Origin of the sequence: Enterococcus sp. AZ179 (genome assembly GCF_050498885.1) — a bacterium.
Lineage (GTDB): Bacteria > Bacillota > Bacilli > Lactobacillales > Enterococcaceae > Enterococcus_D > Enterococcus_D entomosocium.
Map to the genome: position 1 here is coordinate 904,217 of NZ_JBMHEO010000001.1, position 57,671 is coordinate 961,887.

The 57,671-nt window shown below is 43.2% G+C and carries 55 protein-coding genes (2 of these 55 running past the window's edge); 13 read left to right on the forward strand and 42 right to left on the reverse strand.

Annotated elements, in window-relative coordinates; all coding sequences use genetic code 11:
- The 6 genes from IGI88_RS04265 to IGI88_RS04290 form a co-directional block, all read right to left on the reverse strand.
- Nucleotides 1-665: the 5' end (the start) of a helix-turn-helix domain-containing protein gene (locus tag IGI88_RS04265; protein ID WP_008379459.1), read on the reverse strand. It extends 1,603 nt beyond the left edge of the window; the window shows 665 of its 2,268 coding nt (coding positions 1-665); its start codon is at nucleotides 663-665; its stop codon lies beyond the left edge, outside the window.
- 129 nt (nucleotides 666-794) lie between these two features.
- Nucleotides 795-1,721 carry an ROK family protein gene (locus tag IGI88_RS04270; RefSeq protein WP_429960246.1) on the reverse strand — a complete coding sequence of 309 codons (927 nt, stop codon included), beginning with the start codon at nucleotides 1,719-1,721 and terminating at the stop codon, nucleotides 795-797.
- Between the two features lie 530 nt (nucleotides 1,722-2,251).
- The gene (locus IGI88_RS04275; RefSeq protein ID WP_429960247.1) at nucleotides 2,252-2,788 is read right to left on the reverse strand and encodes a flavodoxin domain-containing protein; all 537 of its coding nucleotides are present in this window, start codon (nucleotides 2,786-2,788) and stop codon (nucleotides 2,252-2,254) included.
- Nucleotides 2,789-2,807: 19 nt separating this feature from the next.
- Nucleotides 2,808-3,389 (reverse strand): TetR/AcrR family transcriptional regulator, encoded by a 582-nt coding sequence (locus IGI88_RS04280; protein ID WP_429960248.1) that lies wholly within the window; start codon nucleotides 3,387-3,389, stop codon nucleotides 2,808-2,810.
- A 282-nt stretch (nucleotides 3,390-3,671) separates the two neighbouring features.
- Complete coding sequence (locus tag IGI88_RS04285; RefSeq protein WP_005233743.1) at nucleotides 3,672-4,853, reverse strand: AI-2E family transporter; 1,182 nt, start codon at nucleotides 4,851-4,853, stop codon at nucleotides 3,672-3,674.
- Nucleotides 4,854-4,868: 15 nt separating this feature from the next.
- Nucleotides 4,869-5,222 carry a PTS glucitol/sorbitol transporter subunit IIA gene (locus tag IGI88_RS04290; RefSeq protein WP_034878298.1) on the reverse strand — a complete coding sequence of 118 codons (354 nt, stop codon included), beginning with the start codon at nucleotides 5,220-5,222 and terminating at the stop codon, nucleotides 4,869-4,871.
- Nucleotides 5,223-5,340: 118 nt separating this feature from the next.
- Between IGI88_RS04290 and IGI88_RS04295 the strand changes: the two genes are divergently transcribed.
- From IGI88_RS04295 to IGI88_RS04305, 3 genes are read left to right on the forward strand one after another with little or no spacing between them, the layout of a single operon-like run.
- Entirely contained in the window at nucleotides 5,341-6,363 is a 1,023-nt protein-coding gene (locus IGI88_RS04295) for a lactonase family protein (protein WP_429960249.1), read from the forward strand.
- Between the two features lie 19 nt (nucleotides 6,364-6,382).
- Nucleotides 6,383-6,733: a hypothetical protein gene (locus tag IGI88_RS04300; protein WP_005233740.1), complete on the forward strand. Its 351-nt coding sequence runs from the start codon at nucleotides 6,383-6,385 to the stop codon at nucleotides 6,731-6,733.
- 33 nt (nucleotides 6,734-6,766) lie between these two features.
- Nucleotides 6,767-6,928 carry a hypothetical protein gene (locus tag IGI88_RS04305; RefSeq protein WP_005233739.1) on the forward strand — a complete coding sequence of 54 codons (162 nt, stop codon included), beginning with the start codon at nucleotides 6,767-6,769 and terminating at the stop codon, nucleotides 6,926-6,928.
- Nucleotides 6,929-6,971: 43 nt separating this feature from the next.
- On the opposite strand, the gene IGI88_RS04310 is transcribed toward IGI88_RS04305, so the two are convergent.
- The 10 genes from IGI88_RS04310 to metG all read right to left on the reverse strand — a co-directional run bounded on the left by IGI88_RS04310 (nucleotide 6,972) and on the right by metG (nucleotide 22,054).
- Nucleotides 6,972-8,519, reverse strand: a complete 1,548-nt coding sequence (locus tag IGI88_RS04310) for a bifunctional metallophosphatase/5'-nucleotidase (RefSeq protein WP_016621908.1) — start codon at nucleotides 8,517-8,519, stop codon at nucleotides 6,972-6,974.
- Nucleotides 8,520-8,694: 175 nt separating this feature from the next.
- A complete protein-coding gene (locus tag IGI88_RS04315) occupies nucleotides 8,695-9,978 on the reverse strand; it encodes an ABC transporter substrate-binding protein (protein ID WP_429960250.1) in 1,284 nt (427 codons plus the stop codon).
- Between the two features lie 16 nt (nucleotides 9,979-9,994).
- Nucleotides 9,995-11,287, reverse strand: a complete 1,293-nt coding sequence (locus tag IGI88_RS04320) for an MBL fold metallo-hydrolase (RefSeq protein ID WP_429960251.1) — start codon at nucleotides 11,285-11,287, stop codon at nucleotides 9,995-9,997.
- Complete coding sequence (locus tag IGI88_RS04325) at nucleotides 11,271-12,089, reverse strand: carbohydrate ABC transporter permease (RefSeq protein WP_005228015.1); 819 nt, start codon at nucleotides 12,087-12,089, stop codon at nucleotides 11,271-11,273. Before IGI88_RS04325 ends, IGI88_RS04320 begins: the two co-directional genes overlap by 17 nt.
- Nucleotides 12,090-12,093: 4 nt before the next feature.
- Nucleotides 12,094-12,975 (reverse strand): carbohydrate ABC transporter permease, encoded by an 882-nt coding sequence (locus IGI88_RS04330; RefSeq protein ID WP_008379450.1) that lies wholly within the window; start codon nucleotides 12,973-12,975, stop codon nucleotides 12,094-12,096.
- On the reverse strand, nucleotides 12,975-14,048 hold the full coding sequence (locus tag IGI88_RS04335) for an ABC transporter ATP-binding protein (protein WP_005233711.1): 1,074 nt from the start codon (nucleotides 14,046-14,048) through the stop codon (nucleotides 12,975-12,977). Before IGI88_RS04335 ends, IGI88_RS04330 begins: the two co-directional genes overlap by 1 nt.
- 469 nt (nucleotides 14,049-14,517) lie before the next feature.
- On the reverse strand, nucleotides 14,518-16,020 hold the full coding sequence (gene abc-f / locus IGI88_RS04340; RefSeq protein WP_429947799.1) for a ribosomal protection-like ABC-F family protein: 1,503 nt from the start codon (nucleotides 16,018-16,020) through the stop codon (nucleotides 14,518-14,520).
- 486 nt (nucleotides 16,021-16,506) lie between these two features.
- On the reverse strand, nucleotides 16,507-16,935 hold the full coding sequence (locus tag IGI88_RS04345; RefSeq protein ID WP_005228008.1) for a hypothetical protein: 429 nt from the start codon (nucleotides 16,933-16,935) through the stop codon (nucleotides 16,507-16,509).
- Between the two features lie 171 nt (nucleotides 16,936-17,106).
- The gene (locus tag IGI88_RS04350; protein WP_005233705.1) at nucleotides 17,107-19,785 is read right to left on the reverse strand and encodes a cation-translocating P-type ATPase; all 2,679 of its coding nucleotides are present in this window, start codon (nucleotides 19,783-19,785) and stop codon (nucleotides 17,107-17,109) included.
- A gap of 262 nt (nucleotides 19,786-20,047) precedes the next feature.
- On the reverse strand, nucleotides 20,048-22,054 hold the full coding sequence (gene metG, locus IGI88_RS04355) for a methionine--tRNA ligase (protein ID WP_005233704.1): 2,007 nt from the start codon (nucleotides 22,052-22,054) through the stop codon (nucleotides 20,048-20,050).
- 356 nt (nucleotides 22,055-22,410) lie between these two features.
- Between metG and IGI88_RS04360 the strand changes: the two genes are divergently transcribed.
- Nucleotides 22,411-22,686 carry a hypothetical protein gene (locus IGI88_RS04360; protein WP_034872151.1) on the forward strand — a complete coding sequence of 92 codons (276 nt, stop codon included), beginning with the start codon at nucleotides 22,411-22,413 and terminating at the stop codon, nucleotides 22,684-22,686.
- 50 nt (nucleotides 22,687-22,736) lie between these two features.
- The gene (locus IGI88_RS04365; protein WP_005233702.1) at nucleotides 22,737-23,567 is read left to right on the forward strand and encodes an NUDIX domain-containing protein; all 831 of its coding nucleotides are present in this window, start codon (nucleotides 22,737-22,739) and stop codon (nucleotides 23,565-23,567) included.
- A gap of 145 nt (nucleotides 23,568-23,712) precedes the next feature.
- Here the strand turns inward: IGI88_RS04365 and IGI88_RS04370 are convergent, their stop codons facing one another.
- Genes IGI88_RS04370 through opp3b form a run of 5 tightly spaced genes read right to left on the reverse strand, consistent with a single transcriptional unit; the run spans nucleotide 23,713 to nucleotide 28,731 of the window.
- A complete protein-coding gene (locus IGI88_RS04370; protein ID WP_008379437.1) occupies nucleotides 23,713-24,711 on the reverse strand; it encodes an RNA-guided endonuclease TnpB family protein in 999 nt (332 codons plus the stop codon).
- 30 nt (nucleotides 24,712-24,741) lie between these two features.
- Nucleotides 24,742-25,680, reverse strand: a complete 939-nt coding sequence (locus IGI88_RS04375) for an ABC transporter ATP-binding protein (RefSeq protein ID WP_005233685.1) — start codon at nucleotides 25,678-25,680, stop codon at nucleotides 24,742-24,744.
- Between the two features lie 14 nt (nucleotides 25,681-25,694).
- On the reverse strand, nucleotides 25,695-26,747 hold the full coding sequence (locus IGI88_RS04380; protein WP_216593164.1) for an ABC transporter ATP-binding protein: 1,053 nt from the start codon (nucleotides 26,745-26,747) through the stop codon (nucleotides 25,695-25,697).
- Complete coding sequence (locus tag IGI88_RS04385) at nucleotides 26,747-27,790, reverse strand: ABC transporter permease (protein WP_005233683.1); 1,044 nt, start codon at nucleotides 27,788-27,790, stop codon at nucleotides 26,747-26,749. The genes IGI88_RS04380 and IGI88_RS04385 overlap by 1 nt, the downstream gene beginning before the upstream one ends.
- On the reverse strand, nucleotides 27,790-28,731 hold the full coding sequence (gene opp3b, locus IGI88_RS04390) for an oligopeptide ABC transporter permease (protein ID WP_005233681.1): 942 nt from the start codon (nucleotides 28,729-28,731) through the stop codon (nucleotides 27,790-27,792). Before opp3b ends, IGI88_RS04385 begins: the two co-directional genes overlap by 1 nt.
- Nucleotides 28,732-28,815: 84 nt before the next feature.
- Between opp3b and IGI88_RS04395 the strand changes: the two genes are divergently transcribed.
- Nucleotides 28,816-29,151 (forward strand): DUF3899 domain-containing protein, encoded by a 336-nt coding sequence (locus IGI88_RS04395; RefSeq protein ID WP_005227990.1) that lies wholly within the window; start codon nucleotides 28,816-28,818, stop codon nucleotides 29,149-29,151.
- Nucleotides 29,152-29,251: 100 nt separating this feature from the next.
- Here IGI88_RS04395 and IGI88_RS04400 read toward each other — a convergent pair whose 3' ends face one another.
- The 12 genes from IGI88_RS04400 to IGI88_RS04455 form a co-directional block, all read right to left on the reverse strand.
- On the reverse strand, nucleotides 29,252-30,913 hold the full coding sequence (locus IGI88_RS04400) for a peptide ABC transporter substrate-binding protein (RefSeq protein ID WP_005233679.1): 1,662 nt from the start codon (nucleotides 30,911-30,913) through the stop codon (nucleotides 29,252-29,254).
- A 441-nt stretch (nucleotides 30,914-31,354) separates the two neighbouring features.
- Nucleotides 31,355-32,002 (reverse strand): pyroglutamyl-peptidase I, encoded by a 648-nt coding sequence (gene pcp, locus IGI88_RS04405; RefSeq protein WP_008379428.1) that lies wholly within the window; start codon nucleotides 32,000-32,002, stop codon nucleotides 31,355-31,357.
- A 30-nt stretch (nucleotides 32,003-32,032) separates the two neighbouring features.
- Entirely contained in the window at nucleotides 32,033-32,953 is a 921-nt protein-coding gene (locus IGI88_RS04410) for a DUF979 domain-containing protein (protein ID WP_005233677.1), read from the reverse strand.
- Nucleotides 32,954-33,637 carry a DUF969 domain-containing protein gene (locus tag IGI88_RS04415; RefSeq protein ID WP_144330319.1) on the reverse strand — a complete coding sequence of 228 codons (684 nt, stop codon included), beginning with the start codon at nucleotides 33,635-33,637 and terminating at the stop codon, nucleotides 32,954-32,956. It abuts the gene before it with no gap.
- 196 nt (nucleotides 33,638-33,833) lie between these two features.
- On the reverse strand, nucleotides 33,834-34,901 hold the full coding sequence (gene rlmN / locus IGI88_RS04420; RefSeq protein WP_010749104.1) for a 23S rRNA (adenine(2503)-C(2))-methyltransferase RlmN: 1,068 nt from the start codon (nucleotides 34,899-34,901) through the stop codon (nucleotides 33,834-33,836).
- A gap of 305 nt (nucleotides 34,902-35,206) precedes the next feature.
- On the reverse strand, nucleotides 35,207-35,503 hold the full coding sequence (locus tag IGI88_RS04425; protein WP_016612926.1) for a hypothetical protein: 297 nt from the start codon (nucleotides 35,501-35,503) through the stop codon (nucleotides 35,207-35,209).
- 8 nt (nucleotides 35,504-35,511) lie between these two features.
- A complete protein-coding gene (locus IGI88_RS04430; protein ID WP_005227961.1) occupies nucleotides 35,512-35,883 on the reverse strand; it encodes a type II toxin-antitoxin system PemK/MazF family toxin in 372 nt (123 codons plus the stop codon).
- Between the two features lie 9 nt (nucleotides 35,884-35,892).
- Nucleotides 35,893-37,014 carry an alanine racemase gene (gene alr, locus IGI88_RS04435; protein ID WP_008379416.1) on the reverse strand — a complete coding sequence of 374 codons (1,122 nt, stop codon included), beginning with the start codon at nucleotides 37,012-37,014 and terminating at the stop codon, nucleotides 35,893-35,895.
- A 121-nt stretch (nucleotides 37,015-37,135) separates the two neighbouring features.
- Nucleotides 37,136-37,501, reverse strand: coding sequence for a holo-ACP synthase (gene acpS / locus IGI88_RS04440; protein ID WP_005233665.1), 366 nt, complete (start codon nucleotides 37,499-37,501; stop codon nucleotides 37,136-37,138).
- 202 nt (nucleotides 37,502-37,703) lie between these two features.
- Nucleotides 37,704-39,230, reverse strand: coding sequence for a degradosome RNA helicase CshA (cshA, locus tag IGI88_RS04445; protein WP_005233663.1), 1,527 nt, complete (start codon nucleotides 39,228-39,230; stop codon nucleotides 37,704-37,706).
- Nucleotides 39,231-39,520: 290 nt separating this feature from the next.
- The gene (locus tag IGI88_RS04450) at nucleotides 39,521-40,870 is read right to left on the reverse strand and encodes a UDP-N-acetylmuramoyl-tripeptide--D-alanyl-D-alanine ligase (protein WP_429947802.1); all 1,350 of its coding nucleotides are present in this window, start codon (nucleotides 40,868-40,870) and stop codon (nucleotides 39,521-39,523) included.
- 86 nt (nucleotides 40,871-40,956) lie between these two features.
- Nucleotides 40,957-42,051, reverse strand: coding sequence for a D-alanine--D-alanine ligase (locus IGI88_RS04455; protein ID WP_086298284.1), 1,095 nt, complete (start codon nucleotides 42,049-42,051; stop codon nucleotides 40,957-40,959).
- A gap of 182 nt (nucleotides 42,052-42,233) precedes the next feature.
- Between IGI88_RS04455 and IGI88_RS04460 the strand changes: the two genes are divergently transcribed.
- Complete coding sequence (locus IGI88_RS04460) at nucleotides 42,234-43,976, forward strand: ABC1 kinase family protein (protein ID WP_086298287.1); 1,743 nt, start codon at nucleotides 42,234-42,236, stop codon at nucleotides 43,974-43,976.
- A gap of 52 nt (nucleotides 43,977-44,028) precedes the next feature.
- Here IGI88_RS04460 and IGI88_RS04465 read toward each other — a convergent pair whose 3' ends face one another.
- The 6 genes from IGI88_RS04465 to IGI88_RS04490 all read right to left on the reverse strand — a co-directional run bounded on the left by IGI88_RS04465 (nucleotide 44,029) and on the right by IGI88_RS04490 (nucleotide 50,241).
- A complete protein-coding gene (locus IGI88_RS04465) occupies nucleotides 44,029-44,481 on the reverse strand; it encodes a YaiI/YqxD family protein (protein ID WP_218193032.1) in 453 nt (150 codons plus the stop codon).
- Nucleotides 44,482-44,648: 167 nt separating this feature from the next.
- Nucleotides 44,649-45,314 carry an ABC transporter ATP-binding protein gene (locus IGI88_RS04470; RefSeq protein ID WP_010749095.1) on the reverse strand — a complete coding sequence of 222 codons (666 nt, stop codon included), beginning with the start codon at nucleotides 45,312-45,314 and terminating at the stop codon, nucleotides 44,649-44,651.
- Between the two features lie 10 nt (nucleotides 45,315-45,324).
- Nucleotides 45,325-46,809, reverse strand: coding sequence for an ABC transporter permease (locus IGI88_RS04475; protein WP_194199203.1), 1,485 nt, complete (start codon nucleotides 46,807-46,809; stop codon nucleotides 45,325-45,327).
- A 170-nt stretch (nucleotides 46,810-46,979) separates the two neighbouring features.
- A complete protein-coding gene (locus IGI88_RS04480) occupies nucleotides 46,980-48,836 on the reverse strand; it encodes a carbohydrate-binding domain-containing protein (protein WP_016621916.1) in 1,857 nt (618 codons plus the stop codon).
- A 15-nt stretch (nucleotides 48,837-48,851) separates the two neighbouring features.
- On the reverse strand, nucleotides 48,852-49,529 hold the full coding sequence (locus tag IGI88_RS04485) for a DUF4956 domain-containing protein (RefSeq protein WP_005233649.1): 678 nt from the start codon (nucleotides 49,527-49,529) through the stop codon (nucleotides 48,852-48,854).
- The gene (locus IGI88_RS04490) at nucleotides 49,519-50,241 is read right to left on the reverse strand and encodes a polyphosphate polymerase domain-containing protein (RefSeq protein WP_005233646.1); all 723 of its coding nucleotides are present in this window, start codon (nucleotides 50,239-50,241) and stop codon (nucleotides 49,519-49,521) included. Before IGI88_RS04490 ends, IGI88_RS04485 begins: the two co-directional genes overlap by 11 nt.
- 131 nt (nucleotides 50,242-50,372) lie before the next feature.
- Here IGI88_RS04490 and IGI88_RS04495 point away from each other — a divergent pair, with 131 nt between their 5' ends.
- Genes IGI88_RS04495 through IGI88_RS04505 form a run of 3 tightly spaced genes read left to right on the forward strand, consistent with a single transcriptional unit; the run spans nucleotide 50,373 to nucleotide 52,852 of the window.
- Entirely contained in the window at nucleotides 50,373-51,047 is a 675-nt protein-coding gene (locus tag IGI88_RS04495) for a response regulator transcription factor (protein WP_005233644.1), read from the forward strand.
- Between the two features lie 3 nt (nucleotides 51,048-51,050).
- On the forward strand, nucleotides 51,051-52,367 hold the full coding sequence (locus IGI88_RS04500; protein ID WP_005233642.1) for a sensor histidine kinase: 1,317 nt from the start codon (nucleotides 51,051-51,053) through the stop codon (nucleotides 52,365-52,367).
- An 11-nt stretch (nucleotides 52,368-52,378) separates the two neighbouring features.
- The gene (locus IGI88_RS04505; protein WP_016612933.1) at nucleotides 52,379-52,852 is read left to right on the forward strand and encodes a GNAT family N-acetyltransferase; all 474 of its coding nucleotides are present in this window, start codon (nucleotides 52,379-52,381) and stop codon (nucleotides 52,850-52,852) included.
- A gap of 351 nt (nucleotides 52,853-53,203) precedes the next feature.
- On the opposite strand, the gene udk is transcribed toward IGI88_RS04505, so the two are convergent.
- From udk to IGI88_RS04520, 3 genes are all read right to left on the reverse strand, one after another.
- Entirely contained in the window at nucleotides 53,204-53,827 is a 624-nt protein-coding gene (gene udk / locus IGI88_RS04510; RefSeq protein WP_005227927.1) for a uridine kinase, read from the reverse strand.
- A gap of 83 nt (nucleotides 53,828-53,910) precedes the next feature.
- The gene (locus IGI88_RS04515) at nucleotides 53,911-54,594 is read right to left on the reverse strand and encodes a YjjG family noncanonical pyrimidine nucleotidase (protein ID WP_016612934.1); all 684 of its coding nucleotides are present in this window, start codon (nucleotides 54,592-54,594) and stop codon (nucleotides 53,911-53,913) included.
- Nucleotides 54,595-54,608: 14 nt separating this feature from the next.
- On the reverse strand, nucleotides 54,609-55,325 hold the full coding sequence (locus IGI88_RS04520; RefSeq protein WP_429960252.1) for a pseudouridine synthase: 717 nt from the start codon (nucleotides 55,323-55,325) through the stop codon (nucleotides 54,609-54,611).
- A 300-nt stretch (nucleotides 55,326-55,625) separates the two neighbouring features.
- Between IGI88_RS04520 and IGI88_RS04525 the strand changes: the two genes are divergently transcribed.
- The 3 genes from IGI88_RS04525 to IGI88_RS04535 all read left to right on the forward strand — a co-directional run.
- Complete coding sequence (locus IGI88_RS04525; RefSeq protein ID WP_005227923.1) at nucleotides 55,626-56,240, forward strand: 50S ribosomal protein L25/general stress protein Ctc; 615 nt, start codon at nucleotides 55,626-55,628, stop codon at nucleotides 56,238-56,240.
- Between the two features lie 318 nt (nucleotides 56,241-56,558).
- Entirely contained in the window at nucleotides 56,559-56,876 is a 318-nt protein-coding gene (locus IGI88_RS04530) for a DUF960 domain-containing protein (RefSeq protein ID WP_005233624.1), read from the forward strand.
- A 246-nt stretch (nucleotides 56,877-57,122) separates the two neighbouring features.
- A protein-coding gene (locus IGI88_RS04535; RefSeq protein ID WP_429960253.1) for a helix-turn-helix domain-containing protein crosses the window boundary here: on the forward strand, nucleotides 57,123-57,671 show its 5' portion. It continues 336 nt past the right edge of the window; 549 of the gene's 885 nt are visible here — the first part of the coding sequence; the start codon lies at nucleotides 57,123-57,125; the stop codon falls past the right edge of the window.

Here is a 57,671-nt window from a genome sequence, read left to right on the forward strand (position 1 = left end):
TTACTGATCCCATCGTTATTGCTGAGATCAAGAATTCTCTTCAAATTGTTCTCTTTGATTTCATAGATCGCTGAGCCATAGACAGTCATCTCTTCACTTTGAATGGGAACGATATAAAAGAAACGGGAATATCGCTGCTCCTCACCGGCGCCTTCTAATGTCAACAATGTAGGCGCTGAGGAATCCAATTGTGCGGCTAACTGTTCCTGGCCCATTTCATTTTTCGGCAGTACTTTTTTCAAAAATGTGTCAAAAGAGAATGATCCTACGGTTGAATACAAGGTTGCTGGGGACTCTTTATAATATAAATAGACTTCTTCGACTAAGTCGTTGGTGATTTTGTACGTTTGCATGGCCTCTCTTGCTTCTTTGGTCAAGTAAGGATGCTGCAAATATTTCAATGAGACAACATGATCATTGGTCATTTTTTGCGTCAGATAATTCAATTGAATAAACGTATTTTCTAAAGAATATTTCAACTGAATCAATTGATTTCTAGCGGTCAGCATCACTTGTTCATTGATACTTTTGACAGATGTATCATACCAAATCCATGACACGGCTAAAAAAGGCACTAAAAACACGATTAAATAAGAGCTGATGGCACGAATGATTCCCCTAAATAGTTTTTGACGATTCAGTTCCGTGTACTTTCCCATTTGCATCACCTATTCTCTGTTATTTCGAAAGCTCAAAAACGCTTTCATTTATCGGTACTTATTTAGGAGAAAAGAATGTATGATACTCTAATAAAATACGCTTTATTTTAATAAAAAACAATGCTTTTTTACAAGTCAGCTATCAGGCTTGTATTTTCTTGACCAGTTATAACAAGCGCCCAATAAATTAGATTCATTGCCGAAACGACAGGCACAAATGTTTGGCACGATAACAGTACTAGGAATCTGCTCAGCAATCATAGCTAATCGTGCGTTTACATGTGGGATCAAGAAACGGCTCGCACTGATTCCACCGCCAATCAAGATGATTTCCGGATCAATCATATACTGCAGGCTATAGCAAGCCGCCGCCAGTTTATCGACAAAATCAGCTACTACTGGCAGACATCGCGGATCTTGTTCTTGAACCAGTGTATCAATACGCTGGCCATTGATTGTTGGGTCTCCGATACGTTTTGCTGTTTTCTCTACTAATGTTCTGGTTGACCCTGCGATGCTCCAAAGTTCCCAATCCTTCCTTTCGGTCGGAAAAAGCAGATAACCAAACTCTCCTGCTAGTAAGTGTTTGCCGCGAATCAATTGATGATCGATCATCAAGCCACCGCCAACGGATGTACCTAGGACAATTGTCGCAAAGGACGCACAATTTTGAGCGTGACCCAACCATTTTTCTGCCAATAGCGCACAGTTGCCATCATTTTCGGCAGCAACTGGACATTGGTATGTACTGCGCAAATGCTTAACCAGTCTTTTACCAAATCCTTCATATAAAGGTGATGTCATCCCGATTTCTTGGCTTTGTGGATCAACCAGTCCCGTTGAGCTAATAGCGATGCCATCAAATGCTGCTGCATAGAATGCATCGATCTGTCGACATATACGTTGCGTGACTGTGGAATATTCCTTGTTCATAGGAAATTGAGTCAATTGTCTGCGTTCCCCTTGACTATTCACTAACCCACATTTAATAGCAGTACCGCCAATATCAATTGCTAAAATCCACATTTTCTTGACCTCGCAAGGTTTTCTTTTGTCTTGCATTCAGTATACGCAACCAATGTTTTCAGCGACCATATGTATTTCTTGCAACAATATGTCAAATCCGTCCAAGCCATAAAAAAGCCCGCAACGAAAGATATCTTGCATTTAGAAAGAATATACATTGTACATACAGAGATAGCTTCTCTGCTTATTTTTTTAGCACTTGAAAGACCTGGTTTAACGTTCAGCTTCACAAAAATGTTCATCATACAAAGCTAAAAAATAGAACTATTAGATACAATGTCTGAGAATTTTATAAACAAAGGAATCAGCTACTCCCGTTTTTTCTATTAAGATAAGCTATAAACAAAAAAACCGTCACGCATAAGACATCCTCTCATGCGTGATCGGCATTCTACTTACTCATTGAATTTTAGGAATAGATCAAACAATTTTAAGAACTTAGTTGCAGACTCTTGGTGTCACAACAAAAAATCTATTCGCAGTAAACTAATTTTGTTCTGTTCTTACACTCTGGTCACTTATTGCTCATTTGATTCATAAAACCTCAATAAAGCGCTTGTGCTCGTTCAATACAATTCCTGCTCCAAATAATCCACCAACGGAACCAAGTATTTTTTATCCGTCCAATCGCAATCTTGTCCATTGGCTTCCATGAGTACCTTCGTCTGTGGGTCATAGGTGTGTGGCTCTTTTTTAGCGGCCGCTTTTCTTAACATTTTCACTAAGGTTCGATCGAAAAAGTTCATTTTGCTTTCCTGCCATTGTCCTCTTCCGTAAAAAAAGGGGATGTCCTTTAGCGGACCCGTGAGATTCTGTTCTCTGAGTTTTTTCACTACCACTTTTTCAGGAACAGAAGCTCCCGCACAAAAGATGAGTATCTCTTTGCCTTTTAGCTGATTGCTATTCTTTTTTAAAAAGGACAGTCCAGCAATACCCGAAGCATAGATTCCCCCACAGAAGATAATTGTGTCATAATCCATTACTTCAGCTATTTTGGCTTTTGGGGTTTCTAGGCAGGGAAAAACTGTTGCTTCTTGAAGCCAGTGGACATACTTTTTGACAGCGCCGTATTTCGATTGATAAACAATAATGCCATTTTTCATGAGGAATTCCTCCCTGCAGTTAGGACTGCGACCTACTTTTTGTGCCATCTATTGCCTGTTTCAAAAACATCTCGTAAGCTTCTTCCTGTTGTGCATAGATTTCACCTAGTGGAATACCTGGTGTCGTTACTGCGAAAATCGTGCCGATTCCGATCGTGTAAATGAGCATATGCAAGTGCAGCTGTTTGGCGGTTTCTATGCTGATGTTCAAATCGGCGGCAATCCTTTTCGCTACTTGAGGATTCGTCTCCAACTGATACAGCTCTTCTAATGACGAAACATTCGCTCTTTTTTGTAAGACAAAAATTCTCAAAATTTGGGGTTCTTCTTTCGCCAATTGCAAATATGCGTGTCCGGTACTGCGAAACAGATCCTGGGAGTCACTATGGGCTTCTAAAAACTCTTGTAAAAATTGCCGTGCTCTCTGCTCTACTTCTGTCCGCAGTCCTTCCATATTGGTGCAATAACTATAAATGGGCTGGACTGAACAGCCTAACTTTTCCGCAATATTTTTGACAATCACTTGCTCCATACCGCCTTTTCGAGCAATCTCAAAAGCGGCATCAACCACCATTTCCTTTGTTATTCGTTGTTTTGGCATCCAAGACCCTCCTTAAGCACAAGTCACATTATATAAACGATTTATATAACTCGATTATATTCTTTTGTTCCTGCGAAGTCAATCGGGTCCAAGACACTACTCCCTCACTCTTTCTATTGAATAAAGAGCTGTCGGTTTCTCCCAAATCATCGTTCATAGGTTGTAAATCTTGCATTACTTCCCAGTGATTGCTGGCTCTTTTATCCGCACAAAAAAGGTACAGCCCACAGAAAAAGGCTGTACCGTTGATAATACGTATGGACTCTTTTGCACTCGAAGCTGCTAAACTTCTGGGGTGTCCTCTGGTGGTGCTTCGAGGATTGGTTCTTCCTCTTCATACAAGGAGGAAACCCGCGTATACCATTCAAACACATGGGTAATGATCACCTTGGCAGCCGCATAGACAGGAATCCCTAAAATGACCCCAACAAGACCAAACAATTTTCCTGAAGTCAAGAGGACTAACAGGATCGTGACAGGATGGATCGATAACTCATTTCCTAGAACTAATGGCGAAATCAAGCGTCCTTCAATGGTTTGCTCAATAACAAAAACGATCAGAACTTGGATCAGTAACACTGGTCCGCCGACGATTCCTAAAAAGACCGCAGGGATCATGGCCAAAAAGGAGCCTAAATAAGGGATCAAATTTAGAAATCCCGCTGCAATCCCCAGTGTGATGGCATAATCTAAGCCAATAATACTAAAGCCGATCATAAACATCACTGCGACCGCAAACGCCACTGTCAGCTGTCCCCGAATATAGGAGGATACCTGGTCATTCATTTCTTTTAAAACGATCAGTGACGGCTGGCGCATTTTGGTTGGTAAAAATTTGACAAAATAAGGGGCTAGTTTGCGGCCATCTTTCAGTAGGTAGAACAAAATAAACGGCATGGTAATGACCGCTAAAACGATCGTCGCAACGGCCCCGAAGAAACTACCTAGATTTTGAATCGTACTGCGGGAAAGATTTTGGACGATATCCGTCAGAGAAGAAATCAACTTCTCATTGGAAGCTTCGATCTGATCTTGGACTTGCGAGAAGATTGGATCAGACAAGATTTCATTCACCTTATTCTCAATAATCGTCAAATACCCCGGCAGATTATCCGCAAAACTCATGGATTGCTCTTGAATCTTAGGAATGATGACCACCACCCCCCAGACAATCAGACCAACCACCAAAACAAAAAGACCAAAAATACTGTAAATTCGTTTGATTCCTTTGCGCTCCAAATAGTCAACAGTGGGATTCATCAAGTAATACAAGATCCCAGCCAAAATGATTGGCAATCCGACGATGGCTAAAAATTGCCAGACAGGCTCAAACAAATATGAAACTTTCGTGAAGAGCAGCAAAATTAAGAGAATCAATAAAATGACCAGCAAGCTGGTCACTGCTTGATTGTTTAAAAACCATTTCCAAAACCAGGAATGCGGCTTTTTCTGCGTTTCTTTCATGACATTCTTTGCCTCCTAGTTGTACGCCACTTGCATGCCGACTTCGAGGTTCGGCAAAACAGTTGGCGTTAAATAAATCGCACTTGAAAGCGGTTCTTCAGCCGGCACTTCGTCAAAGACAAAGGTCACATGCTGGATCGTTTGCAGGATTTGGTTAGCCACCGTTCCTACATATTGGACTTGATAGGTCTGATCACCAAAAGTAATCTGATCCTCTTTCTTTACGACTAACTCTTGCGAATCAGGAATCGTTTGGATGACTGAATATTCTCGCAATGTATCGGTCGCTTCTTCCCCAAAGAAGATGATCATTCTTTCTTGCGAATCGATCGCTTGTGGACCAATTTCTTTGATCGTTCCTTTTTTCATATGACAAACTCCCCTTTCTATCTTCTCGTTTATTATAACATAAAGAGTTTTTCTACCCGCCCAAAACCGCATTCTATGGTAGAATTAAAGAGGAATGAAACTATTAGGAGGTTTTTTTATGTTGCAAACGATTTATTTGGGTACGTACACTCGTCGCGAAAGTAAAGGGATCTATTCGATCGCTTTAGATACGGAAAAAGGAACACTGACCGATTTGACCTTATGCGCGGAAGAAAAAAGTCCGACTTATCTTGCCCGCAGTAAAAAAGAAGCAGTTTACAGCGTCACAGAAGTAGCTGGCAACGGTGGCGCCGCTGCTTATACCCCAGACTTTACCTTGCTGAATACCGCAACGGAAGAAGGCGCACCCCTTTGCTATGTAGCAGTTGATGAAAACCGTCAGCTTTTATATGGTGCCAACTACCACAAAGGTGAAGTGAATGTTTATAAAATTCTAGAAGATGGCAGCATCGAAGCAACGGACAGCATCTACCATGATGAACCCGTCGGCTCTCATGAAAACCAAGACAAACCTCATGTCCATTATACTGACTTAACACCAGACCAACGTTTAGCAGTTTGTGACCTTGGAACGGACCGGGTCTATACTTATGATATTTCAGAAGATGGCAAACTGACAGAAGTAGCTGTCTATGTGGCAGAAGACGGAACTGGTCCTCGTCACTTAGTCTTCCATCCAAATAACCAATACGCTTACTTAGTGGGCGAATTAGACAGCTCATTGACTGTTTTACGCTACAATCAAGCAGATGGCAGTTTTGAGAAAATCCAAAAGGTGCCAACGATCCCTGCGGACTTTACGGATTTCAACAGTGGCGCTGCGGTACGGATCTCGAACGATGGACGTTTTGTTTACAGCTCAAATCGCGGCCATAATTCAATCGCTGTTTTTGAAGTAACCGATGAAGGCGCTGGCCTGGCTTTTATTCAATCAATCTCAACAGAAGGCGACTTCCCTCGCGATTTCGATTTGGACCCGACAAACGATTATCTGGTTTGTGCCAACCAAAATTCTGATAACCTAACGTTATACAAACGCGATGAAGCCACTGGCAAATTGACTGTCTTAGAAAAAGACATCTACGCACCAGAATGTGTCTGCGTCTTATTCAAAAAATAAAGTTTTGGAGGATTCCCCCATGTTTGATAAAACACCAAAGGAACTCGTGCTCAAAGATTTTTCTAATATCTACAATAAATGTCAATCAACCTTTGAACTAGTGACGAGCCGCAAATACAACGAATCATTGGTCCTATTAACGACTGCGGAAACGTATGCGATCGCTGAAAAAGCCTATATTCGCTGCGATACTGCCAAAGAGCTGCAAACAGCGGAAGTCATTGCTTTCTTTGATGCTTTTGAGATCTATTATTTTGAATTAAAACAAGTCCTTTTTCATGATGACGATGATTTTGTTTCTTTAAAAAATCGTTTAGAAAAAATGAAAGACACTTACGAAGCATTGACAGCCTCATTTCATTTGTTATGATGAAATCAAATCAAAAGTGAAAAAGGTGACGTTATGAACCAAGAACAAGTGTTGGATCGTTTACGAGAAGAATTGGCCATGCCATTTTTCGAAGCAAAACTAGAAGACAAAGACTATTCCGAAGAAGACTATCAACAAGTCAAAGCGGATTTGGTAAAATACTTTGATGACTATGTACGTAATGTAGAAAATTAAGAAACAGCCTGCGATGATTCATTCATCGCAGGCTGTTTTGCTATTATAACGTCACTAGAAAGTTTTGATTCGTCGTGGCTTCGATCTGAGGATGCTGTTTCAAATAGTCAGCAATCAGTTCCGTCATATCGACTTGTATCTCACGAACGATTTTTTCGGCAGAAAACATGGCGTAGTTGCCACCGCCCACGGCACGGTATTGGTTGATGACGATCTCTAATTCTTGGTCCATCGCAATGGCTTTTTCTTCAAAGTCCAAACGGGTGATTCGTTGACCAACGGGTTGACTAAGATCGATCGTATACTCGATGCCTTCATACATATCGTAGTTATAATATTGCGGTTTTGGTTCAATAAAAGCAGGATTGAAAACGATCTGACCGTCAACAACGGCTAAATAATCCGCCGTTTGTTCTAAAGCAGCTTTTAATTCGGCACCTGTTATTTTGACTACAGCTAACGTATTTGGGTAAATATAATTGGTAATCACATCCCGCATCGTGATGGTTGCGCCAAAGCCTTTGCCTTCATTGTTGAAAAGAGCAGTGCCAGAAATTTTGGCGCCACTGGCAGCCATCTGAACACGATTGATGAATTCAATATAAGGATGCTCTTTCAAGCGTGCCCCCATCGGATCGGTGATTCGCATATCCCCACTGACTTTGCCTAACGGCTGATCTAGCCATGTTTGTAACTCTTCTTCGATGGGTGCTAACAAGGCCAACGTCTCTTGATCTGGGACAGCATCCGCAACAGGGATCAACGCAGCCGTACTGTTTGTGACATGAACCCCTGTCTGATTTTTTTCAACCGTCAATTCGATGGCGCCGATAAAGCTTCCACGATAACCGGGCTGCACAACAGGGACACCATTGATTTTTGTGGCGATCTCACGATGTTGGTGTCCTGTGAAGAACGCATCGATTCCTGAGACTTCCTGCAGTAATTGATAGCCCTCATTTTCGCCAGTCAATAATTCGGTCGGTTCCCCAGTGACTAAATCACGCTCGAAGCCGCCATGGTAGCTGATGACAACGATATCGGCTTGTTCTCGTAAGTAAGGTACATAGTTTTTCGCCGTCTCAACAATACTGACAAATTGCATCCCGCGAATCGTCGCAGGTTGTTCCCAATGAGGAATATAGGGCGTCACCATTCCTAAAATCGCGATCTTTACCCCTTCTTTTTCAATGATGGTGTAAGCTTGCCCAAAGAATGGTTCCCCCGCTTCATTTAAAATATTGGCTGCAAGTACCGGCGTTTGGTAGCTGGCGATCGCTTCTTGCAAATAAGGCAGACCGTAGTTGAACTCATGATTGCCTAAGACATGAACATCAACGTCTAGGTGGTTGACGACAGCGGTCAATGCGGCAACGGAGTGCTGGCTTTTGGCAATGTAATAGCTTAAGGGCGATCCTTGGATAAAGTCGCCATTTTCGATCGTTACGACCGGTCCGGTGGCTGCTTGGCGCAGTTCTTTCATTTTGGTGGCAACTTTTGCCACGCCGAATCCTTGTTCCGTGTCATCGGCAAAATTGGTTGGATAGACATAGCCATGCATATCGCTCGTTTCTAAAAACGTGATTTTCATTCAAAAGACTCCTTTTCCCCTCAATACACCAAAAGGGCATGCGCATAAGTCGAAAACCCTCGAAAGCCAGCAAATTCTGCTTCCTTGCGTCTTCAAACCTTATGATACAAACCCTTTGGTGTTTCATCTCAGGTGTTTCCCTGATTATACCCTATTTTGACGAAGAAATTCAGAATTATTGGTTCCAAGCATCTTCTAATTGTGGTTTTGCGTTTTCAATCAATTGATCGACATCTTGATCTGTATTAGACAAAATGTTTTCCATGATTGAACGCATTTCATTGTAAGCAGGATCAGCATTTTCAATCACTGGGATCGAGAACAATTCTTTGGTTGCATCTTCTAATTTGGCAGCCACTTTTGTTTCAGGATTGTTTTTGTATTCATCGCTTTCCAAAACAGATTCAACAACTGGCATGTAGCCGGTATCGATTGCCCATGTTTTTTGCGCTTCTGGAGAAGTCAAGAATTTCATGTATTCAAAAGCAGCAGTACGTTGCTCTGGTGTTGCGCTGTTGAACATGTACAAGTCAGTTCCTTGTTGCAAGTTGATTGGTTCTGGACGAGCTGCTACGTCATATTCAAATTTGCCTTCGGTATCTTTTTTAACAAAACCTTCCCCTGCGATTGAGCCGACATACATTGCGACTTGCTCGTTGGCAAATGGTCCAGACAAGTATTGATCAGAACCAGCGATTCGGAAGTAGCCCTCTTTGACACCATCCAGGTAGTAGTTGATGACTTCTTTTGATTCATCGCTGTCTAGTTGCAAGTCTTTGTCAAAATCAACACCTTGGTTTTTCATTGCGATGGCGTAGTAGTTGTTTAATGAGTCAAAACCAGCACCTACTACTTCACCGTTTGATTTTTCAAAGATTTCTTGAGAAGCTTCTTTTAATTCTTCAAGGTTTGTCGGTACGTCAATACCATACTCGTCTAACATGTCTGCATTGTAGAACAGCATTTCTGTTGATTTGTTGAAAGGAATCCCGTATTGCACGCCGTCGATCTGCGCGCCTTCTAAAAGGGCACTGCGGATTTCTTCTTGGTCACCCCAACCGATAGTATCATCGTTGATGTATTCGCCAAGGTCAACCAACATGTCATCTTGGGCAGCATTCCATAACCAACCAGGATATGCTTGGGTGATAGTTGGTAGATCTTTTGGTGAAGGCAAGGTTGAATTCACCTTTGCTTGTAGATCAGAGTAGCTGGATTGGTTTTGCAATTCGATCTTGATGTTTGGATTTTCGTCCATGAATTGCTCCGTCAATTTCGTCAATGATTCTTCTTGCGCGCCATTCATTGCATGCCAAAAGGTGACAGTCGTATCATCGCTTAGTTCTGTAACGATTTCATCACTTTCGGTAGAACCAGATGAATCGTTGTTGTTTCCACAAGCCCCTAATACCAATGTCGCGGCTGCAGCTGCTGCAAATGCAAGTTTCTTTGTTTTCATTTTTTCCTCTCCTCTATCACTCTAAAATAATTTTTTCACCGCGTTGCGGCAATATTCTTTCACCATACGGATTCACCAGATTTTCTGGTTTCAGCGTATGGATTGGAACCAATCGTTGGGGCTCGATCCATGCAATGATCTGATCTAAATCAGCTGGTTTCGCATGTCCCGAGTTTGGCAAACGGACAAATTCGATCTCCAGTGCTGCCAGTTGATCCAAAAAGACTTGATAAGCTGGATCAAAATCGCCTAACGGCTGCGCATCACTGTGAATATACAAACCACCCGGCTGCAAGTTTTCAAAATGCGCGACTGCTTGCCAAAGGTACTGGCTCGTGTCGGCACATAATGCCTGATAAGAAATGGCGAAGGCTGGATCGAGAGTCGCTGGTACTTGATCATCGATCGTATAGAACGGTACATCTTTATTGAAAATTTCTTTCAATAAAGCAGCTTGGGTCGCCTCTAAAACAACCGTCCGTGGCGCGGCTTCAACAAGTGCCATAAAGCGCTCAACATTGGCTGGATAGCCATTGAAGGTAATTTGTCGTTGGGGATTTTCTTTGACCAAACGCACGAAGGTCTCAATCAATTCTGTTTCACTTTCCACCGTGATCGCTTTGGGGTCCGGTTCTCTTTCTGGGAAGCTGATGCTGACCCCTTCCATCATCAATAGATCCGTGTGTTTGGCTAATTGACAGAATTCTTTGGTACGCTCTGGATGATAGCCATGCAAACGCAAATCACCGGTATAAGCGATAAAATGATCCGGCGTGCGAATTAACAAGGCTGCCGCACCGTACGCATCATGATCGACTGGAATGATCTCGACTTCGATTTCCCCGATCCGAATCACATCATGGGGTTCTAAGCCGATCAATTCACGGACAAAGCTTTTTTCCTCATGAGGAACGGGCAGCAAGAAGTCCCCTTTTTGATTCAATACTTCGAGGATCGCTTTGGTTTCCTTCAAGGTGTACATAGGAATATTTGGGTCTAAAAAGTTGATCATCTTGGAATGATCCAGATGGGCGTGGGAAAGAAAAACTGCTGTTTCTTGGTATTCTTTCGTTTCGCTTCCTTGGTACGTGTAGTCTAAGCGTGGATCGTAGACATTTTTCAGTTCTGGTATCCAGCGATGCGCAACTAACGTTTGTAATTCTTCATCTGGTAAGGGTGTTTCTGGATGATACTCCGAACCGAAATCAAAAAAGATATGGGCATCTTTGTACGCAACTTCGATGACGGTTCCTCCAATCGTTAAAATTCCGCTATGGAAGGTGATCGTTGTTTTATCCTTTGATGCCATCTTTAGCCACTCCTTTGATAATTTCTTTTCTAAAGATCAAGTAAATGATCAGAATTGGAATGACGGTCAAGGTCGCTGCCGCCATTTGTAAATGAACGTCACTGCCGCTTTCTGTGGTAAAGGCAGCCAATCCATTATTTAAGAGACGGTATTTTTTCTCATTCGTCACTAACAACGGCCATAAGAAAGAATTCCAGCTAGAGATGAACGTCAGAATCCCGACTGTCACCAAGGCTGGTTTAGACATGGGGATCAAAATTCGGCGGATATAAGCTAGGTCGCTGGCACCGTCAATTTTGGCTGCCTTATAAAAGGTATTAGAAATACTTTGTAAATAACCGTTTAAATAATAGATGTAAAAAATACTGGTCAGAAACGGAATGATCAAGGCACTATACGTATTCAATAAGCCCATTCGAGCAATCGTATTGTAATTGGTAAAGATGATGGATTCATAAGGAACCATCAGTAAGGAGATCATCAAACCAATCACGAGACGCTTGTATTTGAATTCAAGACTCGTTAATGCAAAAGCAGCTAAAATTGCCGTGATCAGCGTCGCTATGGTAGTGACCGCTGAAACAAAGACCGTATTGAAGAAGTAGCGTAAAAACGGTGCTCGGGTAAAGACTTCCCCGTAGTTGCTCCATTGGAAGGACTCTGGCATGATCGTCGGTGGAATACTGGTTGCTTCACTGTAGGTCATTAGACCAGCTAAAATCATATAGACAAAGGGAAACAGCGTGATCACTGCTAAAATTGCTAAAAACAGCATCGAAACAATCGTGACAATTTTTTTCATTCGTTTATTCGCCCACTTTCTTCAAAAGTTTATTTTGGATAAAGGTGACGAGCAAAATAATGATAAACAAGATCACGGTTGCCGCCATTGCAATCCCCGGACGTCCGGCGATATGGAATTTGTCGTAGATATAAAAGACTGCTGTCGTGGCACTACGAGCGATCCCTGGCTGGCCGCCAAACAAAGCATATACTTGGGTATAAACTTTAAAGGCACTGATCAGATTGACCGTCAACAAGAAAGCAAAGGTCGGGATCAACTGCGGAAAGGTGATTTTCCGAAAAATTTCGCCATCGGTAGCGCCAAACATTTTTGCGATTTTATAATGTTCTTTGTCGATGTTGCGCATTCCTGCCAACAAGATAATAATGTTGAAGGCGAGGCTCGTCCAAACGCCGAAGATGATCAAGGTCGTCATACTCATGTTGACGTTATCTAGCCAGTTGACTGGCGCAATGCCGACAAGACCTAGCAGATAATTAATGATCCCGTAAGAGCCATTGAAAAAGTAACGAAACACGATCCCGATCGCAATCGTACTTGTGACATAGGGCATAAAGAAGATCGTTTCAAAAAAACTTTTGTATTTGACTTTTTCAAAAATGATCCAAGCAATCGCTAATGAGAGAATCAGCGAGATCGGTACGACCGCAAAAGCAAAGAGCGCCGTATTTTGCAGTGCTCGAAAGAAGACTGGGTCCGTTAAAACCCTTTGATAGTTCTCAAGCCCAGCATACTGTTGGTTAATCAAGGTTCCTTTTTGGAAACTCATGATGAAGGAACGAAACAGCGGATATACACTGAATAAGAAAATAATGACCAATGAAGGCAGTAAAAACAGCCATGCTTTCGGTTGGTTCTCAGGGTTATAATTTTTTTTGAACATTAGTAGACCCGCTCTCCTTTTTCATCAAAGATAAAGGCTTTTTTGTAATGAAAATCAAATGACACTTGCGCGCCTTCTTCAATGATCTCTTCAATACTAACGATCGATTTCATATGTTTTGCAGCCAGATCAAAGTTCAAGATTCGTTCTCGTCCGATCAGCTCCACACTCTTGATTTCTGTTTGGAACAACCCCGTTTGTAAGGTGGTCAGCACATCTTCTGGACGAATACCTAACGTATATTGGCCGTCTGTCAATGGTTTCTTGAAGCGAATGTCGGTAAAGCGGTCAACTGGGATCGTGAATGCTGGATGGATCATTTGTCCCTCTTTGACTTCTACTGGCAAGATGTTGATGATTGGATTACCAATGAATTTCGCTACGAAAAGATTGTTTGGTTCTAAGTAAAGGTTTTGCGGATCATCATTTTGTTGAATGATCCCTTCATTCATCAAAATAATCTTATCACTGATAGAAAGAGCTTCTTCTTGGTCATGAGTCACGAAGATCGTAGTGATTCCTACTTCTTTGACTAACCGACGAATTTCTTCACGGATCTTCAAGCGCAAACGGGCATCTAAGTTACTCAATGGTTCATCCAGCAGTAACACTTCTGGACTTTGCACCAAAGCACGAGTAATGGCGACCCGTTGCTGTTGTCCACCGGAAAGGGTTCCTGGTTTTTTCTGACTTAATTCTTCAATATTGGTCAGCTTCATGAACTTTTCAGCAATTTTCTGTGCTTCGTTTTTCTTGATTTTTTTCTCTCCGACTGTCAAGGGAAACATGACATTTTCTAACACAGTCATATGGGGATAAAGGGCATAGTTCTGAAAAACAAACCCGATATTGCGGTCTTTCGGCTCCGTCTTAACAACGGAAGTACCATTAAAGCGGATATCACCATCGGTGGGACTTAACAACCCCGCGATCAAATTCAATATCGTCGATTTCCCGCAACCACTAGGTCCCAACAAACAAACCAAATCGCCTTTTTCTATTGTAAAATCTACTGCTTTCAAGGCTTCGAACTTATTATCAAAAACCTTCTTCAACCCGACTACTTCTATCAAAACTGCCCCTCCATTTTCTCTTTTTCCTCCGAATAGTTGACTGGCATTTCAAGTCACAAAAAAAACGAACTCTTGATGTTTCGGTCAAACGCTCAAAGAAATTCGATTTTAATCATAACAAACGAATGTTTTTATTCGATACTATTATTGTAAATGTTTTGTAAAAACCAATGGGAATTATGAAAGAATTTTTAATTAATTTACCAAACAATGAGAAAACGATGAGTGATTCAAAGGGAATTCTACCCGCTAATCCCGAACATTTCGTCATTTTTCGAAAATTTTCATGAAAAAATGAATGAATTTTATCAAATATACATACCTGTGTATAATAACACTATTTTTACACAGCTTTTTTATCAAAAGCACCCTTATTAAATACTTACTAAAATCGTCAGTATCTCTCCGATTAAAATAACAAAAAAGGACGGTTTTCCCAAAGAAAACAATCGTCCTTTTTCCCCTTCAGTTATTCGACTTCATCGATCGTCAACGTCAGCAATTTCGTTGAGACTTGCTCAAGAAAATAACGGTCGTGTTCAATGATCAGCATAGAAGGCTCCACCAAATGGATTACTTCCTCTAATTGCTTCTGATTGAAGACATCCAAATAATTCAGAGGTTCATCCCAGATAAACAATTCTGCTGGTGTTGCTAATGATTTGGCTAGTTCCACGCGTTTACGCTGCCCCATGCTCATTTGCTGGATCGGCGTTTGAAAAACAGCTCTTTCCAAGCCAAGTTTTTTCAAATTATTTAGCAGATCTTGATAATTCAAGCCATGTTCTTGGGCAAACTCTGTCAGCATCCCACAATTGTCCTCGTAGTTTTGTCGAACATAACTGATAGTGATCCCATGGGCTGTTTTGATCGTCCCTGTCTGCTGTCCTTCGAAAGTACCTAAAATACTCGCAATCAAACTGGACTTGCCAGATCCGTTGGCCCCTTGAATCCCCAAGCGCTCTTTTTGACGGATCGCAAACGTCAGCGGTTTAAACAAAGGCTTCTCATAGCCGAGCTGAAAATGCTCTGCTTCCAGCAACACGTCATGATGGCTAACAAGCGGGGTCATTTTCAGAGGATCGATCCACTCAATGTCTTTTAACAACGCAGACTTGTCTTGAATTTGATCTTCCATCCGTTTAACGATCGCTTTCGAGCGCTTCATGGTCCGTGCCGCTCGGGCACCGATCGCCCCCGTATCATAGATTGCCCCACTGCCTTTTTTGGTCGGCGACCCTAATTTGTCCCGTTCGCGTCCTCGGGACCACTCCGCTTTCTCGGCTGCCGTCTGCTTCAAACGACCGATTTCTTTTTTCAACTTGCTGTTTTGTTCTTGCTCATAGGCATCTTTTTGCTGCTTTTGCAGTTCATAAACTGAATAATTCCCTTTGTACAACACCAAGCGGCTTTTTTCGATCGCCAATACATGATCGACGACTTCATCGACAAACTGTCGATCATGGCTCACAACGATAAACCCGGTTTTTTGCTGCAAATAGCGGGCAACATGTTGGCGAGCGGTCACATCCAAATGGTTGGTTGGCTCATCGATCAAAGCAAAATTCTCTTCATCAACGAACAAACGCGCCAATAGAACTTTCGTTTGCTCGCCGCCAGATAAAGTGGCAAAGGGCCGCCAAAGAACTTCTGGATCAAGTTGCAGCAGGTTCAATTCTCGTTCCAAACGCCACTGCTCAAATTCACCGGATTCTTGTAAAACAAAAAGCGTCAGTTGCTGTTCGTCAGCGACTGTTAAGGGAAAATAAACGAATTGCTGCTCATGGGTAATCGAGCCGCTATAAGGCAATTCATTGAGCAGCAAACGCAGCAAGGTCGTTTTGCCGCGACCATTTCTACCAATCAACCCTAATTTCCATTGTGTATCAAGGTTCAAGTTGGCATCCTCAAAAAGCAACCGTTCCTGGCTATCAAAGCCAAAAGTTAAATGATTAATACTGATATTCGACATAAATATACCTCGTCTCTATTCACGGAATAGAGTAGACCTAAAGCTATTTTCAGAATCAGTTTTTAGAGGTACACAAAAAGATCCTCCATTGAAAAAGTCAACCAATCCTGAAAATCTGCAGACTATCCCCTTGGAGGAACAGTTTCATGCAGCTTTCAACAAATTGGTTAATTTTTCAATGGAGGATCCCTCATTTCGTTTAATAGTGCCCTAAGTATAGCATTGATCGACAAAAAAGCGCAAGCTTGCTATTCCTTGCTATTTCAACTTTATATTTTGTTCACAAACTATCCCCGCTTTTGATGGAAACATTTCATTAAAAAACAAAAAAAAACCATCAGGTTGGTTAGTCCTGATGGCAAAAGGAGTAAAATGAAAAATAAAAAGGTTGTTGGTTGTGAATTCATTATACCTCCGATAAAAAAATTTTACATGTGAAAAACATAACAGTTAAATTAAATAACTCTTGTTTAACTTGAATGTTTATCATTTTTTTAACAATAAAGCGGTCATCCGTTGGATAGCAAAAGAAATTTCGTCCGTTGCTTCATCTTGCTTAGCTTCAGCTGCATCAAAGGCTTCTTGGTCGATTTTGTTATCCAGACTCAAAATCATCTCATCACAGCCGGCAACATATTTCATATACGCTCGCTCGAATTTTTTATGGATCCCCATCACATTCGCTGGTGGACGCAATTTGCTGATTTTTTCCAGCATCAAGCGGTATTTGTCCGTGCCTTCTTTAAAAATTCTGGTAATCTCAGCTAGCCGCTCAGGTGTTACCTCTGCTTCTTTCTTCTCGTCGATCGCTTTGCGGATCTCTTCATAATTGGGATTCATTTTCTCCCCGATCGCTTCTGTTTCTTTGACAAGATCGTTGATTGTTTGTACATAAAAACCTAAGTTTGGTCGCACAGTGGGTCCCCTACTTTCTTTGTTATTATCTTCTATTTTACCGTTTCTTGCTGCAAATGAAAAGGTCAAGAAACAGCCATAGGGTTTATCGAAAATAAGCCAGCAAAAAAAGGCCTGCTGCCCATGGAGAAGGACAGCAGACCATTCGTTGTTTTTCTGTTTATTTTTGGCTTATTTGCGTCCCATTGCTCGTTGGATCGCTTTGACGATCTCAACGACTGGAATGATCGCAAAGGAGGCGCCTAAAACGATGCCCCATTGATACAAGTCAAGGTGTGCGACACGGAAGATATCATTCAATCCTGGCACAATGAAGATCACTAGCATCAACGCAAAGGACAACAGGATCGCCCAGTTGAAGGCTTTGTTTCTAAATGCTCCTACTTTAAAGAGCGACTGATGGATCGATTTGACGTTGAAGGCATGGAACAATTGCATCAATCCTAACGTGGCAAAGGCCATCGTTAAGGCATCGGCATGGATCGCATCGTACGTATTGTGGACGGGCCATTGGATCGCTGACCAATAAACGAACAGCACGGTTGCCGCTTCTAAGATCCCTTGGTAGATGATACTACTCATCACACCACCGGAGAAGAAGTTGGAACTGCGTCCCCGCGGTGCATGCTTCATTAAATCTTTTTCAGCAGGCTCCATTCCTAAGGCAATTGCTGGGAAGGTATCCGTTACTAGGTTGATCCAAAGCAAGTGGATCGGCAATAGCGAGTCCCAACCCCACAAGGTTGCTAAGAACAAGGTCAAAACTTCCCCTAGGTTAGCGGCTAGCAAGTATTGAATCGCTTTTTGAATATTGGAGAAGACTTTACGTCCTTCTTCCACCGCTACGACGATCGTAGCAAAGTTGTCATCGGCTAAGACCATATCGGAAGCACCTTTAGAAACTTCGGTACCTGTGATCCCCATGCCAACACCAATATCGGCTTGCTTCAGTGATGGTGCATCGTTGACCCCGTCACCGGTCATGGCAACGACTTTGCCTTCTTGCTGCCAAGCTTTGACGATGCGGACTTTATGTTCCGGCGATACCCGCGCATAGACTGAGTAGTGGGCTACCTTTTGGGCAAACTCTTCTTCGCTCATTTTATTGAGTTCAGCGCCGGTCAAGACAGCATCATCATCGCCCGGTTTGATGATCCCTAAACGTCCCGCAATGGCTTCAGCTGTATCCCGGTGGTCTCCGGTGATCATGATGGGACGAATCCCAGCTTCTTTGGCTAAACGTACCGCATCGGCTGCTTCTGCCCGTTCTGGGTCAATCATTCCGACTAAGCCAGCAAAGACCAAATCATTTTCGACGATTTCTGATTCTAAGTTTTCTGGCACTTGATCTACGTATTTGTAGGCCATTCCCAATACCCGCAGCGCTTGTTTTGCCATATCGGTATTGTTGAATAAGATTTTTTCTTTTTCTTCATTCGTCATTGGTAGCTCTTGGCCATCCAATAGTACTTTTGAGGTTCTGCCTAATAAGACATCCGGTGCACCTTTGACAGCAACTAAATAGCGGCCGTCTTCTTGTTGGTGGATCGTACTCATAAGTTTTCGGTCAGAATCAAAGGGCAGATCCGCTACCCGTGGTTCTTGATTGACGAGATCCCGCACATGGAATCCTTGATCCATCCCGAATTGCACCAATGCGGTCTCGGTCGGATCACCGATCAAGTTGCCTTCTTCACCAAATTTTGTATCATTGGCAAAGTTCATGACTTTTAATGCCATGTTGTCTAACGGAATATCTTCTGAAGCAGCATGTTGTTTGCTATTGACATACAATTTTTCCACGGTCATTTGATTCAACGTCAAAGTACCAGTTTTATCAGAAGCGATAATATCGGTTGCCCCAAGGGTTTCAACCGCTGGTAATTTACGGATCACTGCATTTCGTTTCGCCATTACTTGCGTACCTAAGGCTAAGATGATCGTTACGATCGCTGGCAGCCCTTCTGGGATCGCCGCTACTGCTAATGAGATCGAAGTCAATAGCATGTCGACCCATGACGTATTGTTAAAGATCGTTCCAACAAAGAACATGATCACTGCAATGATAATGATGGCGATCGTCAGGAATTTTCCTAGTTCATTTAAGTTACGTTTCAATGGTGTTTCGGTTTCTTGGGCGCTAGCTAGCATGCCAGCGATTTTCCCAACTTCGGTTCCCATTCCTGTATTGACCACGACCCCTTTTCCGCGGCCATAGGTCACATTACTGTTTGAATAGGCCATATTGACGCGATCGCCGATCCCGACATCCGTCCCTTCGATGACAGTCAATTCTTTTTCGACTGGTACGGATTCACCGGTCAAAGCGGCTTCTTCAATTTTTAACGAACTTGCTTCTAAGAGGCGTAAATCTGCCGGTACGACATCGCCAGCTTCTAATAGGACAATATCCCCCGGAACCAATTCATCGCTCTTGATGGTGACGGTATGACCATTACGCAGGACATTGGCATTTGGTGTGGACATTTCTCTTAGTGCTTCGATGGCCTGCTCTGCCTTTGCCTCTTGAACAACACCCATGATCGCGTTGATAATGACAACTGCTAAAATAATAATTGAGTCCACGACTTCATGGGAAACGACTGCTGAGATAATTGCCGCCGCTAGCAAAACGATGATCATCAAATCTTTAAATTGCTCAAAGAATTTTTGTGCCATCGATTTCTTTTTGCCTTCTTCTAATTCGTTGGGACCATACTCAGATAAGCGTTTTTGCGCTTCATCGTTCGTTAATCCATTGGCATCTGTTTGCATTTCTTCCAGAACATGCTGCGCTTCTTGTGCATAAAACGCCTGCGATAGCTGCTCCTTTTTGTTTTCTTCTGACATGTTTCTCCTCCTTTTATACTTACTCTTCCTTTATTGTACATGATATGAAAAAAAATAGACTTATGTATGCACTGTCTAAGCATACATAAGTCTCACTGTTTAAGACAGCACCAGAAATTTCTTTCAGGATGGTGATACTGCCGCAGATAAAATCCGCCAATTACTCCCTCATGTTCATATCAATAACCTACATTATACAAAAACTTTTCGGGTCTGGCAATTTTATTTTCGCTGAAATTCAACAAAGAATTTCTCTTAAAAATCAAGCGATGACCGAGCCGTTTGGCATGCCTTTTGGCGCTTCCACGATTTGCAGACGACCATCATTGTCTTCTGCAGAAAGGATCATTCCTTGGCTGACTTGCCCCCGCATTTTCCGTGGTTTCAAGTTGGCAACGATCACGACTTTTTTGCCGATCAAATCTTGTGGTTCTGGATAAAATTCAGCAATCCCCGATAAAATTTGACGATCTTGATCATCTCCCGCAGCTAAGCGGAATTGTAGCAGCTTGTCGGCCCCTTTGACTTTTTGACAATCAACGACTTCTGCCACTTTTAATTCGATCTTGTCGAAGTCTTCGTATTTGATCTCGGCTTTGTCTGATTGCAATGTGGTTTCTTCTGGATTCCATTTGACTGTTTCTTCTGGACTTTGTGTCCCTTCAGCCATTTTCTTTTGGATGTAGGCTACTTCTGTTTCAAGTTCCAACCGAGGGAAAATCGGTGTGCCTTTGGCAACGACTTTCGTGCCACTTGGAAATTCACCAAAGCGTAAATCTTTCAGATCCATGGCAACAGAAGCCAGTCCTAATTGTTGGAAAATGTTGGCTGGTGTTTCTGTCATCACCGGTTGCAATAAGATCGCAACGATGCGTAAGCTTTCCGCCAAATGAACCATCACACTGTTTAATTCCGCGCGCTTTTCTTCTTCTTTGGCTAACACCCATGGTTGGGTTTCGTCAATGTATTTGTTGGCACGGGAAATCAATGTCCAAACTTCTGACAATGCAGTACTGAATTCCATTTTATCCATGGCTTCATGGTAACGACCAACCACATTGGCCGCAGTCGTTGACAGCTCGCTATCAAAAGGCGTTACTTTTGAGGCATAATCGGGCACTAAGCCATCACAATATTTATTGATCATGGCGATCGTCCGATTCAGCAGGTTGCCTAAGTCGTTGGCTAGATCGTAGTTCAAACGAGAAACGAAATCTTCTGGTGTAAACACACCATCGCTACCAAAAGGAACCGCCCGTAATAGATAGTAACGCAACGCATCTAAGCTGTAGCGCTCCACTAACATTTCTGGATAAACGACATTGCCTTTTGATTTCGACATCTTGCCGTCTTTCATCATCAACCAGCCATGACCAAAGATTTTTTTCGGTAAGGGCAAGTCTAAGGCCATCAGCATGATTGGCCAATAGATCGTATGGAAACGCACGATTTCTTTCCCAACCATATGCACGTCAGCTGGCCAGTATTTTTGGAACAAGGAATCGTCCTCTGAGCCATAGCCTAATGCCGTAATATAGTTAGATAACGCATCGATCCAAACATACACCACGTGTTCAGGACTAGCCGTGACAGGAATGCCCCATTTAAAGGTCGTTCTGGAAACAGCCAGGTCTTCTAAACCTGGTTTGATGAAGTTATTCAGCATTTCATTTTTGCGTGATTCTGGTTGAATGAACTCTGGATGTTCATCATAGTATTGAACCAAACGATCGGCGTATTTGCTCATGCGGAAGAAATAAGAAGATTCCTTCACCAATTCTACCTCATGACCGCTTGGCGCTTTGCCGCCGATGACTTTGCCCTCTTCATCTCGGTAAACTTCTGCTAATTGCGTTTCAGTAAAGTATTCTTCATCAGAAACAGAATACCAGCCTTCATATTCACCAAGATAGATATCTCCTTGATCAAGCAATTGCTGGAAGATTTTTTGAACGGCTGTTTTATGGTAGTCATCCGTTGTACGGATAAATTTGTCATAACTGATGTCTAGTGTGTTCCATAATTTCTTGACGTCAGCTGCCATTTTGTCGACGTATTCTTGCGGATCTACGCCAAGTTCTTCTGCTTTTTTCTCGATTTTTTGACCGTGCTCATCGACACCCGTTAAATAAAAGACATCAAAGCCCATCAATCGTTTGTATCGTGCTACCGCATCACAAGCGATCGTCGTGTAAGAATTCCCGATATGCAGCTTGCCGCTTGGATAATAAATTGGCGTCGTAATATAGAATGTTTCTTTTTCAGCCATGGACGCAAGTCCTCCTTTTCACTAGTAAAGTGTATACTTAGGTAGTATACAGTTCGCAACCCAAAAATGCTATAAATTTAATCAAAAAAGCGGACATAATAAGACCTTTCTTCATGCTCTAAAAGAAGCAAAGGAATCGTTTTCGTCCTTAAAACGCAGCAAATAAACCAGCAGATTTGAGTATTTCTTTTCTACTAATTATCATAGCGCAGATAGCCGTTCACTTCAATGTTCTAGGGGAAGAATCTGATCCTGACAACGAATCTCATAAGAAATAAAGGTGTTTTATCTCTCTTTGATTAACAGGTACTTCTTTTGCTATAATGAGGAAGACTTCTCTTATAGAAAGGAACGCTATGACTCGAAAAAACAAACAGCATTTTTTGCTTTTAACCGCGCTTTCTGTGGGGCACTTGCTCTTTTCAACCACAGGTTACCCCTTTTTGTTTGCTTACTTCAACAGCCATGATTACGCGGCGCTTTTTGCGACAGCGCTGGCAATCCTACGGGTAGCTTTTCTGCTATGGATCGCTCTTTGGGGCTATTTAGCACTCAAAGAACACCCTCGGTCTTCTTGGCTTTATCTCGCACTGTTTTTCATTAATTTGATCGTTCCTTATTTTTTCCGTTAAGGAAAACCATCGCGCTCAGTTACTTACTTTATCTAAGGCAGGAGAAACCAATGAAAGAATTTACCTCAAAATCAGCTGAAAAACACTACTATGAGAAAGAAGCTTCTGAAGCAGACTTTCTTACGTGGTATCAGGCACAAGATCAGCCGAAATACGAGAAACCCTCCGTAACCGTCGATATGGTGTTGATGTGTTACAACAAAGAAGAAGAACAACTCAAAATTGCGCTGATCCAAAGAAAAGGCCATCCCTTCCGCAATTCTTGGGCATTGCCGGGGGGCTTCGTCAATCCGAATGAATCGACAGGCCAAAGTGTGATCCGTGAAACCCAAGAAGAGATCGGGGTCACCATCTCCAAACAAAACATCGAACAGCTGCACACCTTCAGCACCCCTGGTCGTGATCCGCGTGGGTGGGTAATCACCGTCAGCTATTTGGCATTTATTGGTGAAGAGCCCTTAAGTGCTGGGGACGATGCGAATCAGGTACGCTGGTTTTCTCTGGAAAGAAAAGCCAATCAAATCTATTTGACCAGCGGTGAGATCGAGATCATTCTTGACCTGGTGACTGGTGCCTCTGTTGGAAAAGATACGCTGGCTTTTGACCACAGCGCGATCATTCTCAAAGCCTTCAAACGGGTTGCCAACAAGATGGAACACGAGCCGCAAGTGCTTCTTGTGTTAGGCAAAGATTTTACGATCACGGAAGCCCGCAAAGTATTCGCCAAGTTTTTAGGGATCGATTTTAAAATGATCGATCATTCCAACTTTAAAAAATCCATGCTTCAATATTTTACGGAGGTCGGCGAAAAGCCCGTTGGCATCGGGCGTCCCTCAAAGATCTATCGCTTAAATGACGCATTTTTAGGTGATAAAATGTAAAAAAATACAACCCCCTGCTAAACTGTAGTTTGGCAGGGGGTTGCTGGTTAATCATAATTAGTGAACGTGGTTCCTAGAAACAAAAATCATAAAGATTTTTTCTATACCCTAGGCGATCCCTGGCGTTCCTTCCAGTTCAAGCAGATCAGCTGCTCATTTCGCCTGAGAGCCGTTCCAGCTTCTGTTGGTCCTGCGTGTCCAACGTGACAAAACGCAGTTCTTTGCCGTACCACTGAGCCTTGTACTGGATTTTGCGAACAAACTGATGCCAGTCGCTGATGCTGTAATGACCGGCTTTTAGAACCGTTTCTTCAGCAATTTGTTCCAAATAGATCGTATCGTACTGTTTTACGAGATGATAACTGACTTGATCGATGAATTCCCGCTTTTGACAGCAGTGAAAACGATAGAGGCGAGCGACTTTTCCTTTTAGCTTCTGATAATTTCGTGCCTGAGTCAAAAGGATTTTTTTCCGTTTGACCGCCGTAGCTTTCACCTGAAGTTTGCGTTCTGCTCGTGTCAGCTTCTGTTTTGTTTGGATCGCATGCTCACAAGTGACCGGTACCGATTGGTTGGCTTTGATCAGCTGCTGCGGATCATAAACAACTGCGATAGACGCTTGCTGTTTCGGGAGTGGTGTGATCTCTTCCAAACAAAGAATCGAGATATAAAACTCTTCATTGTTTTTCGCTGAGATCGTTGCCGATTTGATTTTCCCTTTGATTTCCCGATGCTTTTTTACTGGAACCAGTGTTTTGAGCTTTGGCAGCTTGATTTGATCCTCTTCAAAGTAAATGGTGTGCTGCTGATTATTCGTAGTATACGATTGCCAAATACTTTTTTTGGTTTTCATTTTTGGAAAGCCAGCCCGCTTTTGAAAGTAATTTCGAAACGCTCGGTCCAGATTCCTTTGTGCATTCGCCAATGCCAAACTATCGGTCTCCTTCAAAAAAGGATACTCCTTTTTTAGTTTGGCTGGCGTCAACCCTTGCTTTGCTTCATTGTTGGCCAGCTCCTCCATCTTCGCCTCCAGCAGTTGATTGTACGTAAACCGAACACAGCCGAAGGTTTCGATGAAAAACTGTTTTTGCTGTCCATTAGGATAGATCCGAAATTTGTATGCTTTTAAAACACCCAGTTTCATCTCCTCCTAACACTCCCTATACCTTTGACGCTAGTTCCCCTTTTTTTGTGCTAACTTTTCTTGGTAGATCTTGGCTTCTTGTTTCGTGGCATAAACGAAATGTCCTGGTGCGATCTCTTCCATTGCTCGTTCTTGGTTATCGTTTGGTTCGCTGACGTATTTGATCCGTTTGCGTTGACGCTCATGGTCAGGATCTGGCAGCGGAATCGCTGATAAAAGACTTTCAGTATACGGATGGACCCCGTAATGATAGATTTCATCACTGGTTCCTACTTCTAGCAGTTTGCCGTTGTGCATCACGCCGATCCGATCGCTGATGTGTTTGACCATCGATAAATCATGGGCGATAAACAAGTACGTCAATTTATGTTCTTCTTGCAGATCTTGCAGCAAGTTGACAACTTGGGCTTGGATCGAAACATCCAATGCCGAGATCGGTTCATCACAAATGATGAATTTTGGATCGACGGCTAATGCTCGGGCGATTCCGATCCGCTGACGTTGTCCCCCTGAAAATTCATGAGGATAACGGGTTCCATGACTTGGGTTTAGTCCGACGGTTCGCAAGAGTTCATCCACCCGATCATTGCGTTCTTTTTCATTTTTAGCTAATCCGTTGATATCGATCCCTTCGGCAATAATGTCGCGAACTTTCATCCGTGGATTCAAGGAGGCATAAGGATCTTGGAAGACCATTTGAACTTCCCGGCGAAAATCAGCCAGCGGTTTCTTGCCTTTGATTTTCATAACATCTTGTCCATCAAAAAGAACTTCGCCTCCGGTAGGATTATTCAAACGAATCACCGTCCGTCCAGTGGTCGATTTTCCGCTTCCGGATTCACCTACTAGACCAAAGGTTTCTCCTTCATAGATTTGGAAGGAGATATCATCGACGGCTTTGACTTCGTCTTTGCGGCCAACGTTAAAATATTGTTTGAGATTCTTTACTTCAAGTAAAACTTTTTCCAACCGTTTCTCCTCCTTTAGACAGATGCCTGAGTATTTTTTTCTTGGAATTTTTTCCAGCGAATCAAGATCTCATCCGGCGGAGTTACCTTCGGTGCTTGCGGCGCTAACAGCCAAGTTGCTGCTTTGTGGGTCGGTGAAACATCAAAGAACGGCGGTTGCTGTTCTGCATCGATCTGCAAAGCAAATTCGTTTCGTGGATAAAAAGCGTCCCCGGTTGGCGGGTCCAACAGATCCGGCGGTGAACCAGGAATCGCGTACAAACGATCGCCTGTCCCTTCTAACGTTGGCATCGAACCCAACAAGCCCCAGGTGTATGGATGTTGCGGGTTGTAGAAGATTTCTTCTGCGGTGCCCACTTCGACGATTTTCCCACCATACATCACGGCTACTCGGTCAGCCACATTGGCAACGACACCCAAGTCATGGGTGATAAAGACGATGGACGAATTGATTTTCTTCTGAATATCTTTTAATAACTCTAAGATCTGTGCTTGGATCGTTACATCCAATGCAGTCGTCGGTTCATCTGCAATTAAGATCTGTGGGTAACAGATCAGCGCGATCGCAATAACGATCCGCTGCCGCTGACCACCCGAAAATTGATGCGGATAATTTTTCAAGCGTTTCTCAGCATTCGGGATGCCGACAAGGTTCAGTAATTCCAACGCTTGTCGCAAGCCCTCTTTTTTACTGATTTTGTTGTGCTTCATCAATGACTCTGCCACTTGCTTGCCAATCGGCATCGTTGGGTCTAGTGAAGTCATTGGATCTTGGAAAATCATGGCGATTTCCTTGCCACGGATTTTTTGCAGTTCTTTTTCGGATTTTTTCAAAATGTCCGTCCCATTGAAGAGGATCTGGCCATTATCGACATTGGCATTGCTGGCTAACAACCCCATGATACTGCGGGTTGTCACGGACTTGCCGCTCCCGGATTCGCCCACGATCGCCAAGGTTTCTCCTTTGTATAGATCGAAACTGACATCGCGGATTGCTTGGACTTTCCCAGCAAAGGTGTCAAAAGAAATTTCTAAGTTTTTCACTTCTAAGACTTTTTTCATAGCAATCACTCTTTCATTTTCGGATCAAAGGCATCACGCAAACCGTCTGCCAGCAAATTGAACCCAATCATAATCACAGACAAGGTCACAGCCGGTACCCACATTTGGTAAGGCAGGAACAAGAAGGTTTTGTAGCCATCGCTTAGTAGCATCCCTAAAGATGCTGAAGGTGGTTTTAATCCTAGCCCAATAAAGCTTAGGAAGGCCTCGAAGAAAATCGCCGAGGGAATACTGAACATCATTTGTACGATGATCACGCTGGAAATATTTGGTAATACGTGTTTCATCGCAATCTTGAGACGGCTTTCCCCCAGCGTTGTTGCGGCTAAAACGAATTCCTGATCTTTTAGTTTCATTGTTTGGGCCCGTACGATCCGCGCCATTGGAATCCAGTTAGTGATCGCCATTGCTGCCACGATCGAGAAGATCCCAGGTTCGAAAACTACCAGCATTAAGATCATTACCACTAAGTTGGGAATACCTGATAAGATTTCTAGGAAACGTTGCATCACATTATCGATTCGTCCACCTAAAAGACCAGAGATCAAACCATAGGTTACACCAAAGATGATATCTAGCATCGCTGCGATAAACGCAATCAATAAGGAGATACGTGTCCCTACAAATAGACGACTCAATAAGTCACGACCTAATCCATCCGTTCCTAAAAGGAAATATGTCCCGTCAGGTACATTGGCAGCTGCATACTTATCTACTAGCTCGCCTCCCACCATCGCATAGCCGTTTAAGCCATTGATGTTGATACCGGGAATTTTCGGCGGCAGATTTGTAAAGGTCACATTTTGCGCGGTCGGATCATGTGGCGAGACAAAAATGGTAATGATTGAGATCGTAATAATGATCAGCAACAAAACGATTGAGAAAACAGCGGCTTTGTTCTTTTTCAAACGACGCCACGAATCTTGGAAAAAGGTTAACGAGGGGGTTGCGATCGCTTCACGCTCTTCATTGGTATTTTTTTGTAACGGTTGAAATTTGGCTGCATCGATGGCAGCAACATCATTTGCTGTGTAAGGTTTCTCTGCCATTAGCCACGACTCCCTTCTGAAACTCGGATCCGCGGATCAACGATTCCATATAAAATATCAACAACAAGAATCACAAAGACCAACATTGCGGAATAAAGGATCGTTACCGCCATGATCGTCGGATAGTCATTGGTCATGATTGATTTTACGAACTGTTCACCGATACCCGGGATCGCAAAAATATTTTCTACGACAAGGGAACCAGTCATCAAACCGACAGCTAGCGGTCCTAACAACGTCAATAACGGAATCAAACTATTCCGCAAACCGTGCTTGAAGGCAATTTCCCAGCGGCTCAAACCTTTTGCTCGTGCCAACTCGACATAATCACTATGCAGCACTTCCACCATCTCGGTTCGAATAAACCTAGCGGAATCCGCTAACGGCGACATCGCTAAGGCGACGGTCGGTAAGATCGTGCTGGCAAAGGTCTCCCACTTGGCAATCGGCAAGATCCCTAGTTTGATGGCAAAAATATATTGCAGCAAAACGGCAAAGACAAAGTTAGGGATCGAACGCCCTAAGATCGCCACTAAGGTAGACGTTGTGTCGACCCAAGTATTTTGTTTCATTGCAGAGATCGTTCCTAAAATGATCCCAAAGAAGGTACCAAAGATGATCGCTTGTAGTCCTAGTTGCAGTGAAGGTCCGATTCTTCCTGATAATAAATTCGCTACTGGCTGGTTTTTAAATTGGAAAGAGATCCCAAAGTCACCTTTTAGTAGATTGGTCAAATAAAGCCAATATTGGGTAATGATCGGTTTGTCCAATCCTGCTTGCTCATTTAGCAAGGCAATTTGTTCTGGACTTAATTTTTCAGCATTCGTATATGGTGTTCCTGGCAAAAATTGCATCAAGAAAAAGGTGATCGTGGCAATCAGCCATAATGTTAAGACCATGTAGAACACTCGTTTCAATAAATATTTCAAAAAGCTGTTCACGCAGTTTCCCCCTTAAGTATTTTGACTTCTATTCAATAATTATGTAAATTAACATAGTACGAATCATTAAAAAGGAGTCAGATCATGAAAATAAAAAAAAGTAGTGGGCTCATACCCCTCCTATGCCTCGCAATTTCTGGCGGATGGTTAGCCATAAAAAATGAATTTTCCATAGCAGCTCTTTCAGATGCCCTTTTCTTGTGGGCGCTGTTCTTTTTGATCATTGGCGGTTTTTTATGGGTATTTGCTTCTGGTTTCTTTGACCATTTTCAATATTCCATGAAGAAAGCTTTTTCCAAAAATAAAACAGATTATCTGAAATTATCCCAAGTCGGCAAACAGAGTTACGCCTTTTGGTTATGGCCTGGTGTCTTCTTGTTATTCCTTTCATTGCTCTTTTTAATGATTGCTACTAGTTAATTTCACTCTTATATTTTTACTCATTGAAATGAGAAGCAAAAGGCTGAGACAAGAAATTGTCTCAGCCTTTTCTTCGGCATTTCAAGTCAACTACTCGTGATTATTCGATTGATGTCCACTTGTAGTCGTATTGTGCGCCCGCTGCGTGAGCAACAACACCTTTGACTTTTGTTGCACGTAAATGTGCTTCCGCTTTTTGATAAACTGGAATGACACCTTGTTCATTCATAATGATTTTTTCTGCATTGACTAAATCTTCCCAACGTTTGTCAGGGTCATTGGCATTGGTCGTACCTGCTGCTTTTACAGCTGCATCGTATTCTTCACTGCTCCATTGACCACGGTTGTATGAGTTACCTGTCGTAAACAAGTCAGTAAAGCTACTTGCATCGGCATAGTCAGCACCCCAACCGCCCATTACTGTATCAAAATCACCCGCATTTGAACGATCCAAACGAACAGAGAATGGAACTGGACTTAACGTGACTTTCACACCGTCCAATGTTTTTTCGATCGTGTCTTGCAAGTACTCAATGATTTTCTTGGTTGAGTCTGTATCAGAAGCTAAGATATCAAATTCTAATGAATCGATTCCTAATTCTTCTTTGGCTTTTTCCCAATATTCTTTTGCTTTCTCTTGATCGTAGCTAATGACGCTGCCAGCTGCTTCTGTGAAGTCTGTATGATCGCCAGGGCTGAAAGTCATGCCTTCTGGAACCAAACCACTTGAAGCAATTGAACCATCACCTAAGATCGATGTTACTAAGGCATCACGGTCGATCGCATAAGAGATTGCTTTACGCAAGTTTTCGTTACGGAAAGGTGAATCTTCATCACGTTGATTCAATTCTAAGTAAGAAGTCGTTGCTTCTGGTTGAGAAACGAATGCTTCGTCGTTAGCCATCTGTTGCGCCAGTTCACCTGTTAGGATGACATCATCTGCTTGACCATCTTGGAAAAGATTCAAGGCAGTTGAGGATTCTTTCACGACGCTTACGTTGATTGTTTGTAATTTAACAGTGTCTTTGTCCCAATACTGATCGTTCTTTTCATAAGCCCATTCTGTATCCGTTCCTGGCCCATCAAAACCAGTCAGGACAAATGGTCCATTATAAACGGCATTGTCGCTTGTTGATGCATATTGATCGCCATTTTCTTCCACTACTTTTTGATTTTGCGGGAAGAATGATGGGAATGCTAATAAGTAATCAAAGTAAGGTGTTGCTTTTTCTAGGGTGATTTCTAATTCATAATCCCCCACTGCTTTGATGCCTAGCTCTGATGGATCCGTATCGCCTGCCGTGATGGCATCCGCATTTTTGACTGGTGAAAATAGATACGCGTATTCTGATGCAGTTTCAGGTTTGACCGTCCGTTGCCAGCCATAGACATAATCCGCTGCTGTAACAGGGTCACCATTTGACCATTTCGCATCTTCACGCAATTTGATCTTGTAAGTCAGTCCATCCTCGCTGACTTCAGCTGCTTCAGCTGCACCAGCAGGTTGTGGTGTGCTGTCAGCATCCAAACGATACAGTCCTTCATATACATTGTTCAATGCACTGAAGCTGATCGTATCGGTTGCTAATGAAAGATCCGCACTTGGCATTTCTTGTGAAACCACTACGTTAAATACTTGTTCTGCGTTGCTATCGCCGCTAGTTGCTGTGTCATTGCTTGAACTATTTGTTCCGCCTGTTGTACAGCCGGCTAACACCACGCCACACACAGCTACTAAACCATAGGCCCATTTATTTTTCATCCTGTCCTACCCCTTAATTGAATTAATTTTCAGAATAATCATTCGATTTCTGAAGTTAGATAAGATTTTAATTAATAATTATTAAAAAAGCAATCCCTTTTTCGATAAAAAACACCTTTGGAAGAAAGTTTTCTTGGTATTTACTTACCTTACTCTCATCAAACATTCGTTAAATGCTATTTTTCCTTTCTTTACTTATAAGAAATAAAGCGAAAAAAATAATAAAAAAACATGGTTAAATGTAACTTACATTCATTTTCTGTCTGCTTTTTTCATTTCAGTCATCAAAATGAGAAATGTCTGATAGAAAAGTAAACATGCAGAAAACAAGGATGATTTCTTATCAAATTCAGACAAAAAAGACCTGATCGCATGCTTACTGATCAGGTCTTTTCATTTTAAGAACTTTTGTTTTGTCCTCGAAAGGATGTCCTTCAATGATTAATGGATCGCGCCGCCAATCGCTTTTAAATCTTCTTTGTCGGCATAATCAACGATAGCTTCCACTGCTGCAGTTAATCCTTTGGCGATGTCTTCGATGCTCATTGCAGGCTGTCCTGCTTTATCGACGACTTGCTGAGGAATAAATGGCACGTGAATAAAACCGCCTTTCATTTCAGGGTATTTTGTATCGATCATGTATTGTACTTGATACATGATGTGGTTGCAGACGAAGGTTCCAGCAGTATTAGAAACGGCTGCAGGTATTCCTGCTTTTTTCATATTTTCTACCATTGCTTTGATTGGCAGTTGTGTGAAGTAGGCAGGCTTTCCTTCTGTTTGGATCGCTTCATCGACGGGTTGATTGCCTTCATTATCAGGAATCCGGGCATCATCCACATTGATTGCCACTCGTTCTGGTGAGATGGCAAACCGGCCGCCCGCTTGACCGATGTTTAAGACGACATCTGGGTGGACCTCTTCAATTTTCTCTTCGACGATCGCCGCTGATTTCCCAAATACAGTGGGGATCTCTGCTTTCACGATCTGTGCACCATGAATTGTATCTGGCAGTAATTTCACTGCTTCTAAGGCAGGATTGATTGCTTCTCCGCCAAATGGATCAAATCCGGTAATTAATAGTTTCATTTCCATCATCCTTCCATCTCTGTTTTACCACTAAAATGCCCAAAAGTACATTAAAGCGATGTGGATCACTAACAATAATAAAGCAATTGGGGCTTGTGCTTTAATGACACCATTAGGGTCTTTCATCTCTAACAAAGCCACTGGCAGTGCATTGAAATTGGCTGCCATCGGGGTCAGCAACGTGCCGCAAAAACCAGCGGTCATTGCTAAAGCGCCAGCAACAACTGGATCGCCGCCTTGCGCCATTACGAAAGGTACGCCAATACCGGCAGTTATAACGGTAAATGCTGCAAAGCCATTTCCCATGATCATAGTAAAGATCATCATTCCTAAACAGTAAGCCACGACACCGATAAAACGATTGCCTTCTGGCACGACGCCAGAGATTCCTTGAGAAATCACATCACCAACACCAGCAGCGTTAAAAATGACACCTAGTGCTGCTAATAACTGCGGCAAGATACCGGCAGTTCCGACTTGGCGAAGCATCCGGTCGGAATCGTCTAACACTGTTTTTGGTTTAGCGGAAGTTAGCACGACTGCCAACAAGAGTGCTAAGATCGACGCGATCCCGATCCCCACTTGGCCCCCTAATGGTGTATAAGAAATCACCACAGCGATCAATGCCAAGCTGATACATGGTACGAAGATCGTACTACCGATCCGTTTTGCTGACGCTTCGGCTTTTTCATCATCAACGTCGACGATTTTACCGATCTGTACTTGTTTGAAGAAGGTCAAACAGCCCATCAAAACGATCAAAATTCCGTCCACAAGATACGGCAAAAAATTTCCGAAAGCAAAGACGACCCCTAGCAGTAACCAAAAGGCAGAGGTGCCTAATCGTGTAGGATGGTCTGCTTCACGAAAAACCCGGACAGCCGTCATGATCGACAGCAGCCCAATCAAGATATAAAAGAATTCTAGTAATCCGTTAACGATTCCTTCCATCTATTTCTCCTCCTTCTTGCCATATTTTTTTGCTAATTTGCGATCAAAGAGCAAGTTCGATAACGTGGCAATAACTAAGACGATCAATGCGATCGGCAATGATGCTTGAGCGATCGAACTAGCTGCCACATCATATCCAAGTGATTGCAACGTTCCTACGATCAACAGCACACCAGAAGCAGCCACGAAGGTATTTTGGGCAAAGAAATTCCCGAAATTTTCATTAGCGGCAGCCCGAGCTTTGATTTTTTCCTGATCTTTTTCATCCATTTCCCCAAATTTATTTTCCCCAGCAGCTTGCGCCATCGGGTTAACGATTGGGCGGATAAATTGCGTATGTCCTTGGATCCGAATAGAGAAAAAGCCAGCAAGTTCCCGAATAAATAAGTACAAACTCAAAAACTTCCCTGGTGTCAAGCCTTTGATTTTTTCAATCAATATGACGGCCTGCTGTTTCAAGCCAAAACGTTCCGACAAGCCGACCATTGGTAATGTCAACAAGAACAGTGTAACGAGTCGATTATTGACAAACGCTTCTCCTAACATTGTTAAAAAATCAACAACAGAAATTCCCGATACAAGCGCGGTGACAAAACCAGCAACGATTACGACAGCAATAGTATCTAGCTTCAGCAAAAAGCCGACTAAAATAACTAGAATACCAATTAATTTAATCCATTCCATCAAATCATCCTTTCACAGTAAGTTATTTTTAATGAATACCAGCTTTTAGTATAATCTATTTTTTTCTTGTAAAACAATGTTTTTTGAATTTCCTTTACAGGAATACGCTTTCTTTAAGACGTTTTTTAATTGCTTAGATAATAAAAAACCAAAAGAAGAACTGCGCTTGTGCAGTCCTTCTTTTGGTTTTTTGTGTTTAAGAAGCAGAAGCTTCTTTTTTCATTTGTTTGCTTCGCAGCTGTCCACATGCTGCGTCGATATCTGTCCCATGTTCTTTACGAATCACACAGTTGATGCCGTTTTTCTTTAAAATGTCATAAAAAGCTAACACATCGGCTTTTTTACTTCGAGCATATTGGTCATGCTCACTCACTGGGTTATAAGGAATCAAGTTGACGTAAGACAATTTCTTTTTATCCTTCAATAATGCTGCCAACTGACGGGCATGTTCCGGTCGGTCGTTGACATGATCCAGCATGATATACTCAAACGTGATGCGACGATTGGTTTTTTCTAAATAATAATCGACCGCTGCCATCAGTTTTTCAATCGGGAAGCTCCGATTGATCCGCATCATGGAGGTTCTGACTTCATTATTTGGGGCATGCAGCGAAATCGCTAGGTTCACTTGCAAGCCGTTCTCCGCAAACTCTTTGATTTTATGCGCCAAGCCGCTGGTTGACACGGTAATATGCCGCGCACCGATCGCTAAACCTTTTGGGTCGTTAATAATCTGCAAGAAATGCATCACATTGTCATAGTTATCAAAGGGTTCGCCGATCCCCATGACGACTACGTGAGAGACTCGTTCTCCCTCGTTGCGTTCATCAAAATAGTGTTGTACTAACATGATTTGAGCCACGATCTCGCCTGCTGTTAAATCCCGCTGTTTCTTTAATAACCCACTGGCACAAAAGGTACAGCCGATGTTGCAACCGACTTGGGTCGTCACACAAACCGACATGCCATACTCTTGACGCATCAAGACCGTTTCAATCATGTGATTGTCGGGCAATTGAAATAAATACTTGACGGTCCCATCACTGGCTTCTTGTACCACCATCTGCTTCAGGGGATTGATCACAAAGGCTGCCGTCAGTTTCTCAATCAAAGGTTTCGGTAAATTGGTCATTTCTTCAAAGCTGGTTACTCGTTTTTCATAGAGCCACTCCCACACTTGGTTGGCTCGAAATTTCTTTTCGTTTTGTTCAGTTATCCACAAAGATAGATCTGATTTGGTAAGTCCATAAATCGATGGGTTCACTTTTTTCCCTCTTTTCAAACTAGTCGCTACATACTATAACTGAATTCTTTGTGAAAAGCAACCGTACCTTGGTTGTTTGTCAAAGCAAAACCGTTGCTCTACTGCGCTGGTTGATCATTTTTTCGATGCTCAATGTTCCCATCCATCACGCCATCTTACTTGAAATAGCTCTCACAAACATTTTAGTCATAAAAAACAAGCAGTGAATGAACCAACTCCTGTGAAATAAATGGAGCAGCTCTTTCCTGCTTGTTTGCTTTTCCTTGAAGAGATACTCTCTCATGGGCACTGCTTTCTTCACATGATCACCCTTCAAAAGAAAGGACTCGGCCTTCTTTGGCGGTCAACATCCCCCGTTGCGGTGGCTGTAGCTGTAAATAAAGCTGGAGTGACATTTCTAATATCAGTTCTTTGTCTCCTTGTTGAAAAACGCCGTAATAATGGGTCTGTTCCCGTTTCTCTTCATATGTATGACTGACAAGGTAATACCCTTGTTCCATGGTTTCGTTGCGCTTTTTGGTTTCTGAAAGAAAACGGCGAATATGTTTATAAGTAAAGAGAATCAATAAAATGACAACTACTATTAATACTACATACCCCATTGCTTGTTTTACACCTCGATCGTTGATGTAGCAAAGGTCGGCTCCACACCAATACTGATCATCAAAGCAGCATCGACTTCACACATCACTTTATCGTCTAAATGACAAACTTTTTCTTTCAACCGACTTTTGTCGATCGTGCGGATCTGTTCCATCAAAATGACGGAGTCTTTGCCAATCCCTGTGCAAGAAGCGGAAATCCCAATGTGGGTTGGTAATTTCGGCTTCGCCATTTTTGCCGTGATCGCCGCAATGATCACGGTGGGACTGAAGTGATTGCCCAAGTCATTTTGAATGATCAAGACCGGTCGTATTCCGCCTTGCTCCGATCCAACGACTGGTGAAAGATCGGCAAAATAAATATCTCCCCTTTTTACCATAGGACCACCCTAACTTTTATATTCTCGCGGAACCCTTGCTGAGAGGGTGCACGCTACTTCATAGTGAATCGTTTCTAACTGGTCTGCAACATCCTGCATCGTAATTCGTTTCCCATGATTCTCACCAATCAACGTGACCGTTGTACCGACAGCAAAGGCTCGCGGCAAACGAATCATCAGTTGATCCATACACACCCGACCGACGATTTCACAAGGTTCACCTTCTACTAAGAGTGAGAAGCCTTGCATTTTTCGTAACCAGCCATCCGCATAACCGATAGGCACAGTGCCGATCCATTCCTGATGGGGCGTGATATATGTCTCACCATAGCCAATCCCCGCTCCTTTTTCAAGTAATTTCACTTGGATCAGTTCAGAAACAAGTGAAAGGGCTGGTTTTAAGGAAAATGGTTCCTTCAATGCATGACCTGACGGATTCAATCCATACATCGCGATCCCAAAACGGACCATATTCCCAACGGCCTCTTTGTGCCACAAGGAGGTCGCGCTATTGCCTGTATGTATATATGTCGGCAAATAAGGCAAAACAGTTAAGACTTCTTTAAACCGCTGGTGCTGTGTTTCCCAATAAGTTGTATCAGCTTGATCGGCTGTGGAGAAATGGGTAAAGATTCCTTCCCAATCAAATGTGGGATGAGTTTCCAACCAAAGAACGGCTTGAAGCACTTCTTCTGGGGTCAAAAAACCGATTCTCCCCATGCCGGTATCCACTTTGACATGTACTTTAAGCGGTGTCTTTATAGGATTCTCTTCCAAATAAGTACCGGCTTCTACCAACCAGTCCATCGAAGCGACTGGAAAAGAAAAATCGTATTCTGCAAGTAAGGGAATATCTTGCACGTTCACAACCCCTAAAATCAGCAGCGGGTCAGTGATTCCTGCTTCTCGCAATTCGATTGCCTCATCGATCGTCGCAACGCAAAAACCGGCTGCACCGCCTTCTTTGGCTGCTTGAGCAGTTTGTACCGCTCCGTGCCCGTACCCATTAGCTTTTACCACCGCAAAAAGAAACGTCTCGCTTGGTAAGTGAGCAATCTCATTTTTGATGTTTTCGGTAATCGCGGTCGTATCAATAATCGCTTTCGTTGGTCTATGGTAAGCAACCACCATTTCCAGTTCCTTCTTTCTACTAATGCTTGATCAGACAAACAAATTAAGTTGGTTTTATGTAGTCGGCTGTTCGTCCATAAAGTATCGTAGTTTTTTCACCAAGTGACGACTTCCACTCAGGTTACTCACTATCCGATACTTCTAAGATAATTTGTGCAAAGGCAGTATCATTTGTATGGGTGATACTGACAAACGTTTTTTCTAAAGGGTGCGGTGCTTTGGTAACGATCGGTGCACCGAATTCATTGGTCAAGACTTCAATATCATGAAAAGAAACTTTGCCGATCCCCGTCCCCCAAGCTTTGGAGAACGCTTCTTTGCAGGCATAGCGCCCCCCGAGGAACTCTACCTGACGTTTCAGGGGCAAACGGGCAAATAATTTTGCTTCCTTCTCTGTTAAAATACGCGTTATAAACTGAGGTTTTTTTTCAATTAATTCTTTCATTCGAGGCAGCTCGACTGCATCGATCCCGATTCCTTTAATCATTCTTCTCGCTACCTTTACTTAAGATAGGGGTTTCCAAATTGGAATTGGCCCTTGTTTAGCTAGTTACCATTCTACCAAAAAAATGGCGAATTACCATTCAAATCTGACGAGTTTATACGGAGATTAAGATTTTCATTTGCTCGTATTTGTTTTTTATATAAAAAAGACCTTGCAAGTTTCCTTACAAGGTCCACAAACTCAATTAGTCTTGGTTATTTCTGATAACGAAACCGCGTTTTTTGTCGTTGCTACGGCGATTGTTTTTACGGGCACCATCTTTTGAATAGTTACCACGGGCTTTATTGCCGTTGCCGCCGCTACGGTTCCCACCGTTTTCTTTGCGGTTACGATTGCCGCCATTGCTGTTATTGCTGCGACGTCCGTTTTTATTGAATGATTTTTTTCCTTGAGGTAATGGGCGTTCTGGTGTGATTTTGACTGGTTCTAAATCAGCTGGATCTTTCGCCATTGTTTTTAGAAGCAGTGCTGCTAAATCTTGTGCAGAATAACGTTCCAAAAGATCGTCGGCTGCTTGCAAGTATTTATCCAAACCATTTTCATCCAATTTTGTTTCAACAGATTCGATTGCGGCACCTAATTGACCTTTAAAAGCTTCTTTTTCGGTTGGTGGGCGCATTGGTGTCATCCGTTTTTTCGTTAAGTTTTCAATGACATGCAAGTAGCTCATTTCGTTTGGTGTAACGAAAGTCACTGACATTCCGCCTTTTCCGGCACGACCTGTACGTCCGATCCGGTGAACATAGCTTTCAGGATCTTGAGGGATATCGTAGTTGTAAACGTGTGTAACACCAGAAATATCTAATCCGCGAGCTGCTACGTCTGTGGCAACTAAGATATCTAATTGACCACTCTTAAATGAACGTAAAACGCTCATCCGTTTTTGTTGAGAAAGGTCCCCATGAATGCCTTCAGCTTTGTAGCCACGGGCTTCTAAACCACGTGCCAATTCATCAACACGACGTTTCGTACGACCGAAAACGATCGTCAATTCTGGTGATTGCACATCCAACAAACGAGTCATGACATCGAATTTTTCGTAATCTTTTGAGCGAACATAGTATTGATCAATCAAATCAGCGGTCATTTCTTTGGCTTTGATTTGAACATGTTCAGGCTCTTTCATGAATTTCACGCCGATATTTTTGATTGCTGGCGGCATTGTTGCTGAAAATAGCAACGTTTGACGAACATCTGGCACTTGGCTGATGATTTTTTCAATATCTTCCAAGAAGCCCATGTTCAACATTTCGTCTGCTTCATCTAATACAAGCGTTTCAACCGTACCTAATTTTAAGGTGTGGCGGTTGATATGGTCTAACATACGTCCTGGCGTACCAACTACGATATGGGGACGATCTTTTAATTGACGGATTTGACGGCCGATATCGGCTCCACCGTAAACTGCTTGAACGCGAATTTTTTTGTCTTTACCAAGACGATACAATTCTTCTTGGGTTTGGATCGCTAATTCACGGGTTGGGGCAATCACTAATCCTTGTAGTTGATGGTTCGCTGGGTCGATTTTTTCTAACATTGGCAAACCAAATGCGGCGGTTTTACCAGTACCGGTCTGTGCTTGACCGATCACGTCTTTGCCTGCTAAGGCTAATGGAATCGTTGCTTCTTGGATGGGTGTTGCTTCTTCAAAGCCGGCACGCTCAACAGAAGTCAATAATTCGTTGGATAATTCTAGATCTTTAAATTTCAAATGGATCCTCCTAGGCTGGTCATCTTTTCGATGCCTGTTTTTCTATCATCGAAGCGTAGGTTAGTTCTTCAGAAACACAAGAGTAGTCCCATTTACTCTTATCTTTCTCTCGGTACCGAAAAACCGCTTCACGAAGGCATTATAAAAGGCTAAAACAAGTGTTGTTTGTCTCAGCCATCATTTTATCTCAAAACGTCAATGTTTTTTACAGTAATCATTCTGTGCTTCATCTTTCGGCGTTAGATAAGTATAACACGTTTTGAAAGTTTCAGCAAGATTTCAACTCCGCTTTACATTCCTTTTAGTGCATCAACGACTTCGCTCAAGCCCATGCCATTGCTCCCTTTGATTACCAAGCTGTCGGAAGGTTCTAAAGTTTCCTTTAAGGAGGCGATCAGTTGTAGTTTTTCATCTGTCGCAAAATAGCGCACCTTGTCAGCAAGTGGTGACTGAGCTAGTCGTTTTTGCAATGCTTGCATTTCTTTGCCATAAAGAAAAACTAGTTGGAACGAGTCATCTAAATGTGCGGCCATCTGCTCGTGCATTTGTGCAGAATCTGGTCCTAATTCAAGCATATCTGCCAATACGGCGATCCGTCTTCCTTCTAACGGCAATTTGCGGAAACTATCCAATACGAGACCCATGGCAGTCGGATTGGCATTGTAAATATCGCTCAAAATCGCTGCTCCATTACCGGCAGTCACCCATTGGGTCCGATTTTTCGTTAATTGAAAATGCGCCAAGCCCTCCTTGATGGCTTCATTTGATACACCAAAATGACGTCCTAAACCAATCGCGATCAAGGCATTTTTGACATTATAACCGCCTAATACCGGTAAGGTAAAAGTCTTACCTGCTACCGTAAAAATCGTTTGATCTTGCGATTCCTCTACGATGTCTCCTTGCAGATCTCCCTCTGTTAAGCCAAAAGTTTCAATGGGCTGCGTCAAGTTAGGAACAAAGGGGTCTAACAATGGTTCATCCGCCGGCATCATAAAGAAGCCGTCTTTTTTCAATCCTGCGGTGATCTCCATTTTGGCTTTGGCGATCCCTTCTCTGGACCCTAAGTTTTCAATGTGGGCTTCGCCAATCAACGTGATCGCCGCTGCATCAGGTTCTGCTAAGCGCGAAAGGACTTCGATCTCTCCTGCATGGTCCATTCCCATTTCTAAAATCAACACTTGCGTATCTTCTGGTGCATGCAAGATAGTCAAAGGCACGCCTAGTTCATTGTTATGGTTACCTTGAGTTTTGTAGGTCTGGTATTTTTGTGCCATAACCGCGTCTACCATATCTTTTGTGGTTGTTTTCCCATTACTTCCGGTAATAGCGATGATTTTTGGCGCAAGTTTTTCTTTGTAGGCTCGTGCTAACTGTTGGAACGCTTTGACAGTATCCTTGACGGGTATCACAAGGATGCCTTGCGGTGGTTGGATGGTGGGATGACTCCACAATGTCGCGATCGCACCATTGTCTTTGGCTTGTTGGGCAAATTCATGTCCATCCCGAGTCCCCGCCAAGGGAACAAAAAGACTGTTTTCTTTGATTAGACGGCTGTCAAACTCCACAGAGGCAAGTGGTGTCTCATTTTCAATTGGCTGACCAAATACGGCAGCGGCTTCTTTTACAGTAAAATTCATCAGTTTCGCTCCTTTTTTACAAAAAAAGAAAGCACAAGATCGCTTCAAGTATTTTCCTTGAGTTGAGCTGGCTTTCTTCCTGCTATTTATTCTGCTTCTTTTTCATTCTCTGCTTCAACTTCTGCTTCTTCCACATTCGTCAAGAAAGAACGTCTTTGGTTGAAACGATTCATCCCTAATTGGATCAATTCTTCAATCAAATCACCATACGGCAATCCGGTCTTTTCCCATAGCAATGGGTACATGCTAAATTCAGTGAACCCTGGCATCGTGTTCAGCTCATTTAAAAAGAGCTCATTTTTATTAGTCAAAAAGAAATCACAACGGCTCAATCCGCTGCCGCCTAGCATTGTATAGGCTTTTTTCGCAAACTCTTGGGCTTTGGCTTGTGTTTCTTCGGGAATTTGTGCAGGAATCTGCATCTCGATTCGGTTGTCAATGTATTTGGAATTGTAATCATAAAAGGCAACATCTTTCACGATTTCTCCCGGCATGGTGGTCCGCACGTCTTCGTTTCCAAGAACAGCGACTTCGATCTCACGGGCTTCGATTCCTTGTTCAACGATTGCTCGGGTATCGTAGCGATACGCTTCTTGCAACGCATTTTGCAGTTCTTCGCGGTTCTCGGCTTTCGAGATACCGACACTTGATCCCATGTTGGCTGGTTTGACAAACATCGGATAAAGGAGACTGCCTTCGCATTGATCGAAAATCTTTTTCGGATTTTCTTTCCACGCATTTTTCAAGACTGGTACATACGGAACTTGCGGAATTCCCGCAGCTTGCAAGATGTACTTGGTCATGATTTTGTCCATCCCACAGGCACTAGTCAAGACACCAGCACCGACATAAGGCATTCCGATGGTTTCTAAAAACCCTTGGATCGTGCCGTCTTCGCCGTTTGGTCCATGGAGCAATGGAAAGACGATCGCGTCTTCTTCATAGATGGCCCCAGGTGAAATTTCTTCCCTTTTGGTCTCTTCGTTGGTCAATGCCAAAGTATCTGGTGACGTTGGCGCCTCAGACAATAATGGGCCTTTTAACCAGCGTCCTTCTTTAGTGATCATTACTAATTGAACTTGGTAGTAATTATAATATACAGCATTAACAACTGAAAAAGCGGATAACAGTGATACCTCATGCTCTGCACTGCGTCCCCCGTATAATAAAATGATTTTCAAAAGAATTTCCTCCTGTATTCATTGATTCTACCAAACTAAGTCTTCCACATTTTAGCACAAAATCGACCAACCGGCATTAAATCTTGCAGAAATTTCTTTAAGCTTACACAGTCGTTAGTTGAATGTTTTTCATTTTGTCAGTACTATGAATATATCACGGCACGTTTAAAGAGGTGGGACCTATGACAGAACAAACTGCTCCTTCTAGAAAAGGACGATTAAAACAAATCCTTCAAGTCTTTTTGAAATACAAAGTCGTTCAAAATATCAGCAAACAGCAGCATCCCGAAATGGTGCGTCAAGCGTTTGAAGAATTAGGACCAACATTTATCAAAATCGGGCAGATGCTTTCGGTCCGCAATGACCTGCTTTCCAGCACTTTCGTTGATGCCTTCAAGCAGTTACAAGACAATGTCAAAAGCGATCCATTTCCCAAGGTCAAAGCACTGCTGGAAGCAGAACTACAGCAGCCACTAACGAAAGTTTTTTCCGCTTTTGATGAAATCCCAGTCGCCTCAGCTTCCATCGGACAAGCCCACCGAGCAAACTTGATCAGCGGCAAAGAAGTGATCGTCAAAGTGCAGCATCCGGGAATCATTGCGGCGATTCAAGTAGATCTCGATCTTTTTGAAAAGGCTCTACCGTTAGTTCGTGCAATTCCAGAAGCCAATGTGGTGGATTTAAAAAGCGTGTTAAGCGAAGTCAGACGATCCCTTGCCAATGAAACGAATTTTTTGCAAGAGATGAAAAATGCGCAGGAATTCTACCGAAACAATCACCAAAACCCGCAATTGGCATTGCCAAAAGTTTATCCCGAATGGTGCACCCAAAAAGTATTAGTCATGGATTACATGGCCGGTGAAAGTTTGAACTGCTTGCTGACCCGCAGCAATCAAGATATCGTTTATGACAATCAGTCCGTGAAAGCAGTGAAAAAACAAGTGGGAACGCTATTAGTCGAAAACTTTATGAAGCAAGTCTTTGAAGATGGCTTCTTTCACGCTGATCCGCATCCTGGCAATCTTTTTTTACATGTCTTCACAGATCAAACCAACCGACCAAAACCATTCCAAGTCAAACAGCGCGTCGGTGTCCTCGGCGGTGTTGATTATTCATTGAAGTGGCAAGAAGAAGCGATTATGCCGCCTTACCAAGTGATTTTCTTAGATTTTGGGATGATGGGACACTTGGATCAGTCATTACGCAGTCGCTTAGCTGATGCATTGATTGCTTTGTATACCCAAGACACCCAAGAAGTCGGCAAAGCTGTCTTGCGTTTGTGCAACAGCAGCGGCAGTTCCTTTGATGAAGTCGCCTTCTATCAGGATCTTCAAAAATTTGTTGAAAACTACTATAATATGCCGCTAAAGGATATCGACTTGCAAAAAGTGATGGGGGAAGTCATCACGATCTGCCATGATAACCAACTGCAGATGCATCGAGACATCACCTTGCTGATTAAGGCTTTTGGCACCTTGGAAGGTGTGATCAAAGCCTTAGACCCCGAATTATCAATGATGGAAGTCACTCAGCCTTTTGCACAAAAATATTTCTTACAGCAGCTGAGTATTGAAGACGAGGTGAAAAAAAGCGCATTGGCAACCGCAAAAAGCTTGCGGGCACTTAGCCATCTTCCTGATCGAACCTTGGCTGTCTTAGACACTTTTGCCACTGGTAAACACCGGTTAAATTTAGAGATCCGCGAACAAAAACAGCTATTGGATCGCTTTGATCAGATGGTCAATCGACTGGTGATCGGTATTATTCTAGCTGCGGTCATCCTTGGCTCTTCCTTATTGGTGGTGGCTAGTCCGCAACAAGGAGCCTTCGTCCATCAGATGGGGATCTTCGGATATACCTTGGCATTTTTCGCGATCGTAGCTTTAGTCGGCAAATACTTTTATGATCGTTTTCGTAAGAAATAAATAAGCACCTTCAATTCCCGTGTCTCATGCAGAAGCTGGGTCTTGAGGGTGCTTATTTTGCAAGGGTCTGTCGCAATTCGTTTTCAAAGATTCGTTTGAAGACTTCCCGATCCTCTTTCGTAAAGGGCTTCGGTCCTTTTGTGCGCTTGCCTGCTTTACGCATCTGCGCACCTAAGTAGCGTTGACCTAATAAAAAATCGATCGTTTCTGGCAAATACTCTGTACCGTTATGGTGAAAAACTCGTGCTTTTTTGGGCAAGACTAACGAGGCTAAGCCATAATCTTGGGTGACGAGAAAATCGCCGGGTTCTATCTCCTTCACGATTTCATAATCCGCGCGATCCGAGCCTTTGTCGACATAGACAAAGTGGACATGGGCGGGATAGTCTTTGGTCGTATAATGATCGACACTGGTCACGATTACTACCGGCAGCTGATACTGCTGAGCCAGCTCGATCACTTCATTTTTCACCGGCGAACCGTCGCCGTCAATAAAAAGCCGCATCTGCTTGCTCCTCTCACAAATTTCTTCGTTTACAATTACTTCTATTGTAAGAGGAGCACCTAGAAGATGCAAGCAGACTTTGCAGTATTTTCATTTCAGTATTGCTCAATGAGGGGATAAGAATGGCGATCTTTGTCTCACTAACTAGCAGTTGCCATAAGTAAAGCTTATCCTTCAATTCTAGAAAATGCTCGTTCTTTTAGCTCATAAACGACATCGCAAGCCTTTGCTACCTCTTGTTCATGGGTCACTAAGATGATACATTTTTTTTGCTCATGGGCAATTTCTTGAAACAGTTTGACGATTTCTTTAGATGTCGTTTCATCCAAGTTTCCAGTCGGTTCATCGGCTACGATCAGCTCATGTTCACAGCACAACGCGCGAACGATAGCGACCCGCTGCTGTTGCCCACCCGATAATTGGGTCACTTTTTTCAGTGCCAGCTCTTCCGTGATGCCAACTTTGGCTAAGTTGGCTAAAGCATAGGCCTTTTTATCGGCTTGCTGCGACTTCGCGATCGCCATGGCTGTGATCACATTGTCCAGTGCCGACATATAAGGCAATAGATTATACGCTTGGAACACGATGGAAACATCTTTGCGGCGGTATTCTCGCAATCCGATTTTTGCTAACGTTTCTTCATTGTAGAAAATCTTTCCTTCTTTCGGTGTATCTAGGCCCGTGATCAGTGACAGGAAAGTTGTTTTCCCCGATCCGCTGGAACCTAAGATCGCATACATCTTGCCAGGTTCAAAGGTCAAATCAACGTCACGAAACAGCGCTTCTGCTTCGCTTTGATACCAATATCCTAATTGTTCTGTTCGTAATGTCATGTCGTTCCTCCTAAGAAACCAAGATTTTTTTCGGATTCAACCGCAAAATGCCCGCGGAAGAGAGTAAGATCGAGCCAAAACTGATCCCTAGACCGAGTAATGCCAATAAACCAATTTGTTGAGGGGAAACGGTGATCTCCAAGGACTCCACTTCTGCTGATTGGGTGAAGGATGGGAAAGAACCACCACGATTTCCGCCCATTTGCGGCATCTCCCCGCCTCCAGGACCAGCGTTTTCAGTGGCTGCTTGATCAGTCGTTGTCTCTGTTTGTTGTGCCAATAATTGCTCTCCGACGGCATTACCGACAAGATTGCCGCTAGCGGCCGCGATCCCTAAAGCAAATACCATACAGACAAAAATCTCTGTGAAAAACTGTAGGATCACTTTAGCCCGTGACTCGCCTAAAGAGAGCAATACACCAATCTCATAGCGACGTTCCCGAATCGACATCATCACGATCAACGTCAAAATAATGATACCGGCAGCAGCAACTAACACAATAATATTTTTTGCAAAGCTAGCGACATTATTCAATGGTGTCAGCATCGACTGATACATTTGATCGTTGGTTTGAATGCTGTAGGTTTCTGTATCGATCAACCCTTCCGCTTCTTCCACGAATGCTGTCATCTCAGACGGATCACTCAAGGTATAGGTTGCCGAGTCAATGGTGTCCTCATTGCCGCTCAACGTATTGGCAAGGGTATAAGAAGCAAAGATCGTGTTGGCTGGATTGAGAAAGTTGAACATTTGGCTCATGCTGTTGCCAACTTCACTCGTTTCATAGATTCCCTTGATCGTCACGTCTACTTCATTGTCCTCTGCATCAGTGATCGAAAACGTATCTCCGACCGCCAAATCATTCGCTTCAGCTAGTGAGGATTCGATCAGGACTTGGTTCGTACCTTCATCCTCAGAAGTAATTCCTTCTCCATCCGTGATCGTCGCTGTTCCTTCCGAAAAAGTCGTATACGCCGCACTGCTTGATACACCAGTGATTTGGAAATCACCCGTACTCATATTACCGCCAGGCATTCCTCCTGGCATACCGTCCATTCGCCCCGTCTCGCTGCTATCGGTTGCTTCTGACTCTGTCGATGAGTCACTGCTGGAGATCGGTTCGATCCCGCTGACGGCATCAGCAGAGGTGCTGACTTCAAAACTATATGAGGCAACCCCGTCTAAATCGGCGATCGCTTGGGCATCAGTAATCGCTACTGGTGTCGATTGAAAACTCCCTGGATCTGGTCGGGTGCTTTGGTCATCGCTGTCAGAAGAAGAGCTCCTTTGCTGAAAAGCCTGCTCGCGGTTTGCTTGCAACGTCACAGTTGCGCCAACACTTTTCTGGGCATTTTCAGTCGCTACTAGTGCCGCACTGCGAATCGTCAGACCCGCCAATACAAAAATCAAGATTGCAGAAAATACGGCGATCAGCAACAGGCTCCGGCCTTTTTTCGCCCATAAACTTTGGAGACCTCGTTTCAAAAAATTCATCTTTGTTCCTCCTGAATAGCTATTTATTGTCTTTCGACTATAAGGATCCTAGCTTAAATTGACCTTAAACCGTCTCCTGATTTTTTGAATCATAGAAACAGACCGCAACGACTGCCTGCGATCTGTTCGATTTATTGATAACCATTTGGTGATGATCGGTGAAACTTCAACTAACGACCAAAACCACCGCCCATCTGATTGGTTGTCGCTGTTGCACCTGATTGGGTCAAGTTAGCGATAGTATCCGTGACGGACAATGTTCCTAACTCTGTCCCATCACTGAGGGTTCCGCCAGCATAATAACCGGAGACTGCTTGTGCATCATTCGTCCCACCACTGACCAACGTATAGCTGCTATCGGTCAAATCTGGGCTGGAAAGAACCACGTGTTGGTAGCTTTTGCTTGGGGCATAGGACAAGATCGTCTGACCTTGACTGTCCTTTAAGGTCACTAGGGTCTCGGCTGATTGGGTTTGATCGAAACTGATTCCGATCGACTGTTGACTACCACCGCTAACGTTCATGGCCATATCGGTCGTGCCTGCCGCTAACAAGACGCCGCCGGTGAGTTCAAATGTGCCGTTATAGTCCAAAGCACCATTGCCACCGGTCGTTGGACCATTTACGATGACGACGCCATCACTCATGGTGACATTGCCATTACTATCCAGGCCATCCCCTTCGGCATCAATGACCAACGTTCCACCAGTGATCGTGATCTGTTTACTGTCATCCGCGGTATCGCCGCCGCCAGGGCCGCCGCCAAAACTGTCTTGACCAAATTGTCCCGTTGTTTCATCCGTATCACTGCCACCACCGGCATTGATCCCATCATCGCTAGCCACGACGTGTGTCGTGCCACCTGCAATCGTGATTACACTTGCTTCTAATCCTTCATAGGATTCTTCGATAGAAATCGTTCCGTCGGAGATCGTCAATTCATTGTCGGCGTGGATCCCATCATCGCCACTGCTGGCAGTGATCGTGCCACCTGCAATGTTGATCGTATCATTGGCATGCAAGCTATCATCCGCACTATCGATCGTAAAGGTGCCGCTGCTGATGGTCATCACACCGCCAGCTTTCAATCCTTTGTAACTTTCATCCGTCACTAGCGACTGACTTTGGGCTCCGTCAGCCGTTTTGATCGTGATATCAGCTGATTGGATGCTTAAATTTGTTTCTGCTTGGATCCCGTCACGACCACTTTGGATCGTAAAGGTACCACCATCGATCGCAACGTAGCCTTTTTCCGCATCTTCCGTATTATTCGCTTGGATACCATCTCCTTCAGTGGTGTTCAGTGTGTAGTTCCCCGCCAAGATCGATACGGAATCTTTTCCTTTGATGGCGTTGTTTTTCGCTGTGATTTCAATCGTACCACCTGCTAAAACCAAATCATCTTTGCTGCGCAATCCGTTGCTGTAATTTCCTGTGATCACCAACGTCCCATCGCCGTTGATGGACAAATCTTCTTTACTATAAAAGGCAGCATCTGGTTCTGTCTCGCCTTCAGCCAAGGTGTAGCTGCTGCCATCCGTCAGAGTATTCGTCGTATCACTGGCTAAGGTCGTGATGACTTTTTCTGCTTGTTCGATGACGACGGCCGCCCCGTCTTCATTGGTGATCGTGACACCAGCAAAGATCAGATGGACTTTTTCTTCTTTGTTGACGTTGACAACCAGTTGGCCATTACTTAACGACCCGCTGACGACATAGGTGCCGGCTTGGGTGATCGTCACGGTTTGGTCTTCCACTGAAACGCCATCAACAGCCGTCGTGTCGCTGCCATTCAATTCAAGTTGCGTAGCAGTTGCCTCATCGTAGGAAGCATCAACATCTTCTTCTTCGTAACTACCGTAATAGTCCACAGAATCATCAAGGGTCGTTGAAACGTTGGTCACTGCGGCAGAACCGGAAACTGCTGCTGCGGAACTGGAACTGCTGCTCGTGCTAGTACTATCGGTTTGCCCGCAAGCGCCTAAGAGCAGCGATGAGAGCAAGAGTGGATAAATGAGTTTTTTCATAAAAGGTTCCTCCTTCTACAGCTCATCGCGGTTAGCGGTGAGCTTGCCTAAAACAACAGGTAAATTGCCATTACGAACCCGAACTTCATCAATGATTTGCTTTTCTTGCGCTTGGTCTTTTAACAGCAACTGATAGCGCAATTCATACAAGCTTCCCATCGTCGTCGTTCGAACCGATGTCAGTTTGGCAGAATGCGTATATTTTTCAAAGAGATCATCGAATAATTGTGGATAATCCAAATCTTCCGGAATCGTGACCTTCAGTTCCCGTTCACTCGTGGCTTGTCGATCGCCAAAGGGCATCGTATATAAAAGGGTCAAGAAAAGCGCCACGATAATGGAAAAAATGACAACATAGCCGACATACCCCATCCCAGTTGCCAGACCGATCCCCATCGACCAAAAGACGCTGGTAATCTCTCTAGAACCCCCGGGAACCGAGCGGAAACGAATCAAACTGAAGGCACCTAAGATCGCCACCCCTGTGCCAAGATTGCCGTTGACTAGCATGATCACCGATTGAACGAGAATCGGTAAGACTGCCAAGGTAATGACGAAGTTTTTCGTATAGACATTGCGGATCATATGGATCGCTGCCACTAATAATCCTAAAAGCAATGAGGCGGCGATACAGATCAATAAGCTACTCCATTCAAGGGTGCTCGTATCGCCAGAAAATAGACTAGATAACATGTAACCGTTCCTCCTTCTTGAATAAATGCCGTTGATAGGTTTGGGCATATTTTGAAAAGCTGCCTTTGCGCACACTGTATTTGTTCAGCAGTTCCACAAACCATATTGGATAAGAGCCGAGGGCTTTGACTTCCATCAACACTCCGACTTCCGGTGCTACTAGTGCACCGTCACTACCGGAACCTAACATGAGATCGCAGGTGCGAAAGCGAATGTTTTGATCGAACGTCACGCGAAATTCACTATCATCATCAACAAACAGCGACAGGCGATCATAGGCAATCAAGACTTTTGGTAGCAGGTCCGGGTTTTTCTTAAATAACCAGTGGATCTCCGCGGCGATTTGCGGGGCTTCCTCCATTGACGGCAAGACCCCCGTTTGCAACCAGCGGCAATAGTCAGCATAGGGCATCGGAACGCGGCGTTTGTAGACCACGCCACTGACTTTCTTCTTGATCTCTAAAAAAATCAACTGTTGCTCTGTCGGTACCCCATAGCTGCGGACCCGAAATTTTTCTTTGTATTTCGGTTTGTCCATCGAATGACGAATAAAGCGGTAATCCTGGGTATCATAATACAAGGACATAATCGTGTGTTGCCCATATTCATCGATCGCCATTTTTTGCTGCAACTCGCCAAGAAATGCTGGAAATTGCTCCTTAGTCAATAGATATTTCGTCTCTTTTCTTTGAAAGACTTTTTTTAATTTCATAAAATGTTCCTCCCTTGAAATCCATGCACTGAATTTACGGCAGCTATCTTAAATGCAGCTTAAGACAAAACAGTTTTTTTAAGCATTTTTTATGCTATTCGTGCTATTCTTATCCTTAAAGAGGTGGGAACATGATTAAATTATTAGTAATCGAAGATGACAAAACATTATCTGAAAATATGAAAGAGATCGTCAGCGAAATCGGTGAAGTCACGCAAGCATATGATGGCAGTGAAGGCTTGTACGAGGCGGAAACGGGGATCTATGACTTGATTATTCTTGACTTGATGATGCCTGAGATGAACGGCTATGAGGTGCTTTCAGCATTACGAAAAAAAGGACTCCAAACACCCGTCCTGATTTTAACAGCCAAAGACGGCTTAGAAGACAAAGTAACCGGCTTTCAAAAAGGGGCTGATGATTATTTGACCAAGCCTTTTTATCGGGAAGAATTATTGATGCGGATCAAAGCGTTGCTAAAACGCTCCTTAGGTTTGTTCAATGAAAATACACTGGAATATAACGGGTTGCTCTGTAACCTTGGCACCAACGAGGTCAGCTATCAAGGGGAGCTTTTACCGATTCAAGGGAAAGAATTTGAGCTACTGCTCTATTTTCTACAAAATAGAAACATTATTTTGACCAAGGAACAGATTTTTGATCGCATCTGGGGGTTCGATTCAGAAACGACCCTGACTGTCGTAGAAGTCTACATGAGCAATCTGCGAAAACACTTGCGCCAGACAGGAATCGACAAAGAGATCCGTACGTTGCGAAATGTCGGCTATATTATGCAAGGAGCCTAGTCTATGAATAAAGAACGCTCTAAGAGACAACGGCTGCACTCCTTTCTCCTAAATGTCAGTGCCTTTGCTTTGGTCTTCTTACTTTTAGGAACGATCGTGCTCCAATTATTCAACCAATCGGCTTATCGTCAAACCGATATTTCTTTGGAACAAGCAGTCAAAGATACCCGCTTGATCCAAGCTGAGATCAGCGCTTCGCAATCCAATCTAGAGGTATTGCCACCAGATAGTGCAATGCCGAAGATCCCTGGTACCAATCGCTTCAACACCCAGTTGATCCTCTGGTCTGAGGACGGCGAGATTTTAAACAAACAGACTTTAGGCGGCCGTTTTTCACAATTGGCAAGTCTATCTTTAGATACGAGCCATTTAGACAGTATCACGTCTTTTTCAGTGGTGGATCAGTCCTTGTCAGAGGAAGAAGAGACACTTTTGTTTCGCTCAATCACCACCAAAGCCCCAACCAATGACGCCGGGGTCGGCTATATCCAAGTCTTAGCGAACACCAATCAAATCAAAAATGCCATGAACAATTTCCAAACCATCTTGATTTTATCGATGATTTTTTTCTGGATTCTCTCGATCGGGATCAGCTACTTGCTTTCCAGCTTGAACATGCGCCCAATTTTAGCCTCGTGGAAGAAACAACAAGAATTTGTCGAAAATGCTTCTCACGAGCTGCGCACACCATTGACGATCATTCAAAATAGTCTGGAGCGCCTGTTTACCAAGCCCAATCATACGATCATTGAAGAATCTGAAAGCATTGCACAAGCGTTAGCGGAAACCCGACGGCTAACTGGATTAACGGCTGATCTACTAACGATTGCCCGCAGTGATTCCAATCAACTGCTGTTAACGAAAGAAACCGTCGAATTAGTTCCGTTTATCGATGACTTAGTCAAACCTTTCAAAGAAATTGCCGAACTGGATCAAAAACATTTTATTGTCGAAAATTTTGCCAAAACGACCGCTTGCTTTGATCAAAAGAAAATTCATCAAGTCCTCGTGATTCTCCTAGATAATGCCTTAAAATATACCAGCAGTGGTGATAAAATTACGCTCTTATCGGAGATTTCTAACAAGCAATGGCTGATCGAGGTCAAAAACACGGGACCAACTATTTCCGATGAAGAGAAAGCTCGCATCTTTGACCGCTTCTACCGCGAGGATCGTTCTCGCTCCAAGGAGACCGGCGGCTATGGTTTAGGCTTAGCGATCGCCAAGCAAATCGTCGAAGAGCACAAAGGACAAATTCTGGTCAAAGATCTGCAGCCACGAGGGGTTATTTTTCAGATTCGCTTACCTAAAGAAGGATAAAGGAGAAAAAAATGCAGGTCATCACCCTTAAAGAACACCCTGAATACTTAGCAGAAGCGATCCGTTACTTCCAAAAACAGTGGGCTGGCCCCGATTCCCTCATGGTTTATGAAGACAGCCTGACCCATAGTTTTTCAACAAGCATTTTGCCGCAATGGCTACTGCTGGTCAACGAAGAAATCGCAGCAGACGGACCTTATCAAATCATCGGCTGCGGCGGCTTGATCCCCAACGACTTCATCAGTCGGATGGATTTGACGCCTTGGCTTTGCGCCTTGTATGTGGACCCTTTGTGGCGTGGCCAAGGCGGTGCCCGCCTTTTGATCGAAACAGCTAAACAGCGCGCTGCTGGAGCTGGTTTTGATTCTCTGTATCTATGTACGGATCTTTCTACTTTTTATGAGCAGTTTGCTTTCGAACCGATCGGCACTGGCTACCACCCTTGGGGAGAGTCTTCCACCATCTATCGCTGTTCTCTCACGTAAATAAACAAAAAAAGCTGTGAACAAAATTGTTCACAGCTTTTTTCACTCACAGTACTATTGCTAGTAGAATACCCTATCTCCACAAAAGGAATATTCCGACACCCTACAAATCCGGTAGGTTGCTTACGCGGTGTGCCTCTGCTATCAATCTGGTCAGCTAATGCTAGACCTTCTCGACTCGTCGCATGAGGATTACTTTACCATAAAATTAGTCGGAATACTACTGTTTTTTTTTATAAAATCAAAAACTGCGGATAAACATCTTTCAAGAAAGAGCACTTATCAGCAGTTTTACATGAACCAGTTGTTTCTTCTCAAAAGAAACGTTCAAATCGATGGATTCAAGAAACCTTAGGATAAGAAGGTTGCCACTTTGGTCGTAATCAAATCAATGGCTACGTGGTTTTCGCCGCCTTCTGGTACGATGACATCAGCATACCGTTTTGTCGGTTCGATAAATTGATGATACATCGGTTTTACGACCGTCAAGTATTGTTCGATCACAGAATCCAACGTCCGGCCACGCTCTTCCATATCACGTTTGATCCGGCGAATGATGCGAATATCATCATCTGTATCAACATAAAGTTTAATATCCATTAAATTACGCAAACGTTCATCTTCTAAAATCAAGATCCCTTCCAAGATAATGACTTCTTTGGGTTCTTGAATGATCGTTGCTTCGCTGCGGGTATGAGCGACATAATCATAGACAGGTTTTTCGATCGTTTGATATGCAAGCAGCTGCTGCAAGTGATCGATCAACAAATCAGTATCAAATGCAAAAGGATGGTCATAGTTGGTGTTCAACCGTTCTTCAAAGCTCAGATCACTTTGGTCTTTATAGTAGGAGTCTTGTTCAAGCATCATAATAGAATGGTTGGGGAAATGATTAAAGATCGCCCGACTCACGCTTGTTTTTCCACTACCTGATCCACCTGTCACACCAATAATAATGGGCTTGCCATTCGTCATTCAATTAACCTCTTTCATCTTAAAAAATTCACACTGGTTCTATTATAGCGAAAATTCGGCAAATTACTACTGTTTCTGTAGAATCAGTGCTGCAATAAAGGAAGTAATTGCTGCAAGCGTTCGATCTCAAAGGTAGGCTGAATCTCACCACTGTTTTTTTTCTTTGGATTAAACCAAATCGTGTCGATCCCTGCCAATTGTCCGCCTAAGATATCTGAAGTCAGTGAATCGCCAATAATGACTGTTTCTTGTTTTTTAACGTTTGGTATGCGGGCAAACACGTAGTCAAAATATTCTTTCATTGGTTTTTGATAACCCGTGTCTTCTGAAACAAAAATATCACGGAAATAGGGCTTCAATTTGGCATCTTCCAAGCGACGGTACTGGGTTTCAGAAACCCCGTTCGTAACCACGTATAGGTCAAAATGCTGCGCCAACTCCGCTAAGATCTCATCACTGTTGTCTAACAGTTTATGTCCTTCATTTAGAAATTCTCGGTACGCCAATTCAACTGCTGGACTATCGACCTGAATGCCTTGCGTTTCAAAAAACAAGCCGAAACGCTCATTGATGACTTGGTCTCTCGTGATTTTCCCTTGCTCAAACTGCTGCCACAAATCATGATTGATCGTTTGATAGCTTTGTTTGCGCTCTGGAGTCATTTCCAAGCCATGAGCTTCAAACAGTGCTTTTAAGGCTTGATCTTCGGTATCTTGAAAGTCGAGGATCGTGTCATCGACATCAAATAATAATGTTTTATACTTCATTTTCTCCCTCTTTCTCAGCGGAAATGCGCCGCCAGTCCTTTTAATTCTTCTTGCGTCAGCGAGCGATAACTGCCCACTGCTAAATCATTTGGTAGAACCAGCGAACCCATCGCTGTTCGTTTCAGCTGAATGACTTTTTTCCCTCGGGATAAAAACATCTTTTTCACTTGATGGAACTTGCCTTCAGCAATTTCTAACGAAACAAAGGAATGATCCGCTCGGGCATCGATGATCGTTAGGGCAGCTGGTTTGCAAGTGACACCACCATGAAAGGTGATCCCTGCAGCAAATGCCGCCACATCCTCAGGAGTCACCAAGTCATTGACCACCACTTCATATCGCTTGGTCACCTTTTTGGTGGGATGCAGCAAGTCATAGCCTAACTGACCATTCGTCGTAACTAATACCAACCCTTCCGTGTCCCGATCCAATCGACCGACGGCATAAAGATCAGGATGTTGATCTTCGGGTGCAATCAAAGCGATCACTGTCTGGTGCTGTTGATCCAGATTGGCTGTAACGACACCCTTGGGCTTGTTGACGATATAATAGCGTTCCTGTGTTTCCAACTGCCGCCCCGCAACCATGATTTGATGCAAGCTGCTATCGACGTTGCGCTCGGGCCTTCGCTCAATCCTATGATCCACAAAGACTTTTCCTTGCTGAAACAACCGTTTCATCTCTTTCCGGGATGTATTCAATTGTTGCTCGATCACTTTATCTAAACGCATAAATTTTTCTCCATAGTGGCTATTATAGCTTAGGATTTAGCGAAAGGAAACTGCCAGGATTTCAAATGATTTGACTTTCTTTGTCTTTTTGCGTAAGGTTAAAGAGTAAAGTAAATATAGTTTCTCATACACAGCGTTATGACCTGGTGGAGAAAAGTTGAACCAAAACTTTCTGGGGCAGTTGTGTACACAACTGCCCTTTTGCGTGTTTTCACTCACGTACCACTTAATGTGCAGAGTTAACAAAATTTGCTTAAAAAATCTCGTTACTAACGAGAAAATTTTAGGAGGAATTGAGTTATGTCAGTATCATTAGAAGTTACGAAAAGAGAAGTTCGCCCACGTTCTTTACGGAACAAGTTGCGTCACGAAGGAAAAGTACCTGCAATTGTCAATGGGTACAAAGTAGAAAGCACACCGATTGCTGTCAATGCAGCAGAATTAGAAAAAATCTTGCGTGAAAATGGATTGAATACCGTAATCACGATCAGTTTAGAAGGCAAAAAAGTCAATACACTGATCAAAGAGTATCAATCAGATACCTTCACACGCAATTTAACCCACGTTGAATTCCTATCTGTCGATATGAATGAAGAAACAGAAGTAGAAGCAGAAGTAACCTTAATTGGTGAATCTGCTGGTGTCAAAGCTGGTGGTGTTCTAGCACAAAACTTGTATACAGTCGTTGTATCAGCAACACCAGACAAATTGCCTGAACGTGTTGAGATCGATGTGACGTCATTAGAGATCGGCGATTCATTAACAGTGGCTGATCTGCCTAAGAACGACGAGTACACGATCGTGACCGATCCAGAAGAACAAATCGTTGCGGTTACTGAACCACAAGAAATCTCTGAAGATGAAGAAGCCGGCGAAGCTGCTGAACCAGCAGTTATCGGTGAAGACGAAGAGTAATCATAGAACACCGTTCTTAAGACCACGTCTTCAATCAACAGACACTTCTAAGAAATGTAGGACTCTTGAAGGGATTTCCCTTCAAGAGTCCTTTTCATTCTTACGAAGAGCTGGTATGCTGCAACTGACTATTTCCCATTGAAAGACGTCTTTGGGAAAGCTTGGTCCAGCCAACCCAACAAATTTTTAAGAAAATAGTTAAAATGCGTCGCTGACCAAAAAGAAAAGCAGAAGTAGTTGCATTTTTGACGGTTCTTCATTATGATAAATAGACAAATTTGATGTTAATGGCAAGCCTACTTGAAGGAGGGGTTTATTATGTTTGAAACATTTGATGATCACCGCAGTCGTTACGCTTCTGGCGGTATTGTTCAAACACTACCTAGCGAACTGATCGATAGTATATGGTTAATCATTGATCTTGATTTAAAAGGGTTTATTCCGTTGACAAATCTGCTCACCTTTGAAGTCCAAAACAATCATGGTCGTGTCACCCTGCTTTTTTCTCAAGCCCAAAGTCAAATCGAACTTGGTGTTGATCTACCGTACCGGTATTCCGACCTGTATCCCCAAAAAGTCTATGTATATGACGATGGGCAACGGCAAACGATTTTATTGCCTAGCGAGACTCGTTAACGCCCATTCGCCATTCTCTTTTTATAACGACACCTATATAAAAAACCACCCTTTTTATTTTAGAAGGCGGTTTTTTTTTGCATACCTCCTTTCATTTAATTCTGTCTAGCAGCAATTTCAAATAAATACTCGACAAAAACATCGTTTTTTATTACGTTTTATTGACTATTTTTTGCGAGTGAAAATAACGAATGAAGTTCCCTTATAATAAGGACAGTTGCAAAATTTAGCTGAAAGAGGTGCATGATGTTGAAAAATATCCTTGAAAAAGATATTATGCAAATGCTGCGACTCTCCACAACACTTTTAACCGAAAATCCCCTGCCTTTGAATAAAGCTGCTTCCGCCCAAAATATCTCTGTCAAAACGATCCGCCGGCTGCTGTCAAGCTATTTAAACGAGGACCCATTCTTCCACTATGATGTACAACAAGGGCACATTCGTGCAGACCGTCATTTGCAGCAATCAGCCAGTTGCTCCCTCCCCCATATGGAAATGATTGCTGCATTATTCAATAAAAGTGTAAATTATCAGCTACTCTTGCTCTTGTTAAAAATGCCGACTATTTCCTTTGCAGACCTCTACAAACGCTATTATCTCAGCCCATCCAGTTTGCATCGGCGCTTTTCATCCTTTTCTAACTTTTTAGCACCTTATCAACTAGCTATCGATCGCCGCAGTTATCCTTTAATCACTGGCAACGAACGACAACTGCGCTATGTGCTTTTTCGCCTTACCCTCTTAGCAAACCCAGCGCTTATCTCCCCCAATCAAGCGTTTCAGGAGCTGACACAA

Bases quoted from the DNA above. Each gene is read 5' to 3' on its own strand.
- acpS (WP_005233665.1), bottom strand. From the start codon at position 37,501: ATGATTAAAGGAATCGGGATCGATGCAGTCGAGCTGCCTCGAATGAAA.
- IGI88_RS04520 (WP_429960252.1), bottom strand. From the start codon at position 55,325: ATGCGTTTAGATAAAGTGATCGAGCAACAATTGAATACATCCCGGAAA.
- IGI88_RS04325 (WP_005228015.1), bottom strand. From the start codon at position 12,089: ATGAAAAAAATTGTCACGATTGTTTCGATGCTGTTTTTAGCAATTTTA.
- IGI88_RS04350 (WP_005233705.1), bottom strand. From the start codon at position 19,785: ATGTCAGAAGAAAACAAAAAGGAGCAGCTATCGCAGGCGTTTTATGCA.
- IGI88_RS04470 (WP_010749095.1), bottom strand. From the start codon at position 45,314: ATGACATTACGAACAGAACAATTAGGATATTGGTATCAAAGCGAAGCA.
- pcp (WP_008379428.1), bottom strand. From the start codon at position 32,002: ATGAAACTATTAATTACCGGATTTGATCCATTTGGCGGAGAAGCAATC.
- IGI88_RS04360 (WP_034872151.1), top strand. From the start codon at position 22,411: ATGACTCGAAAAAACAAACAGCATTTTTTGCTTTTAACCGCGCTTTCT.
- IGI88_RS04280 (WP_429960248.1), bottom strand. From the start codon at position 3,389: ATGCCAAAACAACGAATAACAAAGGAAATGGTGGTTGATGCCGCTTTT.
- IGI88_RS04475 (WP_194199203.1), bottom strand. From the start codon at position 46,809: ATGAATTTTTTGAAACGAGGTCTCCAAAGTTTATGGGCGAAAAAAGGC.
- IGI88_RS04500 (WP_005233642.1), top strand. From the start codon at position 51,051: ATGAATAAAGAACGCTCTAAGAGACAACGGCTGCACTCCTTTCTCCTA.
- IGI88_RS04285 (WP_005233743.1), bottom strand. From the start codon at position 4,853: ATGAAAGAAACGCAGAAAAAGCCGCATTCCTGGTTTTGGAAATGGTTT.
- IGI88_RS04365 (WP_005233702.1), top strand. From the start codon at position 22,737: ATGAAAGAATTTACCTCAAAATCAGCTGAAAAACACTACTATGAGAAA.
- IGI88_RS04495 (WP_005233644.1), top strand. From the start codon at position 50,373: ATGATTAAATTATTAGTAATCGAAGATGACAAAACATTATCTGAAAAT.
- IGI88_RS04300 (WP_005233740.1), top strand. From the start codon at position 6,383: ATGTTTGATAAAACACCAAAGGAACTCGTGCTCAAAGATTTTTCTAAT.
- abc-f (WP_429947799.1), bottom strand. From the start codon at position 16,020: ATGTCGAATATCAGTATTAATCATTTAACTTTTGGCTTTGATAGCCAG.
- IGI88_RS04490 (WP_005233646.1), bottom strand. From the start codon at position 50,241: ATGAAATTAAAAAAAGTCTTTCAAAGAAAAGAGACGAAATATCTATTG.
- IGI88_RS04430 (WP_005227961.1), bottom strand. From the start codon at position 35,883: ATGGTAAAAAGGGGAGATATTTATTTTGCCGATCTTTCACCAGTCGTT.
- IGI88_RS04370 (WP_008379437.1), bottom strand. From the start codon at position 24,711: ATGAAACTGGGTGTTTTAAAAGCATACAAATTTCGGATCTATCCTAAT.
- IGI88_RS04480 (WP_016621916.1), bottom strand. From the start codon at position 48,836: ATGAAAAAACTCATTTATCCACTCTTGCTCTCATCGCTGCTCTTAGGC.
- IGI88_RS04275 (WP_429960247.1), bottom strand. From the start codon at position 2,788: ATGAAAAATGGCATTATTGTTTATCAATCGAAATACGGCGCTGTCAAA.
- IGI88_RS04525 (WP_005227923.1), top strand. From the start codon at position 55,626: ATGTCAGTATCATTAGAAGTTACGAAAAGAGAAGTTCGCCCACGTTCT.
- IGI88_RS04425 (WP_016612926.1), bottom strand. From the start codon at position 35,503: ATGGGGTATGTAGTATTAATAGTAGTTGTCATTTTATTGATTCTCTTT.
- IGI88_RS04465 (WP_218193032.1), bottom strand. From the start codon at position 44,481: ATGCGGCTTTTTATTGACGGCGACGGTTCGCCGGTGAAAAATGAAGTG.
- IGI88_RS04485 (WP_005233649.1), bottom strand. From the start codon at position 49,529: ATGTTATCTAGTCTATTTTCTGGCGATACGAGCACCCTTGAATGGAGT.
- udk (WP_005227927.1), bottom strand. From the start codon at position 53,827: ATGACGAATGGCAAGCCCATTATTATTGGTGTGACAGGTGGATCAGGT.
- IGI88_RS04450 (WP_429947802.1), bottom strand. From the start codon at position 40,870: ATGAATTTTACTGTAAAAGAAGCCGCTGCCGTATTTGGTCAGCCAATT.
- IGI88_RS04515 (WP_016612934.1), bottom strand. From the start codon at position 54,594: ATGAAGTATAAAACATTATTATTTGATGTCGATGACACGATCCTCGAC.
- IGI88_RS04315 (WP_429960250.1), bottom strand. From the start codon at position 9,978: ATGAAAACAAAGAAACTTGCATTTGCAGCAGCTGCAGCCGCGACATTG.
- IGI88_RS04415 (WP_144330319.1), bottom strand. From the start codon at position 33,637: ATGGAATGGATTAAATTAATTGGTATTCTAGTTATTTTAGTCGGCTTT.
- IGI88_RS04460 (WP_086298287.1), top strand. From the start codon at position 42,234: ATGACAGAACAAACTGCTCCTTCTAGAAAAGGACGATTAAAACAAATC.
- IGI88_RS04270 (WP_429960246.1), bottom strand. From the start codon at position 1,721: ATGCAAGACAAAAGAAAACCTTGCGAGGTCAAGAAAATGTGGATTTTA.
- IGI88_RS04330 (WP_008379450.1), bottom strand. From the start codon at position 12,975: ATGTTCAAAAAAAATTATAACCCTGAGAACCAACCGAAAGCATGGCTG.
- alr (WP_008379416.1), bottom strand. From the start codon at position 37,014: ATGGTGGTTGCTTACCATAGACCAACGAAAGCGATTATTGATACGACC.
- IGI88_RS04295 (WP_429960249.1), top strand. From the start codon at position 5,341: ATGTTGCAAACGATTTATTTGGGTACGTACACTCGTCGCGAAAGTAAA.
- IGI88_RS04385 (WP_005233683.1), bottom strand. From the start codon at position 27,790: ATGGCAGAGAAACCTTACACAGCAAATGATGTTGCTGCCATCGATGCA.
- metG (WP_005233704.1), bottom strand. From the start codon at position 22,054: ATGGCTGAAAAAGAAACATTCTATATTACGACGCCAATTTATTATCCA.
- IGI88_RS04400 (WP_005233679.1), bottom strand. From the start codon at position 30,913: ATGAAAAATAAATGGGCCTATGGTTTAGTAGCTGTGTGTGGCGTGGTG.
- IGI88_RS04410 (WP_005233677.1), bottom strand. From the start codon at position 32,953: ATGGAAGGAATCGTTAACGGATTACTAGAATTCTTTTATATCTTGATT.
- IGI88_RS04530 (WP_005233624.1), top strand. From the start codon at position 56,559: ATGTTTGAAACATTTGATGATCACCGCAGTCGTTACGCTTCTGGCGGT.
- IGI88_RS04290 (WP_034878298.1), bottom strand. From the start codon at position 5,222: ATGAAAAAAGGAACGATCAAAGAAATTGGTCCACAAGCGATCGATTCG.
- IGI88_RS04320 (WP_429960251.1), bottom strand. From the start codon at position 11,287: ATGGCATCAAAGGATAAAACAACGATCACCTTCCATAGCGGAATTTTA.
- IGI88_RS04310 (WP_016621908.1), bottom strand. From the start codon at position 8,519: ATGAAAATCACGTTTTTAGAAACGAGCGATATGCATGGCTATGTCTAT.
- IGI88_RS04395 (WP_005227990.1), top strand. From the start codon at position 28,816: ATGAAAATAAAAAAAAGTAGTGGGCTCATACCCCTCCTATGCCTCGCA.
- IGI88_RS04505 (WP_016612933.1), top strand. From the start codon at position 52,379: ATGCAGGTCATCACCCTTAAAGAACACCCTGAATACTTAGCAGAAGCG.
- IGI88_RS04305 (WP_005233739.1), top strand. From the start codon at position 6,767: ATGAACCAAGAACAAGTGTTGGATCGTTTACGAGAAGAATTGGCCATG.